Annotated in this window: 39 protein-coding genes, 1 tRNA gene and 1 riboswitch; of the genes, 25 read left to right on the forward strand and 15 right to left on the reverse strand. The window is 59.4% G+C overall.

Annotation, left to right across the window (positions count from 1 at the left end; all coding sequences use genetic code 11):
* Positions 1 to 129: 129 nt before the first annotated feature.
* From NOM06_RS17620 to hemB, 12 genes are all read left to right on the forward strand, one after another.
* A tRNA-Thr gene (locus NOM06_RS17620) sits at positions 130 to 205 on the forward strand.
* Positions 206 to 453: 248 nt separating this feature from the next.
* Entirely contained in the window at positions 454 to 1,698 is a 1,245-nt protein-coding gene (gene codB / locus NOM06_RS17625) for a cytosine permease (RefSeq protein ID WP_255912577.1), read from the forward strand.
* A complete protein-coding gene (locus tag NOM06_RS17630) occupies positions 1,692 to 2,957 on the forward strand; it encodes a cytosine deaminase (RefSeq protein WP_255912578.1) in 1,266 nt (421 codons plus the stop codon). Before codB ends, NOM06_RS17630 begins: the two co-directional genes overlap by 7 nt.
* A 95-nt stretch (positions 2,958 to 3,052) precedes the next feature.
* Positions 3,053 to 3,430, forward strand: a complete 378-nt coding sequence (gene crcB, locus NOM06_RS17635) for a fluoride efflux transporter CrcB (protein ID WP_005339378.1) — start codon at positions 3,053 to 3,055, stop codon at positions 3,428 to 3,430.
* 65 nt (positions 3,431 to 3,495) lie between these two features.
* Positions 3,496 to 4,248, forward strand: a complete 753-nt coding sequence (gene ubiE, locus NOM06_RS17640; RefSeq protein ID WP_255912579.1) for a bifunctional demethylmenaquinone methyltransferase/2-methoxy-6-polyprenyl-1,4-benzoquinol methylase UbiE — start codon at positions 3,496 to 3,498, stop codon at positions 4,246 to 4,248.
* Between the two features lie 8 nt (positions 4,249 to 4,256).
* Complete coding sequence (locus NOM06_RS17645) at positions 4,257 to 4,865, forward strand: SCP2 domain-containing protein (RefSeq protein WP_005339380.1); 609 nt, start codon at positions 4,257 to 4,259, stop codon at positions 4,863 to 4,865.
* Positions 4,865 to 6,505, forward strand: a complete 1,641-nt coding sequence (ubiB, locus tag NOM06_RS17650) for a ubiquinone biosynthesis regulatory protein kinase UbiB (protein WP_255912580.1) — start codon at positions 4,865 to 4,867, stop codon at positions 6,503 to 6,505. Before NOM06_RS17645 ends, ubiB begins: the two co-directional genes overlap by 1 nt.
* A gap of 42 nt (positions 6,506 to 6,547) precedes the next feature.
* Positions 6,548 to 6,799 carry a Sec-independent protein translocase subunit TatA gene (gene tatA, locus NOM06_RS17655; RefSeq protein ID WP_005339385.1) on the forward strand — a complete coding sequence of 84 codons (252 nt, stop codon included), beginning with the start codon at positions 6,548 to 6,550 and terminating at the stop codon, positions 6,797 to 6,799.
* Between the two features lie 3 nt (positions 6,800 to 6,802).
* Positions 6,803 to 7,267, forward strand: a complete 465-nt coding sequence (gene tatB / locus NOM06_RS17660; RefSeq protein ID WP_255912581.1) for a Sec-independent protein translocase protein TatB — start codon at positions 6,803 to 6,805, stop codon at positions 7,265 to 7,267.
* A complete protein-coding gene (tatC, locus tag NOM06_RS17665; RefSeq protein WP_005342401.1) occupies positions 7,264 to 8,019 on the forward strand; it encodes a twin-arginine translocase subunit TatC in 756 nt (251 codons plus the stop codon). Before tatB ends, tatC begins: the two co-directional genes overlap by 4 nt.
* Before the next feature lie 188 nt (positions 8,020 to 8,207).
* Positions 8,208 to 8,993, forward strand: a complete 786-nt coding sequence (locus tag NOM06_RS17670; protein ID WP_255912582.1) for a TatD family hydrolase — start codon at positions 8,208 to 8,210, stop codon at positions 8,991 to 8,993.
* 3 nt (positions 8,994 to 8,996) lie between these two features.
* Positions 8,997 to 10,013 carry a porphobilinogen synthase gene (gene hemB, locus NOM06_RS17675; RefSeq protein WP_005357271.1) on the forward strand — a complete coding sequence of 339 codons (1,017 nt, stop codon included), beginning with the start codon at positions 8,997 to 8,999 and terminating at the stop codon, positions 10,011 to 10,013.
* A gap of 83 nt (positions 10,014 to 10,096) precedes the next feature.
* On the opposite strand, the gene NOM06_RS17680 is transcribed toward hemB, so the two are convergent.
* On the reverse strand, positions 10,097 to 13,603 hold the full coding sequence (locus tag NOM06_RS17680) for a hypothetical protein (RefSeq protein WP_255912602.1): 3,507 nt from the start codon (positions 13,601 to 13,603) through the stop codon (positions 10,097 to 10,099).
* A gap of 168 nt (positions 13,604 to 13,771) precedes the next feature.
* Positions 13,772 to 15,961, reverse strand: a complete 2,190-nt coding sequence (locus NOM06_RS20900) for an immunoglobulin-like domain-containing protein (RefSeq protein WP_305120814.1) — start codon at positions 15,959 to 15,961, stop codon at positions 13,772 to 13,774.
* A gap of 54 nt (positions 15,962 to 16,015) precedes the next feature.
* Positions 16,016 to 16,101, reverse strand: a riboswitch (cyclic di-GMP riboswitch).
* 424 nt (positions 16,102 to 16,525) lie between these two features.
* On the opposite strand from NOM06_RS20900, the gene prlC reads away from it, so the two are divergent.
* From prlC to NOM06_RS17705, 3 genes are all read left to right on the forward strand, one after another.
* Positions 16,526 to 18,568 carry an oligopeptidase A gene (gene prlC / locus NOM06_RS17695; protein WP_042054692.1) on the forward strand — a complete coding sequence of 681 codons (2,043 nt, stop codon included), beginning with the start codon at positions 16,526 to 16,528 and terminating at the stop codon, positions 18,566 to 18,568.
* Positions 18,569 to 18,775: 207 nt separating this feature from the next.
* A complete protein-coding gene (locus tag NOM06_RS17700) occupies positions 18,776 to 21,325 on the forward strand; it encodes a bifunctional diguanylate cyclase/phosphodiesterase (RefSeq protein ID WP_042054691.1) in 2,550 nt (849 codons plus the stop codon).
* A gap of 54 nt (positions 21,326 to 21,379) precedes the next feature.
* On the forward strand, positions 21,380 to 22,141 hold the full coding sequence (locus NOM06_RS17705; protein WP_305120816.1) for a class I SAM-dependent methyltransferase: 762 nt from the start codon (positions 21,380 to 21,382) through the stop codon (positions 22,139 to 22,141).
* 70 nt (positions 22,142 to 22,211) lie between these two features.
* On the opposite strand, the gene NOM06_RS17710 is transcribed toward NOM06_RS17705, so the two are convergent.
* Genes NOM06_RS17710 through rhlB form a run of 3 tightly spaced genes read right to left on the reverse strand, consistent with a single transcriptional unit; the run spans position 22,212 to position 25,288 of the window.
* On the reverse strand, positions 22,212 to 22,466 hold the full coding sequence (locus tag NOM06_RS17710; RefSeq protein ID WP_108613501.1) for a Rho-binding antiterminator: 255 nt from the start codon (positions 22,464 to 22,466) through the stop codon (positions 22,212 to 22,214).
* Positions 22,467 to 22,496: 30 nt separating this feature from the next.
* Positions 22,497 to 23,987, reverse strand: coding sequence for a guanosine-5'-triphosphate,3'-diphosphate diphosphatase (gene gppA / locus NOM06_RS17715; protein WP_005342413.1), 1,491 nt, complete (start codon positions 23,985 to 23,987; stop codon positions 22,497 to 22,499).
* Positions 23,988 to 23,998: 11 nt separating this feature from the next.
* On the reverse strand, positions 23,999 to 25,288 hold the full coding sequence (rhlB, locus tag NOM06_RS17720; RefSeq protein ID WP_005339414.1) for an ATP-dependent RNA helicase RhlB: 1,290 nt from the start codon (positions 25,286 to 25,288) through the stop codon (positions 23,999 to 24,001).
* 113 nt (positions 25,289 to 25,401) lie between these two features.
* Between rhlB and trxA the strand changes: the two genes are divergently transcribed.
* From trxA to NOM06_RS17750, 6 genes are all read left to right on the forward strand, one after another.
* Positions 25,402 to 25,728 (forward strand): thioredoxin TrxA, encoded by a 327-nt coding sequence (trxA, locus tag NOM06_RS17725; protein ID WP_005339416.1) that lies wholly within the window; start codon positions 25,402 to 25,404, stop codon positions 25,726 to 25,728.
* A gap of 204 nt (positions 25,729 to 25,932) precedes the next feature.
* Positions 25,933 to 27,198 carry a transcription termination factor Rho gene (gene rho / locus NOM06_RS17730; RefSeq protein WP_005339417.1) on the forward strand — a complete coding sequence of 422 codons (1,266 nt, stop codon included), beginning with the start codon at positions 25,933 to 25,935 and terminating at the stop codon, positions 27,196 to 27,198.
* Positions 27,199 to 27,306: 108 nt separating this feature from the next.
* A complete protein-coding gene (locus NOM06_RS17735; RefSeq protein WP_255912583.1) occupies positions 27,307 to 28,299 on the forward strand; it encodes a hypothetical protein in 993 nt (330 codons plus the stop codon).
* A 33-nt stretch (positions 28,300 to 28,332) separates the two neighbouring features.
* On the forward strand, positions 28,333 to 29,802 hold the full coding sequence (ubiD, locus tag NOM06_RS17740; protein WP_255912585.1) for a 4-hydroxy-3-polyprenylbenzoate decarboxylase: 1,470 nt from the start codon (positions 28,333 to 28,335) through the stop codon (positions 29,800 to 29,802).
* A 146-nt stretch (positions 29,803 to 29,948) separates the two neighbouring features.
* Positions 29,949 to 30,647, forward strand: a complete 699-nt coding sequence (gene fre / locus NOM06_RS17745; protein ID WP_255912587.1) for an NAD(P)H-flavin reductase — start codon at positions 29,949 to 29,951, stop codon at positions 30,645 to 30,647.
* Between the two features lie 219 nt (positions 30,648 to 30,866).
* A complete protein-coding gene (locus tag NOM06_RS17750) occupies positions 30,867 to 31,880 on the forward strand; it encodes a sensor domain-containing diguanylate cyclase (RefSeq protein WP_255912589.1) in 1,014 nt (337 codons plus the stop codon).
* 54 nt (positions 31,881 to 31,934) lie between these two features.
* On the opposite strand, the gene NOM06_RS17755 is transcribed toward NOM06_RS17750, so the two are convergent.
* Positions 31,935 to 32,192: an accessory factor UbiK family protein gene (locus NOM06_RS17755; protein WP_005339429.1), complete on the reverse strand. Its 258-nt coding sequence runs from the start codon at positions 32,190 to 32,192 to the stop codon at positions 31,935 to 31,937.
* A 300-nt stretch (positions 32,193 to 32,492) separates the two neighbouring features.
* Here NOM06_RS17755 and NOM06_RS17760 point away from each other — a divergent pair, with 300 nt between their 5' ends.
* The gene (locus NOM06_RS17760; RefSeq protein WP_255912591.1) at positions 32,493 to 34,937 is read left to right on the forward strand and encodes a VolA/Pla-1 family phospholipase; all 2,445 of its coding nucleotides are present in this window, start codon (positions 32,493 to 32,495) and stop codon (positions 34,935 to 34,937) included.
* 66 nt (positions 34,938 to 35,003) lie between these two features.
* On the opposite strand, the gene glpG is transcribed toward NOM06_RS17760, so the two are convergent.
* The 7 genes from glpG to NOM06_RS17795 form a co-directional block, all read right to left on the reverse strand.
* A complete protein-coding gene (gene glpG, locus NOM06_RS17765) occupies positions 35,004 to 35,837 on the reverse strand; it encodes a rhomboid family intramembrane serine protease GlpG (RefSeq protein WP_255912593.1) in 834 nt (277 codons plus the stop codon).
* The gene (gene glpE, locus NOM06_RS17770) at positions 35,834 to 36,157 is read right to left on the reverse strand and encodes a thiosulfate sulfurtransferase GlpE (protein WP_005355913.1); all 324 of its coding nucleotides are present in this window, start codon (positions 36,155 to 36,157) and stop codon (positions 35,834 to 35,836) included. The genes glpG and glpE overlap by 4 nt, the downstream gene beginning before the upstream one ends.
* A 122-nt stretch (positions 36,158 to 36,279) precedes the next feature.
* Positions 36,280 to 36,981 carry an ABC transporter ATP-binding protein gene (locus NOM06_RS17775; protein WP_005339433.1) on the reverse strand — a complete coding sequence of 234 codons (702 nt, stop codon included), beginning with the start codon at positions 36,979 to 36,981 and terminating at the stop codon, positions 36,280 to 36,282.
* 10 nt (positions 36,982 to 36,991) lie between these two features.
* A complete protein-coding gene (gene livG / locus NOM06_RS17780; RefSeq protein ID WP_005339435.1) occupies positions 36,992 to 37,765 on the reverse strand; it encodes a high-affinity branched-chain amino acid ABC transporter ATP-binding protein LivG in 774 nt (257 codons plus the stop codon).
* Positions 37,762 to 39,030 carry a high-affinity branched-chain amino acid ABC transporter permease LivM gene (locus NOM06_RS17785; RefSeq protein ID WP_005355922.1) on the reverse strand — a complete coding sequence of 423 codons (1,269 nt, stop codon included), beginning with the start codon at positions 39,028 to 39,030 and terminating at the stop codon, positions 37,762 to 37,764. The genes livG and NOM06_RS17785 overlap by 4 nt, the downstream gene beginning before the upstream one ends.
* Positions 39,030 to 39,956, reverse strand: coding sequence for a high-affinity branched-chain amino acid ABC transporter permease LivH (gene livH / locus NOM06_RS17790; RefSeq protein ID WP_005339439.1), 927 nt, complete (start codon positions 39,954 to 39,956; stop codon positions 39,030 to 39,032). Before livH ends, NOM06_RS17785 begins: the two co-directional genes overlap by 1 nt.
* 66 nt (positions 39,957 to 40,022) lie before the next feature.
* Positions 40,023 to 41,144, reverse strand: a complete 1,122-nt coding sequence (locus NOM06_RS17795; RefSeq protein WP_043825924.1) for a branched-chain amino acid ABC transporter substrate-binding protein — start codon at positions 41,142 to 41,144, stop codon at positions 40,023 to 40,025.
* A 434-nt stretch (positions 41,145 to 41,578) separates the two neighbouring features.
* On the opposite strand from NOM06_RS17795, the gene NOM06_RS17800 reads away from it, so the two are divergent.
* Positions 41,579 to 42,583, forward strand: coding sequence for a substrate-binding domain-containing protein (locus NOM06_RS17800; RefSeq protein ID WP_255912595.1), 1,005 nt, complete (start codon positions 41,579 to 41,581; stop codon positions 42,581 to 42,583).
* A gap of 251 nt (positions 42,584 to 42,834) precedes the next feature.
* On the forward strand, positions 42,835 to 45,099 hold the full coding sequence (locus NOM06_RS17805) for a methyl-accepting chemotaxis protein (RefSeq protein WP_255912597.1): 2,265 nt from the start codon (positions 42,835 to 42,837) through the stop codon (positions 45,097 to 45,099).
* Positions 45,100 to 45,172: 73 nt separating this feature from the next.
* Here NOM06_RS17805 and NOM06_RS17810 read toward each other — a convergent pair whose 3' ends face one another.
* Positions 45,173 to 45,667: a DM13 domain-containing protein gene (locus NOM06_RS17810; protein WP_255912598.1), complete on the reverse strand. Its 495-nt coding sequence runs from the start codon at positions 45,665 to 45,667 to the stop codon at positions 45,173 to 45,175.
* Between the two features lie 113 nt (positions 45,668 to 45,780).
* Complete coding sequence (locus NOM06_RS17815) at positions 45,781 to 46,545, reverse strand: EAL domain-containing protein (RefSeq protein ID WP_255912599.1); 765 nt, start codon at positions 46,543 to 46,545, stop codon at positions 45,781 to 45,783.
* 809 nt (positions 46,546 to 47,354) lie between these two features.
* On the opposite strand from NOM06_RS17815, the gene NOM06_RS17820 reads away from it, so the two are divergent.
* Positions 47,355 to 48,041: a hypothetical protein gene (locus NOM06_RS17820; protein ID WP_042882744.1), complete on the forward strand. Its 687-nt coding sequence runs from the start codon at positions 47,355 to 47,357 to the stop codon at positions 48,039 to 48,041.
* The last annotated feature ends 188 nt before the right edge of the window (positions 48,042 to 48,229 follow it).

Genomic DNA, 48,229 nt, shown 5'->3' on the forward strand with positions numbered 1-48,229 from the left:
TCCCATGCCGAACTCAGAAGTGAAACGCGGTAGCGCCGATGGTAGTGTGGCATTCGCCATGCGAGAGTAGGACACTGCCAGGCACCCAATTTCAAGATTACGCCCAGCGTGGTCTTTACCGGTTAGTGTGCTGATATGGCTCAGTCGGTAGAGCGCATCCTTGGTAAGGATGAGGTCCCCAGTTCGATTCTGGGTATCAGCACCATTAAATAGAAAGCCTCCCTGAAAAGGGAGGCTTTTTTGCATCTGTCAGATTTCTTATATCCCCTTACATTCCCTATTCCCGCCCCCCTGCTTGCAGCTGACACTGTTTATCTGCTGATTCGAGTCCCAATGTGTTACTCATTCGACTGTTATTGATGGTTTTATCCAGATATTTAACCATGATTGATTGACGCGAAACGTTTTACATGTAAAATCCGGCGCGTTTTGCCTATTACGTGGAGAGAGAGCATGGCGCAGGATAACGAATACTGTTTGGGGGCGGTACCCGCCAAAGGGCGCAAAGGTGTGCTGTCGTTGATGCTGGTGATGCTCGGCCTGACCTTCTTCTCAGCCAGCATGTGGACCGGGGGTGCGCTAGGTACCGGTCTGGTGTTTGACGACTTCATCAAGGCGGTACTGATTGGCAACCTGTTGCTGGGGATCTATACCGCCTGTCTCGGTTATATCGGTGCTTCAACCGGTCTCTCTACCCATCTGCTTGCGCGATACTCCTTCGGCGTCAAAGGTTCCTGGCTGCCATCCCTGCTGCTGGGCGGTACTCAGGTCGGCTGGTTTGGCGTGGGCGTGGCGATGTTTGCCCTGCCGGTGCAGAAGGCGACCGGCATAGATGTGAACTGGCTGATCGCCATTTCGGGCATTTTGATGACGGTGACCGTCTACTTCGGGATCTCTGCTCTGATGGTGCTGAGCTTTGTGGCCGTACCGGCCATTGCACTGCTTGGTGGCTACTCGGTCTGGCTGGCGGTGACCTCGACCGGTGGCATGGCTGCACTGCAGCAGGTACAACCAAGCAATCCCATCGAGTTCACCACGGCGTTGACCATGGTGGTCGGTTCCTTTATCAGTGCAGGAACCCTGACCGCTGACTTTGTTCGGTTTGGTCGCAAACCCTGGGGCGCCGTCATGATTACCATGGTGGCGTTTTTTTTGGGCAACACGCTAATGTTCGTCTTCGGTGCAGCTGGTGCGGCGGTAACGGGGCAGGCCGATATCTCGGAAGTGATGCTGATGCAGGGGCTGTTGATCCCCGCCATTCTGGTGCTGGGCCTCAATATCTGGACCACCAACGACAACGCTCTCTACGCCTCCGGCCTCGGTTTTGCCAATATTACCGGTCTCAAGAGCAAGCCGCTCAGCGTGATCAACGGCCTAGTCGGTACCGCCTGTGCCCTCTGGCTCTACAACAACTTTGTCGGCTGGCTGGCCTTTTTGAGTACGGCAATTCCGCCGATCGGTGGCATTATCATCATGGATTTCCTGCTCAATCGTGAGCGTTACCGTCAGTTTGCCGATCAGCAGTTCGAGACGGTGCGCTGGCAGGCGCTGGTTGCCACGGCAGTCGGGGTGGCTGTCGGCAAGTGGCTGCCGGGCATAGTGCCACTCAACGCGGTATTGGGCGCCGCCTTCACCTATTTCATTCTGGTTCGCCTCACCCAGCGGCCGGTTCTGGTACAGGAAGCTAGCAAATGCTGATTCAACATATTCGTTTGGCCGATCGGGAAGGGTTTTGGCAGATCCGTTGTCAGGATGGGGTCATCACCGCCATCGAACCCCATGACGAGCATGCCGTCGCCGGTCGGGTGCTGGACGGGGAGGGCGGTCTGGCGATTTCCCCCTTTATCGAACCCCACATTCACCTCGATACCACCCAGACGGCCGGTGAGCCGAGCTGGAACCTCTCCGGCACCCTGTTCGAGGGGATCGAGCGCTGGGCCGAGCGCAAGGCGCTGTTGACCCATGAGGATGTGAAGCTGCGCGCCATCCAGACACTGAAGTGGCAGATCGCCAACGGCATCCAGTTTGTCCGTACTCACGTCGATGTCTCCGATCCCAATCTGGTCGCGCTCAAGGCGATGCTGGAGGTGCGGGAGGAGATGAAGGAGTGGGTGGAGCTGCAAATTGTTGCCTTCCCGCAGGAGGGGATCCTCTCCTACCCGAATGGCAAGGCACTGCTGGAGGAGGCGCTCAAGCTGGGGGCCGATGTGATCGGTGCTATTCCCCATTTCGAGTTCACCCGGGAATATGGGGTCGAAAGTCTGCACTACATCTTCGATCTTGCCGAGAAGTATCAGGTTCTGGTCGATGTGCACTGCGACGAGATCGATGACGAGCAGTCCCGTTTCATCGAGACGCTGGCGACCCTGGCCTACGAGCGGGGTATCGGTCATAGAGTCACCGCCAGCCACACCACCGCCATGCACTCCTACAACGGCGCTTATGCTTCCCGCCTGTTCCGGCTGCTGAAGATGGCGGACATCAACTTTGTGGCCAATCCGCTGGTGAACATTCACCTGCAGGGGCGGTTCGATACCTATCCCAAACGCCGCGGCATTACCCGGGTGAAGGAGATGCTGGAGGCGAACATCAACGTCTGCTTCGGTCACGACGACGTGTTCGATCCCTGGTACCCCATGGGCACCGCCAACATGTTGCAGGTGCTGCACATGGGGCTGCATGTCTGCCAGATCATGGGCTACGAGCAGATCAACGACGGTCTGAAGCTGATCAGCAGCCACAGCGCCCGCACCCTGAACGTGCAGGATCGTTATGGCATAGAGGTGGGCAAACCGGCCAACCTGTTGATCCTGCCTGCCGACAACGGCTTCGATGCGGTGCGCCGTCAGGTGCCGGTGCGTTACTCGATCCGCCACGGCAAGGTGATTGCCCAGACCCGCCCGGCCCAGACCGAAATCGTGCTGGGTCAGCCAGAGCCCATCGATTTTCGCCGCTGAGATTTCAATCAGGCTGGATGTCGATTAGTTCCGCCTCTGGGCACAAGGGCCGCCATTGCGACATAATGGCGGCCTGACCCTGAGGGAGTGACACCATGCAAACCTGGTTCTATGTTGCTGCAGGGGGCGCCATCGGCGCCTGCCTTCGTTTTGGGATTGCCGAACTGATGGCTTTGCTGCTTGGGCGCCACTTTCCTTACGGGACTCTGGTGGTCAACGTGGTGGGCTCTTTCATCATGGGGGTGGCATTCGCCCTCATCAGTCATGGTCATGTGGTAGAACACCCGATGAAGCCGCTGCTGATGGTGGGGATCCTCGGTGCCCTGACTACTTTCTCTTCCTTTGCCCTCGATACGGTGGTGCTGGCTCAACATGGGGCTTATCTGAAAGCGCTGCTCAATATCGGTCTCAATCTCTTCCTCTGTCTGGCCATGGTTGTGCTGGGCATGCAGTTGGTTGCGAGCCGGGTTTAAGGTGTCCGGACGCCAGTGGCTCTGGTAAACTGGCGGCCATTCTTTGCTCTATGGGTGTTTAAGGGATGTCAGAACAAGCAACGACAACGCATTTTGGCTTTAAAACCGTGGCCGCGACCGAGAAGGAAACTCTGGTAGCAGGTGTCTTCCATTCGGTGGCAGCCAAGTATGATCTGATGAACGATCTGATGTCGTTCGGCATCCACCGCCTGTGGAAGCGCTTCACCATCGACTGTTCCGGTGTGCGCAAGGGCCAGAAGGTGCTGGATCTGGCCGGTGGTACCGGTGACTTGACCGCCAAGTTTTCCCGCATCGTCGGCGAGACCGGTCAGGTGGTGCTGGCGGATATCAACGACTCCATGCTGAAAGTGGGCCGCGACAAGCTGCGCAATTTGGGGGTCGCCAACAACGTCTCCTACGTGCAGGCCAATGCCGAGGCGCTCCCCTTCCCGGATAACCACTTCGATGTCATTACCATCGGCTTCGGTCTGCGCAACGTCACCGACAAGGACAAGGCGCTCGCCTCCATGTTCCGGGTGCTCAAGCCGGGTGGCCGTCTGCTGGTGCTGGAGTTCTCCAAGCCGGTCAGCGAAGTGATCGCCAAGCTCTATGACCTCTACTCCTTCAAACTGCTGCCAAAAATGGGCGAAATCGTCGCGAACGACAGTGAAAGCTACAAATATCTGGCAGAGTCCATCCGCATGCACCCGGATCAGCAGACCTTGGCAGGCATGATGGAAAATGTCGGGTTCGAGCAGGTGGAGTTCTTCAATCTGACTCAGGGTGTGGTCGCCCTGCACCGCGGTTACAAGTTTTAAGGTTGCCTATGCCGATGGATGCCATGGTCACCGCGGTGATCGAAACCAGCCTCAACCAGTTGCTGGCGCTGGACAAACAGAGCCCGGAGCGGCTGCGCAAACTGGTGGGCAAGGTGCTCAAGCTGGAGCTGCGTGAACTCAAGCCCCTCTGGTTCGTCTTCTCCGAGCGTCGGCTGGATGTGCTGGCCCAGCATGAAGGGGAGGCCGATGCGGTGCTCAGCCTCTCCCTGACCGCCCTCGGTCTGCTGAAAGACCCGTCCGCCCTGACCCGCTATATCCGCGAGGAGAAGCTGGATCTGAGCGGTGATCCCCAGCTGGTACAGGCATTCAGCGTGCTGCTGGGTGAGCTGGATATCGACTGGGAAGAGGAGCTGTCGCGCTATACCGGCGATGTGCTGGCTCACACCCTGTTCAGTGGTGCCCGTCAGGCGCGTCGTCTGGTCGGCCGCGAGCTGTGCCGCACCCGCAGCCAGCTGGCGGAATATCTGACCGAAGAGGCCCGCCTCGCCCCCGGCCCGCTGGAAGTGGCGAGTTTCAACGATGACGTCGAGGTGCTGGCCCAGCAGCTCAAGGCCGTCGAACTGCGGCTGGCCCGCTTCGAACAGCAGGTGACCTGATGACCCCGAAGGAGTTCAAACGCCTCTATCGCATCATCACCATCCTGCTGGAGCAGGGCATCGACGAACTGGTGCCCGCCCGCTATCAACCCTGGCCGGGTCGTCTGGCCCGTCGCTCCCTGTTCTGGCTCAAGAACAAACAACCGGATCTCAGCCGCGGTGCCCGCATCCGCCTCGCCTTCGAGGCTCTTGGCCCCATCTTCATCAAGTTTGGCCAGATGCTCTCGACCCGCCGCGACCTGCTGCCGCCGGATATCGCCGAAGAGCTGGCCCTGCTGCAGGACAGAGTGCCCCCCTTCTGTGGTCAGGCGGCGCGCCAGCAGATCGAGCTGAGCCTGGGTTGTCCCATCGAAACCCTGTTTGACGACTTCGACGAGACGCCGCTGGCGTCGGCCTCCATCGCGCAGGTGCATACCGCCCGCCTGAAGGAGAGTGGCCGCGAGATCGTCATCAAGGTGATCCGTCCCGACATCGAACCTGTCATCGAGGCCGACCTGCGGTTGATGCAGGCGCTGGCACGTCTGGTGGCCCGCTTCGTGCCCCAGAGCGCGCGACTACGTCCCATTGAGGTGGTGGAGGAGTATCGCAAGACCATCCTCGACGAGCTCAATCTGATGCGCGAAGCGGCCAACGCCATCCAGCTACGCCGCAATTTCACCGGCTCCGAAGCGCTCTATGTGCCTGAAATCATAACCGACCTCTGCCGCGAGCAGGTGCTGGTGATGGAGCGGATCTACGGTATTCCTGTCTCCGATATACCGGCGCTGGAAGCCAACGGCACCAACATGAAGCTGCTGGCCGAGCGCGGGGTAGAGGTCTTCTTCACCCAGGTGTTCCGCGACAGCTTCTTCCACGCCGATATGCACCCGGGCAACATCTTCGTCTCTTACGAACATCCGGAAAACCCGCTCTGGATCGGCATCGACTGCGGCATCGTCGGTACCCTCAATCGGGAAGACAAACGCTATCTGGCGGAGAACTTCCTCGCCTTCTTCAACCGAGACTATCGTCGGGTGGCGGAGCTGCATGTGGAGTCGGGCTGGGTACCGGCAGACACCAAGGTGGACGAGTTCGAGTTCGCCATTCGCACCGTGCTGGAGCCCATCTTCGAGAAGCCGCTCTCCGAAATTTCGTTCGGTCACGTGCTGCTCAACCTGTTCAACACCGCGCGTCGCTTCCATATGACGGTGCAGCCGCAGCTGGTGCTGCTGCAAAAGACCCTGCTCTATGTGGAAGGGTTGGGGCGTCAGCTCTACCCGCAGCTCGATTTGTGGCAGACCGCCAAGCCGTTCCTCGAGAACTGGATGCACGAACAGGTGGGGCCCAAGTCGGTATTGAACGCCATCAAGGAGAAGGCGCCATTCTGGGCGGAGAAGCTGCCGGAGCTGCCGGAGCTGGTCTATGAGACCCTGCGTCAGACCCGTCATCAGCAGCGTCATTTCGACCAGATGTTTGCCGAGTTCCGCCGTCACAGCCGTCGGCAGGGGCAGGCCCGCTACCTCTTAGGGGTTGGAGCCAGCCTGCTATTGTCGGGTGTATTCTTGCTGACCCAAAAACAACACATTGAGTGGGGACAAGCCAGTCTCGCCGGTGCAGCCCTCTGCTGGCTGGTCGGCTGGTTGCGAATCCGTTCCCATTAATCAACAACCGCGCCGTCAGGCGCCTGTTCTGGAGAGAAAATCATGGGTGGTATCAGTATTTGGCAATTGTTGATCATCGCAGTCATCGTCGTGCTGCTGTTCGGTACCAAGAAACTGCGCGGCATTGGCGGTGATCTGGGCGCGGCGGTCAAAGGGTTCAAGAAAGCCCTCTCCGACGAGCCGGCTGATGCCAAGGCCGAGCAGAAAGATGCCGAGTTTCCCCCGAAACAGCTGAACGAAGCGGCCACTCAGAGCAGTGAGACCGCCAAACAGAAAGACAAAGACCAGGCCTAAGCCATGTTCGATATCGGTTTTTGGGAGCTGGTCGTTATCGGTGTGGTAGCACTGGTGGTACTGGGGCCCGAGCGGCTGCCGGTTGCCATCCGCACGGCTACCCACTGGATCCGCCTCATTCGTTCGACCGCGAACTCGGTCAAGTCCGAGCTGGAGCAGGAGCTCAAGTTGCAAGAGCTGCATAACGACCTCAAGAAGGCCGAACAGTTGCAGATGAGCAACCTGAGCCCCGAGCTGCAGGAGTCCATCGAACAGCTCAAAGCGGCGGCCCAGTCGGTCAATCGCCCTTATCAGGTGGAGAACGAGATCCGTCCGCCGCGCCCCGAGCTGGTCGCCCAGGCTGAGCCTGCCACGCCGGTGGAGCCTGCGGTGCAACTGAGCCACGACGTGCCGCCGGTTAACAGCCTGCGGGAGAGCGAGCCGGTGCCGGTCAGCGACTCCGCAGTAAAAGGGGAGGTGAAGCCATGAGTCAGGCCGAACAACCCCTGATCAGCCATCTGGTTGAGCTGAGAACCCGCTTGCTGCGCTCCATTACCGCCATCCTCGTGGTGTTTCTGGCGCTGATCTACTTCTCCAACAACATCTACGACTTCGTGGCCCAGCCGCTGCTCAGCCAGCTGCCGGAAGGGACCAGCATGATCGCGACGGATGTGGCGACCCCCTTCCTGACGCCGATCAAGCTGACCCTGGTGGTCTCCTTCTTCGTGGCGATCCCCTATCTGCTCTATCAGGCCTGGGCCTTTATCGCCCCCGGTCTGTACCAGCATGAGCGGCGCCTGATCATGCCGTTGGTGGTCTCCAGTGCCCTGCTGTTCTATGCAGGGATGGCGTTTGCCTACTACGTGGTGTTCCCGCTGGTGTTCGGTTTCTTCACCAGCACCGCACCCGCAGGGGTGACGGTGGCGACCGACATCGCCAGCTATCTGGACTTCGTACTGACCCTGTTCTTCGCGTTCGGGGTGGCGTTCGAAATTCCGGTGGCCACCATACTGCTCTGCTGGACCGGCGTGACCACACCGCAAAATCTGAAGGAGAAACGTCCCTACGTTGTTGTCGGGGTGTTTGTGGTCGGCATGCTGCTGACGCCGCCTGATGTCTTCTCCCAGACCCTGCTCGCCATCCCGATGTGGGCGCTGTGGGAGATAGGTCTGTTCTTCGCCCGCTTCTACGTGAAGAAAGAGGATGAAGAGCAACAGGAACAACCGGATGTGGAGAGCTGAGGCTCTGTTCGTCACCTGTTTGCCGGACGGCGAGAGGATGACGAAGTCCGTAGGAATGGCAGAACGAGGGGAGCTGAGGCTCCCTTCCTCTTTTCATGCTCCCGTTCGAGGCGTATGGTAAGACCCCATTCGGTAGATGGTTTTCAAATACCTGATATGTATTCCTTTTGTTCGGAACGTCTCATCCCATGATCGATATCGGTTTAAACCTGACCAGCAGCCAGTTCGTCGGTGAACAGCCTGAGCTGGTGGCCCGTGCCCGCGCCGCCGGAGTGGAAGCGCTGATCCTCACCGGTACCGATCTGGCTGGCAGCCGCGAGAGCGCCGGGTTGGCCGCCCGCTGGCCGGGCTACTGCTTCTCCACCGCCGGGGTACACCCTCACGATGCCAAGAGTGTCGATGAGGCGACCCTGCCCGCCTTGCGCGAGCTGGCAGCCTTGCCGCAGGTGGTAGCTATCGGCGAGTGCGGCCTCGACTACAATCGCGACTTCTCACCTCGTCCGGTGCAGGACACTGTGTTCGACGCCCAGCTGGCACTGGCCGCCGAGCTTGGGATGCCGGTGTTTCTCCACTGCCGCGATGCCCACGCCCGTTTTATCGAGATCCTCCGTCCCTGGTTGCCGAAGCTGCCGGGAGCCGTGCTGCACTGCTTCACCGGTTCCGACGAGGAGCTGGACGAGTGTCTGGCGCTGGGTCTGCATATCGGGGTGACCGGCTGGCTCTGTGACGAGCGCCGCGGTCAGCTGCTGCGCGAACAGGTGGCCCGCATTCCGGCCGGTCGGCTGATGATCGAGACCGACGCCCCTTATCTGGTGCCGCGAGATCTGAAACCGCGCCCGAAACGCAACGAACCTGCTTTTTTGCCGCACATCGCCCAGGTGGTGGCGGCCTGTCGTGGTGAAGCGCCCGAGGCCTTGCTGGCCCATACCCGGGCCACCTCCGCCGCGTTCTTCCAACTTCCTCTCCAGGAGTGATTCATGGCTACAACTCTTCCGGGCGCCTTTCCGGGCCGCCGCCTGCGCCGTCTGCGCAAACATGATTTCAGCCGTCGTCTGGTGCGCGAGAACGTACTGACCGTCAACGATCTCATCTATCCGGTGTTCGTGCTGGAGGGGGAGAACCGTCGGGAAGCCGTTCCCTCCATGCCGGGGGTAGAGCGTCTCTCCATCGATTTGCTGCTGGAGGAAGCCGCCGAGCTGGTGGAGCTGGGCGTGCCCGCTATCGCCCTGTTCCCGGTCACTCCGCTGGAGAGCAAGAGCCTGATGGCGGAGGAGGCCTACAACCCGAACGGACTGGCCCAGCGCACCGTGCGTGCCCTCAAGGCCCGCTTCCCGGAGCTCGGGGTGATCACCGACGTGGCGCTCGATCCGTTCACCACCCACGGGCAGGACGGCATTATCGATGACGAAGGCTATGTGCTGAACGACATCACCACCGAGATCCTGATCAAGCAGGCGCTCTCCCACGCCGAGGCCGGAGTCGATATAGTCGCGCCGTCCGACATGATGGATGGCCGCATCGGCGCCATCCGCGCCGCGCTGGAAGAGAACGGCTTCATCAACACCCAGATCATGGCCTACTCCGCCAAGTACGCCTCCTGCTACTACGGCCCGTTCCGCGATGCGGTTGGCTCTGCCGGCAACCTCGGCAAGAGCAACAAGGCAACCTATCAGATGGACCCGGCCAACAGCAACGAAGCGTTGCATGAAGTGGCGCTGGATATTCAGGAAGGGGCCGACAGTGTGATGGTCAAGCCGGGCATGCCCTATCTGGACGTGGTTCGTCAGGTGAAGGATCAGTTCGGCGTGCCGACTTTCGCCTATCAGGTCAGCGGCGAGTACGCCATGCACATGGCGGCGATCCAGAACGGCTGGCTGAAAGAGAAGGAGACCATCATGGAGTCCCTGCTCTGCTTCAAGCGGGCCGGGGCCGATGGCATCCTCACCTACTTCGCCAAGCGCGTGGCGCAGTGGTTGAAGGAAGATGCCCGTTAAGCCGGGTTGAAGAGATAAACGAGAGGGGGAGCCGATGGCTCCCCCTCTGTCGTTATGGCTCTCTTTTGGTCACGAGCGGCTGATTACAGCTTGGTCCAGGCATCGCTCCAGTGGCTGCCGGTACCCGGTGCATAGTGGCTGGCCACACCACCGCACCAGCCGCTGTAGGGCCAGGGTTTGCACTCGTAGTCGCCACCGGCATTGCTGACCCGTTCGCCACTCTGATAAGCGGTGCCCGCAACATAGACCGGGTAGCTGCCGTTACCACCGTCACTGCCGCCACCCGGTGCCTGTTCCACCAACGCCAGGGGGAAGCGGCGCTCGAAGCCCTGCTTGCTCCCCTCTGCCATGCCCGCCAGCAACAGCTCGTAACTACCTGCCGCAAGGCCTGACTGTGCCAGCTGCAGGGCCCCCTGACCATCGATCAGAGCGCTGCCGGTGGCGACCGGATTGCCATCCTGCAGCAGGGTAGCGGTGACGGTCACCGGGTTGGCGGTGGTCAGCGTCAGGTTGAGGTCGAGCGCGCCGTTGACGACGAGATATTCGGACGCCAGATCGGTAACGGTGAAGTCGCTGCTGCTACCAGCAGTGGGCAGGATAAAATCACCACTGAGGTAGTTGACTTGAGTCCAGTTACCACTGAACGTCCAGTGGCGGCCATTGGTGTGATAGACGTTGACGAGCTGGGTACACTGGTTAGCCTCATTGACATAGCCAATCCCATACGCCGCAGTCTGATTGACATAACACAAGGGCCGCCCGTTTTGATGCAAAACCGGCTGATTCAAGCGTCCAGGCTGATGCAGTGACAGCCAGTCAAACCGATCTACCGCCGAGTTAAGCGGGGTAAAGCTGCCATCCGGCTGACGGTATTGCACAAACTCACCGGCCTCGCAGCGATAGCCTGCCCCAGCCGGTTCGACATAGCCATAATAGAACTCACCATCTGGTTGGGTGAAGCGACACACACTACGCTTTTCTTGTAGCTTTGGCTGTTGCTTCATTAACAACCGCTCTTGATTACTAAGACCGCTCAGTTGCTGCGCCGTGAATTCAGTGCCATTTGCCACCCAACCCTGCGGCATGGTGGAGAACTGCATGAAGTAGTGGTCGGTGTAGTACATGTGGCTGTCAGCACGGTGCTTGCGAGCCCCCTGGTTGACCGAGTTGTAGCGATAGATGTCGTTTTCCAGCTTGTGGAAGCCGTTGAGATCATCGTCCAGATAGGGCAGGTCGCCCTTGCGGATATGGTAGTTGGCCATGCCTGTCATCAGAGGATGCCAGCCGTGGCTGCCACGGGCAAACGCACTCTCATGGCTGTAGGACTTTCCATCGAAGCCGTGGCCAAATTCATGGGCAATGACGCCCCAACTGCCGTAGTAGTGGCTGACAAAGTTAAAGGTATCGACCCCGGTGATGCTACCGCTCCCCAGTCCGCCGCCCATGGCGGTGATCCCCAGGTTGAGGTAGGGGCGTTTCAGCAGGCTGTGGTAGTAGTAGTCATAATCGGCCGCCGTAAAGATCCCGTTCGGCACATAGCTGTTACCTCCATTGCCGAACATCTCATAGCCGTTCACCGCCTTGAAGTTGTACCAGACGTGTTTGAACTCCTCGGTCGAGACCATGTAGGCCAGGTTGGTGGCGATGATCAGCCACTCGCGGGCGTAGAGGGCATTGATGGGGCGCCAGGAGCCGCTGGTATTGGTGGCGAAGCGCACGTTCCAGCTTGGCTTGAGGCGTGCCAGCTTCTGGGCGAACGGATCCGAGTTGGAGCTGAACCTGTGCTCGAACTGGGCAGGCAGATTGATGCTGTTGTCGAGCAGGTTGTTGAGATCAAACACGCCATCGCGGCTGGCGCTGTTGAAGCGTCCCTGCTCGCCAAAGGCGCTCAGTGGCAGGGTGATTTGGGCATAAGCGGGCAGGCGATCGAGCTGGCCCAGGATCAGCCACTTGTTGATACCGTTCAGGCGTGACTCGATATTGATGTCATGCAGCTCTCTGGCGGCATAGTTGGTGATGCGCACCGTGTCGTTATCAAGCAGCTCGGTCTTGACCAGCGAATTGATGTTGACCGAACGCTGGGCGCGATCGATCAACACCTCGTAGGGTTCATCATTGCGCAGTATGTAGCTGACTGCGGCCGGCATCAGCTGATCGAAGAGCAGCGGGCGAGCCGGCAACTGCTCGTCGGCCGTGAAGCTGATCTCCTTGCTCAGCAGCTGGTTGAAACCCAGGCCGCGCTCGTTGGCGGTGACAAGCGCCGAGCCCGCCAGCTGGAGATCTTTCAGCGCCGCCACGGGCTGCTGGTTGATCTCCCGGACAGTAAAAGTCGGGTTCTTGAACTGAAAGTCGTTGGCGATCAGGGTATCGGCATCATGCCACTCGATGCGGTCCTTGAAGTTCACCACCAGCCGATCGCTATCCATGTCGATTTTTTGCAGATTGCTGTCTGCGATTACCTGCTCAGGCGCCAGCGGGGTGTTGCTGGCGATGGCATCAGCCAGTTTGCGCAGGTCATAGATGTAGTAGTTTTTGCCGGCGGTGTGGGCCAGGAGATAGTCACCCACCTGATGGAGTTGCACCAGACGGTGGCTGTATTTTCCTTCAAAGGCGAGCCGACCGGCGATGGGGGTCTTGAAGCTGTTCTCCGGCGTCACATCCTGCTGGCGGTAGACCTTGATCTCGCTCAGCGCATCGGCCACCAGCACGTAATCCTGATTGGCAAAGACGGCCTGGGCGCGGTGCAGGCTGTTGCTGCCGGAATCCCGACCGGTTCCCAGGGTGGTGACATGGCGATGTTCATCGGCCAGATCGAAGATATCGACCCGGTGCGAGTAGCGCGAGACCACGTAGAGCAGGTTGTTGCGGACAAACAGTTCGCTGACCTGATTGTAGGCCGTGGCACTGCCGGTTTCGGTACCGCGGATCTCGCCAATCTGCTGGCGGCTCGGGATATCGATAATGGCCACATGGCCCGGATTGCCGTTCTGGCTGACATAGAGCCGATCCTGATAGCGCTCGACCGCCGTAATCAGGCTGGCGTCCAGCCCCAGCTGGTCGGCCGTCAGCTCCTCGCCTTTGTCCAGATATTGCAGCGAGGTGGCAAACGAGTTGACGCTGCAGGAGCTGGTCTCCATCACCACCCGGGTGCGTTCGCCATTCTGGATCTGGCCGTGGGGGAAGTACTCCAGCAGACAGCCGTTGCCGTAGTCATAGTTGCCAAAGCGTTTGTTGACCGCTACGACCCCACCGTCGTACCAGGTCAGCTCCCACTCCTCATCGAAGAAATCAAAGACGTTACGAATGGCTGTTTCGTCGAAAAAGTGGGGTTTGGGCAGATCGAACAGGATGTGGTTATCCGCCGTCAGCGGGTAGAGCAGGCCGTTGATGGCAAGGTGGCGCTTGCCATCCTTGATGATCACGTTCTGCTCGTCAGCCGCACTCTGATGCAGCGCGGCGAGGCGTGCCGTCATCTGCTCGTAGTGCTCCTGATAGGTTTGTTTGAAATAGGCTTGTTCGCGCTCATCGGCCACGACATGGGCCGACAGCAGCAGACCGAGCAGGGTGGCAAGCTTGGTGGTTCTTGGCATGGTGATTTCCTTATCTTGGTTGTTGTTGGACGTTTTTTGGTGGTTGGCAAGCATGTAAAAGAGAGGGGCTAACCCGTCCGGGTCAGAGCATCCTGCCCATCGGCGGTGTGGCCGACGGGCAGGATATGGGCGGGGGCCTGTCGGCCCCCGTTAGTGGTTGGGGCAAGGTCAGAGCTTGATCCAGGCATCGCTCCAGGCAGAGCCGGTACCCGGCGCATAGTGGCTGGTCGAGCCTCCACACCAGCCGCTGTATGGCCAGGGTTTGCACTCGTAGTTGCCACCGGCATTGCTGACCCGATCACCGGACTGATAGCCGGTGTTGGGGGCGTAGGCCGGGTAGTCACCTTCGCCACCCCCGCTGTTCTCTTCGGTCAGCGCAACCGGGAAGCGCTGTACCACCGGCTGCTGGCCGTCAGCCAGACCTGTGATCACCACTTCGTAGCTGCCATCGGTGACGTTGCTGCCCTGCAGTACCAGGGTGCTGGTGCCGTTCACCTGGCTGCTGGTGGTACCGTGGCTGTGGCCGCTCTGCTCCAGAGTCGCGGTGATCTGTACCGGGTTGGCGGTGGTCAGGTTGAAGCGGATGCTGACCTGACCGTTGACGATGGTGTACTCGCTCGCCATGGCGCTGACGGTGAAGTCGCTGCTGCCTTCGGCGGGTGGCGTTGTGCCGCCGCAGTCGCTGTCGCCCTGTACGCGCCAGACGCCCCAGTCACCCGTGGTGCCCGGCTCTTCGTTCTGGGTCCACCAGCCTGCCAGCCAGTTCTTGCCGTTGTGGCTGACGATGTCGCCGCCCACGTAGACCTTCTTGGCATCCCAGCTGTTTTCACAGACGGCGCCTTGCTCCCTGACGGTCACGTTGCGCTGCTGGGTTACCTGCTGACCGGCGCTGTCGCTCACCTGATAGGTGAGGGTGTAGCGGCCGACCTTGCTGCTGTCGACGTTGCCGCTGACCTTGATTTGGGTGGTCAGGTCGCCATCTTCTTCATCATGGGCGCTGACGCCGGTCATCGGATCGAAAGCGGTACCCAGTTCCAGCGTGGTGTCGGTGACCCCACTGAATACCGGCTTCATGCTGTAGACCTCGATGGTGCGTACCTGCTCGGTGACGTTGTTGTCGCGATCGCTCACCTTGTAGGTGAGGGGGTATAGGCCGATGCGCTGGCTGTCTACCGAGCCTTCTACCTGGATCTGGCCAGTCAGGTCGCCATCTTCCTTGTCGTTGGCGCTGACACCGGCCAGCGGATCAAAGGCGGTGCCCTGCTTGATGCGGGCATCGCTCAGGCCACTGAACACCGGCTTGCCGTTGTCGTCCGGGGGAGTGATCTCCTGATCGTGGATGAAGGGGCCGTAGCTCTTGATGAAGGATTCGTTGTAGGACTGACCGGCGGCGTTGCGGCCCATGTCCCAGTTGATGGACCAGGTCATCACGCCGCGCAGTGGTTGCCCCTCGCTCTTCAGGCGGTTGAAGGCGTTGTAGAGCTTCTGCGGATCCTGCACATAGCCGGTGGCGGCGGCGTCAATGTTGGTCGGAATGCCGAACACCAGCTTGTCATGGGGGATCTTGTAGAAGCCGCGGGTACCGTTGCTCAGCGAATCCGCCATGTAGTAGATGAACTCTTCTTTCAGGGCATCGTTGTTCTGGGCAATCCAGCCGATGCCATCGATGTAGATACCGTCGCCACCCTGGTTGTAGAACTGGGGGTTGATCCAGTCGTAGTAGCCTTCCAGATTGCGGATATAGGGGATGTAGGCGCCAGTCTGGGTCAGATAGGGGAACTCCGGCGCCATGGTGATGAGGAAGTTTTTCCCCTGGACGCGGTAGTGATCCTTGACCAGACGCAGGGCTGCCGGGATCACGGTCTGGTTGTCGGCGGCAGTGATGGCGGCCTGTTCCAGATCGATATCCAGCCCGTCGAAGCCATAGGTCTCCACCAGACGGATGATCTCGTCGGCAAAGGCCTGCTCCTGACCCTTGCGCAGCTCGATGTGTGCATCGGCACCGCCCAGCGCCAGCAGCACGGCACGGCCCTGACGGTTCAGCTCGGCGATCTGCTCGATAAACTGGCTTTCGCTCATGCCGATAGCCGGGTCGAGTTTGAAGGTGGGGATGGGATCGCTGCCATAGACCTTCATGAAGGAGACATCGACCACGTTGTATTGCGGGTTGACCTGATCGAGCTTGACGCAGGGGGCGATACCGCCCTTGTAGCCCGAGCCGTCACACCAGTTGTGCCAATAGCCGACCACCACGCCGGACTGGGGGTTGACCATCGCCTGACCGGCACTGGCGGCATATGCAATGGGGGTGCCCATGCCGAGCAGACAGCCCAGCAGGGATAACTTCAATTTGTTCATCTTGATATCTCCATACAGTACAAACGGAGCGTACAGCTATGGCCGAACGCTCCCGGGGGCAGCCCCGCTGTCATAGGTGTTTTCCCTTAGACCGGTGGCTTTGCGTCGCGCCCTTTCGGGTCGCTTTGCCTTTTTCACCCGATTTCTGTGCAGCACAGAGAATCAAGTGACCTGAGTAACAGGCAGCTTATGATATGCACTTAAAAACAAATTAATCAACGTATGTGCATGATTTGTTTTGGTTATTAATTTGTTGATTAGTTATTTTCCCAGCATGGAAAGGGCCAGAGATACACTGCTGTGACCTACTCCTGTGTTGAGCGGATTTGGTCTGCAGCCTGGTGATTCGAGAGTTGAAAAAGCTGCAAAAAGAGCAAAAAAGTACCCATTATTCATGCTGTTGCCGTCCAGTATCTGGCAGAGAGGTGTTTGAGTTCACAAAGAGGGGAAAACAGTGCCGATAGGTGGATTCCCGCTTGATTATTGCGTGGCTTGGCCACATGTTAGAAAGCCATACAGAGCTGCTAAAGCGGTCTGTTCAAGACCAAACAAGAGGTAACCGGGATGAATAACCCTTTGCTGACAATGGATTCGCTGCCCCCTTTCAGCCAGATCAAGCCGGAGCAGGTTCAGCCTGCCGTGATTCAGGCGATTGCTGACTGCAAGCAGAAGATCAGCGATGTGCTGGCCCAGCGTGACCCCCATACCTGGGATAGCCTGATTGCCCCGCTGGAAGAGGTAAATGACCGCCTGTCACGGATCTGGTCACCGGTCAGCCACCTCAACTCCGTACTCAACAGCGAAGCGCTGCGCGAGGCCCATGACGCCTGCCTGCCGCTGCTCTCCGAATTCCAGACCTATGTCGGTCAGCATGAAGGGCTCTATCAGGCCTATCTGGCCCTCTCCCAGAGCGATGATTTCCCGCTGCTGAGCGGCGCCCAGCGCAAGGAGATCCAGAATACCCTGCGTGACTTCCGCCTCTCCGGTATCGGTCTGCCTGCCGAGGCGCAGCAGCGTTACGGCGAAATTCAGGCCCGCCTCTCCGAGCTGGCCTCCCGTTTCAGCAACAACGTGCTGGATGCGACCCAGGGCTGGCACAAGCTGGTGGCCGATGAAGCCGAACTGGCCGGTTTGCCCGACAGCGTGCGTGCCGCTGCCCGTCAGATGGCCGAGCTAAAGGGCAAAGAGGGGTGGCTGTTCACCCTGGATATCCCCTCTTATCTGCCGGTGATGATGTATGCCGACAACCGCGAATTGCGGGCCGAGATGTACGAAGCCTTCACCACCCGCGCCTCCGATCAGGGCCCCAATGCGGGCAAGTGGGACAACTCCGCTATCATGAGCGAGCTGCTCACCCTGCGCCGCGAACTGGCCCAGCTGCTGGGCTTTGCCAACTATGCCGAGCTCTCCCTGGCCACCAAGATGGCGGACAAGACCGAACAGGTGGTGAGCTTCCTCACCGATCTGGCGGCCAAATCCCTGCCGCAAGGCAAGGCCGAGCTGGAGGAGATCCGCGCCTTCGCCGCCGAGCAGCATGGTCAGAGCGAGCTGGCCGCCTGGGATCTCGCCTACTACGCCGAGAAGCTCAAGCAGCACAAATTCTCCATCTCCGATGAGCAGCTGCGCCCCTACTTCCCCGCCAGCAAGGTGGTGAAGGGGTTGTTCGAGGTGGTCAAGCGGGTGTTCGGCATGAAGGTGCGCGAGCGCCTCGGCATCGACACCTGGCACCCGGACGTGCGCTTCTACGACATCTTCGATGCCGACGACGAGCTGCGCGGCAGCTTCTACCTAGACCTCTACGCCCGTGAGCACAAGCAGGGTGGGGCCTGGATGGATGTCTGTCTGGGTCGTCGCTACCGTCAGGATGGCTCGCTGCAAAAACCGGTGGCCTACCTGACCTGCAACTTCAACGGCCCGGTGGATGGCAAACCGGCGCTGTTCACCCACAACGAAGTGGTCACCCTGTTCCATGAGTTTGGTCACGGCATCCACCACATGCTGACCCGCATCGATGTGGCCGGTGTCGCCGGTATCAACGGCGTGGCCTGGGATGCGGTAGAGCTGCCGAGCCAGTTCCTCGAGAACTGGTGCTGGGAGTCCGAGGCGCTGGCCTTTATCTCCGGCCACTACGAGACCGGCGAGCCGTTGCCTGCCGATCTGCTGGAGAAGATGCTGACCGCCCGCAACTTCCAGGCGGCGATGCAGATGCTGCGCCAGCTGGAGTTCGCCCTGTTCGACTTCCGCCTGCATCAGGAGTTTGATCCGGCCAATCCGGCGCAGCTTCCGGCGCTGCTGGATGAGGTGCGCAGTCAGGTAGCTGTGATGACGCCACCGGCGTTCAACCGCTTCCAGCACAGCTTCTCCCACATCTTCGCGGGCGGCTATGCGGCGGGCTACTACAGCTACAAGTGGGCCGAAGTGCTCTCTGCCGATGCCTTCTCCCGCTTCGAGGAGGAGGGGATCTTCAACCCGGCGACCGGCCAATCCTTCCTGAAGAATATTCTGGAGAAGGGGGGCTCGAAGGAGCCGATGGAGCTGTTCCGAGCCTTCCGCGGTCGTGAGCCCAAGGTGGATGCGCTGTTGCGACATAGCGGGATCGCTGCCTGAGATTCCTGACCCGCCGCCTGTGTGAGCTTCAAGCAGGTACACTGTTTTGCGGCATAGTGGGATCGAGTCGTGATTTCTGCGACAAAAAGGGACCTTTTGGTCCCTTTTTTCAAGGCTTTTTAATATCTTGCTGATTGCATATTTGCACTGCTCACAGCTCTTCAGTAGAGTCGTGTTCTAACCTTCAAGGAGAGAAAGCCACTTGCCATGAGGCGAGCACTCGATTCCGTCTATCAAATCATCTCAAGTCTGGCTCATTCGAGCGGCCAGGGATATTTCGATACCTTTGTGAGTGAAATCGCCGCTGCTGTGATGGCTGATGTCGTCCTGATCGCCAGTAGGGAATCAAATGCTACCCACCTGACGGTTCAGGCTGCCCATCCCTCCTCTCTTGACCCCGATACCCTGACACTGCCAATCACTGACTCTCCCGATGCCGTTACCTGGCAGGAGGGGGAAGCCTGGTTCAGCGATCGTCTGTTGCAGCTGTTCCCCGCGATGCCGCTTGCCGATGCGTGGCAAGCCCAGGCCTACGCCGGGATCGCCCTCAAGGATGCGGATGGCGAGACCATAGGTATCTGCTGCCTGCTCTATCGTCAGCCGCAGGCCAATATGACCAAGGTGATGGGGCTGCTCCGGTTGCTGGGGCCGCTGGCCGGTCGCGAACTGGCGCTGATGCTGCAACGCCAGCTGCCGCAACTCTTGCCTGATACCCCCCATGTGCTGCAGAGCATGCTGTTTCAGGCCCCGGTGGGGATCGGCAAGCTCGATCTCACCGGCAGAATTCTCTGGGCCAACCCGGCCATCGAGAAGATGCTGGGCTATCCCCTCGACGAGCTGCTTCATCGCTCCATCTCCGACATCAATCACCCGGAGGATTGGCAGCGCAGCCTTGAGTGCTACGAAGAGATCCGGCGCGGCGAGCGCAGCAGTTTCACCCAGGAGAAGCGCTACTTCTGCAAGGGGGGCGAGATCCTGTGGGGGCGGGTGACTGTCACCCTGATCCGCGACGAGCAGCAGCAGCCGGACTACCTGATGGTGCTGCTGGAGAATATCGATCCCCTCAAGCGTCATGCGGAGCAGCTCAAGCTCTCCCACCGGGTCTACGACAACCTCTCCGAAGCGATTCTGGTGTGCGATGCCGACAGCCGCATCATCTCGGTCAACCCGGCCTTCGAGCAGATCACCGGCTACAGCAGCGACGAGGTGCGGGGCCAGCGTCCCAGCATGCTCAAGTCCGGGCTGCACGATCAGACCTTCTATGCCGACATGTACCATGCGCTGGAGCGGGTGGGGGTGTGGCGTGGCGAAGTGTGGAACAAGCGCAAGAACGGCAAGCTCTATCCGCAGCAGCTGATGATCAGCACCCTGCGCGAAGCTGGCAAAATTCAGCAATATATCGCCATTTTCAGCGATCTTTCTCAGACAAAAGTGGCTGAGCAGAAGATTGCGACCCAGGCCAACTACGACAACCTCACCAGCCTGCCCAACCGCTGGTTGTTTGGCCGCTGCCTCACCCGCTTCTGCGAGCGGGGCGAGCGCTTCGCGCTCATGGTGCTCGACCTCAACAACTTCAAGGCGGTCAACAACAGCATGGATCACCATGCTGGCGATGCCCTGCTGCGGGAGGTGTCGGATCGGCTGGTGAGCCGGGTGCGCACCGAAGATCTGGTGGCCCGCATCGGTGGCGATGAGTTCGCGTTTCTGGTGCCCGGCATCGTCACCCGCCGTCAGGCCGAGGTGTTTGCCAAGCAGGTGATCGGCAGTTTCGCCCGCCCCTTTATGCTGGCCAACCAGCATCTCTATGTGACCGCGACCATCGGCATGACTCTCTGTCCGGTCGATGGCAGCGAGAGCGACGAGCTGCTGCGCAATGCCGAACAGGCGCTGTTTGCGGCCAAGCGACAGGGACGGTTGCTCGGTGCCTACTGCTCATCCATGCGGGAAGAGGTGCGCCAGCGCCACCAGATGCAGCAGGATTTGGCCGAAGCGATCAAGCTGGAGCAGCTGACCATGGCCTATCAGCCCATCTGGGACAATCGCAGCGGACGGGTCGCCAAGCTGGAGGCGCTGGTGCGCTGGTATCACCCCCACTGGGGGCAGGTCTCCCCTGCCGAGTTCATTCCGCTGGCGGAAGAGGCAGGTCTGATTCAGGGGTTGGGTGCGCTGGTATTGTGGCAGTCGTGCCGGGATCTGGCGCGGTTGCAGCAGTCCGGTTTCCCGGATCTGCAGATGTCGATCAACCGCTCCACCATGGAGTTCCAGACCATTGACCCCGAGGCGAGCGAGTGGCTCAAGGTGATCCAGCACTTCGGGCTCGATCCTGCCGACATCGTCATCGAAATCACCGAATCTCTGCTGATGGAGAGCAGCGATCAGCACAGGGTGCGGATCGATGCCCTGCGCGAGGCAGGTTGCAAGCTGGCCATCGACGATTTCGGTACCGGCTACTCGGCCCTCAACTATCTGCGCACTTTCCCGGTCGATCTGGTCAAGATCGACCGCTCCTTCGTGCGCCATATCCCCTTCAACGAGCAGGATAGGATGCTGCTCGACGGCATCATCAACATAGTGCACAACCTCGGCATGCAGGTGGTGATCGAGGGGGTTGAGACCCGCGAGCAGCTCAACTTCCTCTGCCAGAAAGGGTGCGCCTTCACCCAGGGTTATCTGCTTAGCCGCCCGCTGGCCTATGACGATCTCATTGATTACCTCGCTCTCAACCGTCAGGGGATGAACCTCACTGTCGTGAGCTGATCCACCGCTTCTGTTATCATGGCCGCTTCTGTACGTGCCATGAGTCTGTCTCCTATGCCCCATATTCAGGTTTTCAGTGAAGTCCCCGCCCGTGATGGCGAGCTCGACGCCCTGCGTTTACGCCTTGCCGACGTGGAGTTTCCGGCTCCGTTTGCGCTGGTACTGACTGAAGAGAGACTGGAACTGCGCAAGCTGGACGAGCCCAAGCTGGGTGCCGTCTATGTGGACTTCGTGGAAGGGGCGGTGGCACATCGCCGCAAGTTTGGCGGCGGTCGCGGCCAGTCCATCGCCAAGGCGGTGGGGCTCAAGGCCGGTGCCACACCGACCGTGGTGGATGCCACAGCCGGGCTGGGGCGCGATGCCTTCGTACTCGCCTCTCTCGGTTGCAAGGTGACCCTGATCGAACGCAGCCCTGTGGTGGCCGCCCTGTTGCAGGACGGGCTGGCGCGGGCGGCACAGAATCCCGAGATTGGCCCCTGGGTCAGCGAGCGAATGCACCTGCTGCAAGGCCCGGCGGTGGACAACCTGCTGGCGCTGCCGGAGCGGCCCGAGGTGATCTACCTCGACCCCATGTTCCCCCACAAGCAGAAGTCGGCGCTGGTAAAAAAAGAGATGCGGGTGTTCCAGTCGCTGGTAGGGCCGGATCTCGATGCGGATGCCTTGTTGCCTGCCGCGCTCAAGATGGCTGATAAGCGGGTGGTGGTGAAGCGGCCGGATTACGCCGGCTGGCTCAACGAGCATAAACCCAGCATGGCCATCGAGACCAAGAGCAACCGCTTCGATGTTTATGTGATGGCGGCGCTGGCAGCGGGTTAACAGCCGGTGTGAGCCGCAGATGCAAAAAGGAGGGCCAACGTCATGTTGGCCCTCCTTTTTCGTATTGGATTCAGTTGGTTGGCGCGAAGCGGATCAGCTTCTCTTCCCCTTGCCAGTTCAGGCGCAGGGTCGCCAGTTCTGCCAGGCTGAGCCGCTCGCCACTGTGCAGCAGCAGATACTCGACCCCTTCGCTGGCTTCGATGGTGCGGATCTTGTCATCCCGCTGGCGACCATCGCGGCTGGTGAGGGTCACCGGCAGTTGCCAGCTGGCAGCAATTTCGAGCCAGTCGTAGAGATCGCAGCTGATGGGTTGATAATCCGGCATGATTGGCTCCAAAACAGGCAGGTTGCTGAGTCAGGCTTCCTGTACGCGGGTCGGCCAGCCCATCTTCTGCTGGCGTTCCACTTCAAAGCGCAGCTCGCTGGCGCGCAGGTAGTGTTCATCCATCCAGCCCTTGGGCAGGGTCAGGGTCAGTGACTCCTCTTCTGCCTGCAGGGTGAAGCTGGGCACAGTTCCCTGGGTGCGGCGCATGCAGAGGATCAGCGCGATGCGCAGGATACGGGCCAGCCGGATCGCCTGACGACCGGTGACGGCACCCTGTTTCTCCAGTGGTTCCAGCTTGAATTCGTCCCGCTGGTTGAACAGCAGGGCCGACAACAGCTTCTTTTGCGCAGGGGTAAAGCCCGGCATATCGATGTTGTCGATGATGTAGGCGGCGTGTTGCGGCGCCTTCTTGTACTCGATACAGAGGCCGATCTCGTGCAGCAGGGCGGCATAACGCAAGATCGGGCGACCGTAGCGTTTGGAGAGTCGCCAAGCCGGTTGCAGCTGGTTGAACGCCTCGACGGCGGTATCGCGCACCCGTTCGGCGTGCTCTTTATCCAGCTGATAGCGGCTGATCAGGCTGTCGGCGGTACGATCCCGGGCATCACAGTCGTGATTGTTGCCCAGCAGACCGTAGATCAGTCCTTCACGCAGGGCGCCACCCGCGAGGGTCATGCTCTCTATATCGAGGGTTTCGAAGATGGCGATCAGGATGGCGAGGCCGGAGGGGAACACGGTCAGCCGCTCGGCCGCCAGCCCTTCCAGTTGCAGCCGGTCGAGCTTGCCGCAGGCGATGGCCTGACCCATCAGCTCCTGCAGTTTCGGCAGGGTGACCCGTTCGCTCTTCCCTTGCGCCAGCATGATCTCTTGCAGCGCCTGCACCGTGCCGGAGGCGCCTACACAGGTACGCCAGCCAAGGGCACGGTAATCATCCGCCACCTTCTCCAGCACCGCCTTGGCGGCAGCAATCGCCTGTTCGAAACGGGCTTCGGAGAGCTCGCCATCACCGAAGTGATTGTTGAGCCAGGTGACGCAGCCCATGTGCAGGCTGTTGAGCAGTTTTGCTTCGCTATGTTCGCCGATCACCAGTTCGGTGCTGGCACCGCCGATGTCGATCACCAGTCGATTGCCTTCCCCGGCAGAGGTCCAGGAGACCCCTTCATAGATGGTCTTGGCCTCTTCCTCGCCCGAGATGATCTCGATGCTGTGGTTAAGTACCCGTTCCGCTTCGCTGAGGAACTCATCGACGTTGGTAGCAAGGCGCAAGGTGGCGGTGCCCACCACCCGGATATTGTCGGCCGGGATGTCCTGCAACTGTTCGGAAAAGAGACGTAGACAGTCCCAGCCCCGCTCCATGGCGGCACGGCTGAGACGAAACTCCGGATCGAGCCCGGCTGCGAGGCGCACCTTGCGCTTGACCTTGGCGACGGTGCGCAGGGCACCGGCGACCTCGCGCACCACCAGCATATGAAAGCTGTTGGAGCCGAGGTCGATAGCGGCATAGAGAGGCGAGTTGTGCAACGGGCCTGTCCTTAGCTCTTGCGCGGCGGACGACGACGGTTGTTGCTGTTGCCACCGCCCTGACGATCCCGCATGTTGCGGTTCACCGGCTGACGGTTGCGGAACACCCGTTTCGGCGGGGTCACGTCATCCAGCAGTGCTTCGCGATCATATTTGCTGACCGGAATGGCGTGGTGGATGTACTCCTCGATGGCCGGCAGGTTGAAGGCATAGTCTTCACAGGCCAGGCTGATGGAGTGACCGCTCTTGCCGGCACGACCGGTACGACCGATCCGGTGTACATAGTCTTCGGCGTCGTCGGGCAGGTCATAGTTGAAGACGTGGGTCACGTCAGGGATGTGCAGACCACGGGCAGCCACGTCGGTGGCGACCAGAATATCGAGCGCACCCTTGGTGAAATCCTCGAGGATCTTCATCCGCTTCTTCTGCGGCACATCACCGGTCAGCAGACCGACGCGGTGGCCGTCGTTTTCCAGCCAGGCATGAACGTCTTCACAGACATGCTTGGTGTTGGCGAAGACGATCGCTTTCTCCGGCCACTCCTCTTCCATCAGGGAGAGCAGCAGCAACATCTTGTCTTCATTGGAGGGGTAGAACAGCTCCTCCTTGATCCGCACCCCGGTCATCTGCTCCGGCTCTACCTGCACATGTTCCGGGTGGTTCATGTGTTCGTAAGCCAGCTCCTGCACGCGCAGGGAGAGGGTGGCGGAGAACAGCATGCTCAGACGCTCGGTCGCGGGCGGCATGCGGCGGAACAGGAAGCGGATGTCCTTGATGAAGCCCAGATCGAACATGCGATCCGCTTCGTCCAGTACCACGACCTGAATGTTGCTCAGATCGATCACCTTGGACTTGAAGTAGTCGATGATGCGGCCGGTGGTGCCGATCAGGATGTCGACGCCCTGCTCCAGCACGGCCAGCTGCTTGTCGTAACCTTCGCCACCGTAGGCGAGGCCGAGTTTCAGGCCGGTAGAAGCGGCGATGCTGTCGGCATCGTTATAGATCTGTACTGCCAGTTCCCGGGTGGGTGCCATGATGATGGCTCTGGGTTGGTTAACCAGACGGGGCTTGGTCAGCGGGTGAGTCAGCAAATAGTTGAATGTCGCGGCCAAGAAGGCAATGGTCTTGCCGGTTCCTGTCTGGGCCTGACCGGCGAGGTCATGACCTTCTACCAGCAGTGGCAGAGACAGTGCCTGGATGGGCGTGCAATAGTGAAATCCCTTTGATTCCAGACCAGCCAGAACTTCGGGTTCGAGGCCCATTTGGGCGAATTTGTCGGTCGTTAAGTGTGTTTTGCTCATGGCGGTAGGTTATCAGGTTAGGCTTGCAATAATAAACAGGATCATTTCAAATAGGGCAACTATTGCCTTTGTTGATATGTCAATAAAGCCTTAATTACTGACTGGAGTTGGAGATGAGTGACAAGATTGTTCAGCTGAGCGATGCCAGCTTCGAGGCAGATGTAATCAAAGCCGATGGCGCCGTTCTGGTCGACTTCTGGGCCGAGTGGTGTGGTCCGTGCAAGATGATTGCCCCGATCCTGGAAGAAGTTGCCCAAGAGTACGAAGGTCGCGTGACCGTAGCCAAACTGAACATCGACCATAACTCTGATACTCCGCCCAAGTACGGCATTCGTGGTATCCCGACCCTCTTGCTGTTCAAGAATGGCGAAGTGGCAGCGACCAAGGTCGGTGCACTGTCCAAGACTCAGCTGAAAGAGTTTCTGGACGGCAACCTGTAATAATTAAAGAGGAGCGCATTGCAATAATGCGCTCCTTGTGTTTTATCACCTAGACGCTCATCCCGATTGGTGCTAGTTTATCGCTCGTTTGCTAACCTTTTTGCCTGACTCTTTGCTAACCACAGCCTGGCAATCAAATCCGATCAGCATCAATCCAGCAGACTGTCTCCTCATTTCAATCCTTGCTTACAGACTTTCACCACTATGAATCTGACTGAATTAAAGAACACTCCTGTGTCCGAGCTGGTCAAGCTTGGCGAATCCATGGGGTTGGAAAATCTGGCTCGGGCGCACAAGAAAGATATTATTTTTGCAATCCTCAAGGCGCACGCCAAGGGTGGTGAAGATATCTTTGGCGACGGTGTGCTGGAAATCCTGACCGATGGTTTCGGCTTCCTGCGCAGTGCAGACGGCTCCTATCTGGCAGGCCCTGACGATATCTACGTCTCCCCGAGCCAGATCCGCCGCTTCAACCTGCGTACCGGCGATACCATCTCCGGCAAGATCCGGCCGCCGAAAGAGGGCGAACGCTACTTCGCACTGCTCAAGGTCAATGAGGTCAACTACGACCGTCCGGAAAACTCCCGCAACAAGATCCTGTTTGAAAACCTTACCCCCCTGCATGCCAACGAACGTCTGCGTATGGAACGGGGTAATGGTTCTACCGAAGATATCACTGCCCGTGTACTGGACCTGGCATCCCCCATCGGTAAGGGCCAGCGTGGCCTGATCGTGGCGCCACCCAAGGCCGGTAAGACCATGCTGCTGCAGAACATCGCCCAGAGCATCGCCTACAACCACCCGGACTGTGAACTGATCGTTCTGCTGATCGACGAGCGTCCGGAAGAAGTGACCGAGATGCAGCGTATGGTGAAAGGTGAAGTGATCGCTTCCACCTTTGACGAGCCTGCTTCCCGTCACGTTCAGGTTGCCGAGATGGTGATCGAGAAGGCCAAGCGTCTGGTCGAGCACAAGAAAGATGTGGTGATCCTGCTGGACTCCATCACCCGTCTTGCTCGCGCCTACAACACCGTTATCCCGTCATCCGGCAAGGTACTGACCGGTGGTGTGGACGCCAACGCCCTGCACCGTCCCAAGCGCTTCTTCGGCGCCGCGCGTAATGTTGAGGAGGGCGGCAGCCTGACCATCATCGCTACCGCGCTGATCGATACCGGTTCCAAAATGGACGAGGTTATCTACGAAGAGTTCAAGGGTACCGGCAACATGGAACTGCACCTCTCGCGCAAGATTGCCGAGAAGCGCGTCTACCCGGCCATCGACATCACCCGCTCAGGTACTCGTAAAGAAGAGCTGCTCACCTCAGGTGACGAGCTGCAGAAGATGTGGATCCTGCGCAAGATTGTCCACCCGATGGGCGAGATCGACGGTATCGAATTCCTCATCGACAAGCTGGCGATGACCAAGACCAACGACGAGTTCTTCGACGCCATGCGGCGCCAGCAGAAGTAAGTCAGGTCAGAAAATGACGAAACCGCGGCCCTGGTCGCGGTTTTTGTTTATCTGTTTTCCGGTCGCCCTAGTAGTATGAGATTCCGATGTCACATGGATGGAGACGTCATGAAGCCTGTTTTCTGGTTATTGCTGGGGTTGCTGAGTGCAATGCCAGTCTGTGCGCAGAGTGCTCCGGTCGCGGTGACAGCCGAGACGTTGCAGACGCACCAGCGCTATCTGGCGGGCCGTCTGCAGGAGGGGCAATTTGCTGCCATCGACTCTCTGCTGGCGACCCTGAGCCGTGAGCGGCGGGAGTTCCTGTTGTTGCAGCTGCTGCGGGATATTCCCGCGACCACTCCTGCATCCCCTGCGTTGCAACAGTGGGTCGAGGCTCAGGCCGACAAGGCCCCCGAGTGGCTCATGGAGCAGCAGGTCGACGGTTTTCTGGTGCAGCAACCGGTTTATGATTTTGCCGCGCGGGCCCGTCAGTTGCTGGGGGAGTGGCAACTGCAATCACTGGTGCAGCGCTATCGGCTGCAGCTTGCTCAGGGCAGCTTCCAGCTAAAGTCCATCTACTACAGCAGTAACCCCGATCTCGCCATGCAGCAGCAAGCCCTGTTGCTGGCTCTTGACACCTTGCCGCAGCCGGTCTGGCTGCGGGAGGCGCAAGCGCTGGCCAGCCAGAATATCTATCTGCCCGACAATCATCTGTTGTTTCATCTGTTGCAGCGCACCGGGGAGCCGGCGCTCTATGGCATGTTGTGGCGGCGGCCGGCAGATCAGGATGCGCTGCGTGCACTCTCTACCATCAGCCGCTTTCATCACGGCAGTGCTGCCAGCGATCTGCTGATTGCCGCCAGTGGCAACGAGGGGTTGAAGGGGGCCGCCCTGCGTCAGCTGAGCGCGCTCTCGCCCTTGCCGCCGCAAGCCCAGAAATACCTGCTGGCGGAACTCTCCAACCGCCAATATGGGGCGCTGGTGGCCGGTCTGTTGATGGAGGTGGACGAGCCCCAGCTGCTCTCTGCACTGGCCAGACGCCTCGGCCAGCGTGACATGCCACCCATTGCACCGAGTCTGCTGCCCGATTCGGGTACACCCGATGGGCAGCCAGGGTTATAATGCGTGACCTCCTGAACCCGGTTGGGAACTTGCATGAAATACAAGGATTTGCGTGATTTCATCGCGCAGCTGGAACAAAACGGACAACTCAAGCGTATCACCCGCGAGATAGATCCCTATCTGGAGATGACCGAGATCAGCGACCGCACCCTGCGTGCGGGTGGCCCGGCTCTGCTGTTCGAAAATCCCAAAGGCTACACCATGCCGGTGCTGACCAACCTGTTCGGCACCCCGGATCGGGTTGCCATGGGCATGGGCCAGCCCGATGTGGGTGCTCTGCGTCAGGTCGGGGTCTGGCTCTCCTATCTCAAGGAGCCCGAGCCGCCCAAGGGATTCAAGGAGCTGATGGAGAAGCTGCCGATCTTCAAGCAGGTGCTCAACATGCCGACCAAGCGCCTCTCTTCCGCCCCCTGCCAGCAGGTGGTACAGGAGGGCGATGCGGTCGATCTCGACCAGCTCCCGATCCAGCACTGCTGGCCTGGCGATGTGGCGCCGCTGGTCACCTGGGGCCTCACCATCACCCGCGGCCCCTACAAGAAGCGCCAGAACCTCGGCATCTATCGCCAGCAGAAGATCGCCAAAAACAAGCTGATCATGCGCTGGCTCGATCATCGTGGCGGTGCCATCGATTTTCGCGAGTGGCAGGAGGCCCATCCCGGTGAGCGATTCCCGGTGGTGGTGGCGCTCGGTGCCGATCCGGCGACTATTCTCGGCGCGGTGACGCCGGTGCCGGATACTCTCTCCGAATATGCCTTTGCCGGTCTGCTGCGCGGCAGCCGTACCGAGGTGATCAAGGCCATCAGCTGCGATTTGGAGGTGCCCGCCAGCGCCGAGATTGTGCTGGAAGGCTATCTTGAGCCGGGTGAGATGGCGCCGGAAGGCCCTTATGGCGACCACACCGGTTACTACAACGAGGTGGACGAGTTTCCGGTCTTCACCATCACCCACATCACCAAGCGGCGCGATGCCATCTATCACAGCACCTACACCGGCCGTCCGCCCGATGAACCGGCGGTGCTGGGTCTGGCGCTGAACGAGGTGTTTGTGCCGCTGCTGCAGAAGCAGTTCCCCGAGATTGTGGACTTCTATCTGCCGCCGGAGGGGTGCTCCTACCGGATGGCGGTGGTGACCATCAAGAAGCGTTACCCAGGCCATGCCAAGCGGGTGATGCTGGGGGTCTGGTCCTTCCTGCGCCAGTTCATGTACACCAAGTTCGTGGTGGTGTGTGACGATGACGTCAACGCTCGCGACTGGAAGGATGTGATCTGGGCCATCACCACCCGGATGGACCCGGCACGGGACACCACTTTGATCGAGCACACCCCGATCGACTATCTGGACTTCGCCTCGCCGGTCTCCGGCCTCGGCTCCAAAATGGGGCTGGATGCCACCAACAAGTGGCCGGGCGAGACCAATCGGGAGTGGGGTCAGCCCATAGTTCAGGATGAGGCGGTGAAGCAGAAGGTCGATGCCATCTGGGATGAGCTCAATATCCTCGGATGAGGCAAACATGACAGTTTTGCTGCAAAAAGTGATGCGATCCGCACCGATTTGAGTATTCTCGACTGACGGGGCCAGGGCTGCTGGTCGTCACTCCATAGTGAAACAATGAGCGAAGCGGGCCGAGCGAGCCCGCCACAAGGACAAGAATGCAACGTATCAAATGCCGCGTAGAGGAACTGCGCGAATATGTCGACACCATCTGGCATGTGGCCCTGACGCCGCAGCAAGCGATCAGCTTCAAGCCGGGCCAGTATCTGCTGGTGGTGATGAGCGATTCGGACAAGCGCCCCTTCTCCATCGCCAACTCGCCGACCCGCCCGGGCGTGCTGGAGCTGCAAATCGGTGCCACTCCCGAGAACGCCTATGCCGGTCAGGTGCTGGCCCGCATGCGCGAGCAGGGGGAGATCGAGGTCGAATTGCCGGCTGGCAAGGCGTTCCTGCGCGATGAATCCCCCCGTCCGCTGATCCTGATGGCGGGCGGCACCGGCTTCTCTTACGCCCGCTCCATTCTGGAGTACCTGGTTGACACGGGCAGCAAGCGTCCGGTGTTCTTCTACTGGGGTGTGCGTCAGGCTCACTGGCTCTATGAGCTGGAGCAGATGCAGCAGTGGGAGCGTGACTATGCGCCGCTCACCTTTATCCCGGTGGTGCAGGAGCCTGATGCTGACTGGACCGGCAAGAGCGGCCTGGTGCACAAGGCGATCATGGATGATTTCGTCAGTCTCCACGACTACGACATCTATGTCGCCGGCCGTTTCGAGATGGCGGGTGCCGCGCGAGAGGAGTTCAAGATCCTCGGCGCCGAGCCGGAGCGCATCTTTGGTGATGCCTACGAATTTATCTGACGGGATCCCCGTCTGGATGACGCAGCCCCCGGTTTTGCCGGGGGCTTTTGTTTTTGTGGCTGCCGCAGTACCTGATCATATCGAATGGTTGGATTATCGCGGCGTTATCCCATTATTTTTCAATATTTTGGCTATGAGTGGCTACTAATCGAGCCTAGCTGATGGCATCTTTGTGGGGGATTGACAAGAGCATCCATAGAGCAAGCACAAGGAGGCGCAGTGTTGAGTGAAGAGGGCAGGGCATCTGCGGAGGATGACAGGGGTGAGACCGGCTCTGTCGAGCGGGTCGCAACGCTGATCCCGTCCCCTCATGGCGTTGAAATGGCCCGTTTGCAGGCAGAAATCGCCGCTTTGCAGCATGAAAATGGCCTGTTGCAGGAGAAGCTCAATGCTGCCCTCGATGGCACCGGCATCTGTCTCTGGCAGGGCACCATTCCCACTGGCGAGCTGCGGGTCTTCAATCTGCAGAACTTTCAGGCCGGTGACATGGCCCCTCATTTCGATCAGTGGAGCGCCAAGCTCCATCCCGACGATCGCGCCCATGCCATGGGCAGCTACTTTGCCCACCTTGAGGGCAAAATCCCCTTCTATGAAGCCGAATACCGCACCATCAGCCCGGCCGGAGAGATCACCTGGCTGTGGGATCGGGGCCGGGTCGTCGATCGGGATGGCGATGGCAAGCCGCTGCGGATCATGGGCTCCCATATCGATATCACCCAGCGCAAGGCTTATGAGCAGCGACTGGCGGAGCGTGCCAACAGCGACGCGCTGACCGGCTTGCTCAACCGGCAGGGGTTTGGCAAGGCGTTTGCCCAGCTGCAGCCGCAAGGGGCGGGGGCGCTGCTCTTTATCGATCTGGATGATTTCAAAGGGATCAACGACCAGCTGGGCCATGCCTGCGGCGATCTGGTGTTGCAGCAGATGGCGGACTGGCTGCGCCTCATTATGCCGGGCTCGGCGCTATGTGGCCGTTACGGCGGCGACGAGTTTGTGGTGCATCTGCACCGGGATGTGTCGAGCCATGGCCTGGCGCAACTGGCTGACGCCCTGATCAGCCGGATGCACGGCTATGTGCCCAAACCCGGTTGCCCGCAACGGGTGGGGCTGAGTATCGGCATCGCCCTGTGGGAGGAGGAGCCATTGAGCTTCCGGCAGGCATTGGAGGTTGCCGACCGTGCCATGTATGAGGCCAAGGCACGCGGCAAGCGAGCCTGGTATCTGCTTCAGGTGTGATGCTTTTTACAGGTTCAATTCAAAGCAAAAACCCCAGCCGAGCTGGGGTTTTTGTTATTCGCCTTTGGCGCCGAGCTGCTGCTCGAGCTGAGCTAGCTTGCTTTCGAGGGCGGCCAGTTTTTCACGGGTACGCAGCAGCACCTTGGTCTGCACGTCGAACTCTTCGCGGCTGACCAGATCCAGCTTGCCCAGCTGGGCTTGCAGTACCTGACGCATCTTCTTCTCGGCCTCTTCACCCATGCTGCGAATGCCGGGCGGCAGGGAGTTGTGCACCTGCTTGGCGATCTCTTCCAGTTTCTTCGGGTCGATCATGATGTCCTCCTTAAGCGTTGGCGGACATTCTACCGACAATTCCCTCACTTTGCCGAGATCGCGGCGGCTTTTTAGTCGTGATGGTGCCCGCTGGCTGGTCGGGTCTGGTGATGGGGCTACAACTGCTACCCTTGCGCCCCTTTGTTAACCTGAAACCATGACATGCACCACAAAGCTGAGCCAGAACTGTCCGGCATGAGTCTTATTTGGTGTTGGTTTTATGTTAACATTTTGCAGTCGAGGTCGTGATGACCCCGTTGGCTTGTGATGGATAACAACCTTATAAAAAGAGAATAAAAAATGAAGAAGAAGCTAATTTATGCAGCTGTTGTCAGCGCCCTGCTGGCCGGATGTGGTGGAGATGACAACAAGGGAGACACCACCAGCTCCCTCGATTATGCCCTGAGTGGTGCAAGTGGTCTTCGCCCGAGTGTACTGGCTCCCCGTGCTAGCGACGGTACTCTGAAGTTTTCAACCGAGACTCAGGTTCTGTCGAACCCGGTATCTGCTCTCTCTACCCTGGATGGCTGGTCAACCACCCAACCCGTCCAGCTGGTAACGGCGACCGTGACCGGTGTCTCTGTGCCGGCACCGGGGGTCAGCGAGTATGCCTCTGCCGTTGCGCCCCTCTACCTGCTCGAGCTCACGCTGGATCCGGTCACTCTGCAACCCAACGGAGTCAAGGGCGGCAAGCCACTGGTTTATGGGACCGACTTTGTGGTCACTGGCGGGGACGGCAAGCTCAATCTGGTTCCGCTCAAGCCGCTCAATCCCTCTTCTTACTACATGATCGTGGCGACCGATGCCCTCAAGGACAGTCGTGGCACACCGCTCAAGGCGGGCGGCGATTACAGCAGCTTCAAATCGACAGCTGGCGCAACCACTCAGGAGCAGACCATTAACGGCCTGATCTCGCTGCAGGAAGGTCTGTTCAAGGCGGCCACCGGGATCACCAGCGATCGGGTGATCTTCTCCGACTGGTTTGCCACCCAATCTGGTGCCGATGTGCTGCTGGCGGTGAAGAGTGCCGCCGCTTCCGTGCTGAAGAGCCCGAGTCTGGACGCCGCGGCGCTGTGGAAACAGGATGCCAAGGGCAACACCAGTCTGCCGGCAACCTATACCATCAGCGGTCTTAATAGCGGGGTGGATTTTCTGACCCAGCTGGCGAATGAGCCATTCTTGCCGCAGAAAGATCGTGATGCGATTGCTGCCGCTGTGGCGGCTAATGGCACCCTAAACGGAGTTGCAGCGGTGACCAAGGTGTATACCGGTACCGTCAAGCTCCCTTACTTCCTCTCTACTCCAGCGATAGCAGGCTCCTGGGACAAGGCCAAGACCCAATCCTGGCACGGCGCCATTCCCAGCCTCTATGCCATCGCCAACGCGCTGAAAGCGGGCGATACCGAGGTGATCGGTGGACTGGTCGGGGCGGGCGTGGACCCGGCATTGCTGGGTGAGCTGATCACCGACCCGAGCCGTCAGAGTGAACTGCTGACCGAGGCGAGCAAGCTGATCGGGGTGACCCTCACCTCCGGTGGCAAGCCGCTGGATGCCGAGCGCAATATCGGCCGTTTCAACCCGTTGCCGACCCTGAGCGAAGTACAATCGGTACCGCTGCGGATCTTCGCCGCTGCACCGCTCAATACCATCACCGATGTGATCATCTATCAGCACGGGGTTACCTCCATCAAGGAGAACGCCTATGCGCTGGCGCTGAGCCAGATTGGTGCTGGTCTGCAAGTCACACCAACAGCCAAAAATGTCGCTGTGGTGGTGATCGATCATCCGCTGCACGGCGAGCGTGGTTATGCCCTGAGCAACAGCATGGCGACGGTGACCACATCGGAGAACCCGCTCCCCTATCTGAACCTCAACTATCTGACGGTGGCGCGGGACAACCTGAAACAGAGCGTGGCGGATCTGCTGGGCCTTCGCCTGGCTGTCGGTCTGGCCAATGCCAAGGGGCTGGGTGGCCAATTGGGTGGTGGCGGTCTGAAAGTTCACTTCCTCGGTCACTCACTCGGAGCCATTACCGGGGCCAATCTGCTGGCTGTCGCCAACCAGACCACCGGCAGTGCTCAGGCTGATGCCTTGTTCAAGTTCGATACCGGTGGTCTGGCGATGCCGGGTGGCGGCATCGCGCCGTTGTTGCTCAACTCGCCGAGCTTCGGGCCGACCATCAAGATGAGCGTGCTAACCTCGGGCAGTCCGGCGCTGAAAGCGGGCTTTACCGCCTATGCACCGAATTGCAAAACGGCTGCCGCCACTTGCTTCGTCAACGAGTTCCTGCCCAGTCTGGATGCGGCCACGCAGGCGGGTGCGGCGAGCACCTTGCAGAGCTATACCTTTGCTGCCCAGTCAGTGCTGGACTCTGCAGACCCGATCAATCTGGGCAGTAGCGTCGCCAAGAGCCTCCCGCTGTTCGCCACCGAAATTGTGGGCGATGGTGCCCTCAACCTGCCGGATCAGGTGATCCCCAACAGCATCGCCTCTGCGCCGCTGGGTGGCACCGAGCCGCTGTTCCGGGGGCTGGGTTTGCAAGAGCTGAAGGGTTCCGGCGTGCTCCCGGCGGGTCACCATGCTGTGCGCTTCCTGAAAGGTGGCCATAGCTCGCTGCTGGCTCCTGACGAGAACTTCGATCAGGCTGGCGCGGTTACCACCGAGATCCAGACCCAGTTCGCCAGCTTCTTTATGAGTGGCGGTGCGGCGGTCAAGGTAACCGATGACACCCTGATCAAGCAGTAACTGCCTAGCGCGTAAAAAAACGCCGCCCTTCGGGGCGGCGTTCTCGTTTCTGCGGCTGCTGAAAAATCAGGTCGGCTGGTGGTTGCGATCCAGCCAGCCTTGCAGCAGGCCGACCAGCAGGCCGGTCAGGTGGGCGATGTTGGCGGTGCTGGTGCCGAGCATGTCGAAGAAGCCGAGCACCATCCAGAACAGCATAAAACCCATCAATGCCGGTGGCAGAATGAGGCCACAGGCCGGTTGCAGCTTGCTGCGCAGCCAGCAGTAGCCGAGCAGGGCATAGACCACGCCGGAGAGGCCGCCAAACAGCGGGCCGCTGGCAAAGAACTCGGCGATATTGGGCAGGGCGGCGCCCACCAGCAGCAGGATCAGCAGCTTGCCGCTGCCGAGGCGCTGCTCGATCTGGCCGCCGAGATACCACCACCAGAGCAAGTTGAACACCAGATGGAGCACCGAGAAGTGGATCAGGGCGGGGGTGAAATAACGCCACGCCTGCCAGTCGGTGAACTGGGCCAGGGTCGGGTGGAACGCCAGTTCGTCGTAGATGGGCAGGCCGATGGCCTCGATCCCGTAGATGGCGAGACAGGCGATGATCACCATCAGCGTTAGTGGCCCCGCCTGATGGAGGAAGTCGGTGATGGGATCCGTCATCCCCTTGCTGTAGTCGATGCGGGCATCTGCGCTACCTGATTGCCAGGAGGCCTCCATGTAGCGCGGGTGGCTAGGCTCGGCCAGAAAACGCTTCACCTCCAGCTGGGCCTGAGCGAGGCGTTGCTCGTCCGCCAGCCAGATGGTGACCCCCAGTTCGGACTGGGTCAGCTCGCAGGAGATGCCCAGGGTCGCCAGATAGTCCACCAGCGCCTGCGCCATGCGGGCGTTGTCGAGCACCAGCAGCTGGATCATGCCTCGCCTGCCTCGATGGGAAACTCCCGGCGCCACGCTTCGAAGCCGCCATCCAGACTGTAGACCTCGTCATAACCCTGTTGCAGCAGGTATTGGGCCGCCCCTTGACTGCTGTTGCCGTGATAGCACATCACGATGACCGGGGTATCGAAATCCACTTCGTTCATAAAGCGCACCAGGGTGCCGTTGGTGAGGTGGAAGGCGCCGACCGCGTGGGCCGCTTCAAAGGATTGCGGGTCGCGAATATCCACCAGACGGGCTTCACCCGCGCTCAGTTTCTGGTGGGCATCATGGGCATTGATATGGGCAAACTGGTCCATCGGGATGTCCTGCGAATAGGTTGATTACGGGCCAGTGTACCGCAAGCTTGGGCGCAAACTAACCCCACAAAAGATAAGGGAGCCGGTGGCTCCCTTGTTGATATGGCATGCGGGTCAGTGGGTTAACCGCCCAGATAGGCCTGCCGCACCGCTGGGTTGGCCAGCAGGGCGGCGCCCGTGTCTTGCAGCACCACGTGGCCGTTCTCCAGCACATAGCCGCGGTCGGCCAGCTTGAGCGCCTGGTTGGCGTTCTGCTCCACCAGAAAGATGGTCATCCCCTTCTGCCGCAACTGCTCAATGGTGTCGAAGATCTGCTGGATGACGATGGGGGCAAGCCCCAGCGAGGGTTCATCCAGCAGCAGCAGGCGCGGTTTGCTCATCAGGGCGCGGCCGATGGCCAGCATCTGCTGCTCGCCGCCGGACATGGTGCCTGCGCGCTGCTCCAGTCGCTCATGCAGGCGCGGGAACAGGGTGAACACCTGGTCCAGCAACCCGTGCTGTTCGGCCTTGTCGACGAAGAAGGCGCCCATCAGCAGGTTCTCCTCCACCGTCAGGCGGGCGAAGATACGGCGCCCCTCCGGCACCACGGCGATATCCTTGCGCATGATGCGGGCGGTGGTGAGGGAGCTGATCTGTTCCCCCTCAAACCAGATGGAGCCGCTGCTGGGCTTGGGCTCGCCGCAGAGGGTCATCAGCAGGGTAGTCTTGCCCGCGCCGTTGGCGCCGATCAGGGTGACGATTTCCCCCTCTTTCACCTCGACGCTGACATCGTGCAATGCCTGAATTTTGCCGTAGTGGGTCGATACGTTGCGAAGTTCTAACATCTTGTTTTCCTTACGACTCGCCCAGATAGGCCTTGATCACTGCCGGGTTGTTACGGATCTCATCCGGCTTGCCATGGGCCAGCGGGGTGCCCTGGCTGACCACGAAGATGCGGTTGGAGATGCCCATCACCAGCTTCATATCGTGCTCGATCAGCAGCACCGAGACCCCGAACTCGTCCCGCAGGCTCATGATGAGCTCGTCCAGCTCGTCGGTCTCCTTCGGGTTGAGACCGGCGGCCGGTTCGTCCAGCATCAGCAGCTCGGGACGGGTCGCCATGCAGCGGGCGATCTCGAGGCGGCGCTGCTGACCGTAGGCCAGGTTGCCGGCGGCGCGATTAGCGAGATCCTTGAGCCCCACTTTATCCAGCCAGAAGGCGGCCCGCTCCAGCCCCTCCTGCTCCGCCCGGCGGAAGGCCGGGGTCTTGAACAGACCGGCGATAAAGCTGGTGTTGAGGTGCTGGTGCTGGGCAACCAGCAGGTTCTCCACCGCTGTCATCTCCTTGAACAGCCGCACGTGCTGGAAGGTACGCACAATCCCCTTGCGGGCGATGAGGTGGCCGGGCAGCCCCTGGATCTCCTCACCCTTGTAGCGGATGGTGCCGCCGCTTGGGCAGTAGAAGCCGGTCAGGCAGTTGAAGATGGTGGTCTTGCCCGCACCGTTGGGGCCGATGATGGAGATCACCTCGCCCTTGTCGATATCCAGTTTTACCCCGTTGACGGCCAGCAGGCCGCCAAAGCGCATCGACAAATCAGAGACTTCCATTAACTTCTGATGTGTACTCATTTCTTCAACTCCAGATGCGGACGGGTCATCGGCAGCAGTCCTTGTGGCCGCCAGATCATCATGAACACCATCAAGAGGCCGAACATCAGCATGCGATACTCGTTGAATTCGCGGGCCAGCTCCGGCAGCACCGTCATCACGATGGCAGCCAGCACCACCCCGATCTGGGAGCCCATGCCACCCAGCACCACAATCGCCAGCACTATGGCCGACTCGATAAAGACGAAGGATTCCGGACTGATAAAGCCCTGCCGCGAGGCAAAGAAGCTGCCTGCGAAACCGGCAAAGGTGGCGCCTATGGTGAAGGCGGTCAGCTTGATGATGGTGGGGTTGAGCCCCAGCGATTTGCAGGCGATCTCGTCTTCCCGCAGCGCTTCCCAGGCGCGGCCAAGGGGCATGCGCAGCAGGCGGTTGATGACGAACAGGGTCACCACCACCAGCACCAGCGCCATCAGGTAGAGGAAGATCACCTTGTGGTTGGCGTTGTAGGTAATGCCGAAGAAGTTGTGGAAGGTATCAAAGCCCCCATCCTTGACGGTGCGGTTGAACTCCAGCCCCCCCAGCGTCGGCTTGGGGATGCCGGAGATCCCGTTCGGGCCGCCGGTCAGGGTGGTCATGTTGTTGAGCAGGATGCGGATGATCTCGCCAAAACCCAGGGTGACGATGGCCAGATAGTCCCCCCGCAGCCGCAGCACCGGGAAACCGAGCAGGAAGCCGAAGGTGGCGGCCATCAGCCCGGCGATGGGCAGGCACTCCCAGAAGCTCAGCCCGAAGTAGGTGTTGAGCAGGGCATAGCTGTAGGCACCGACCGCGTAGAAGCCGACATAGCCGAGATCGAGCAGACCGGCGAGGCCGACCACCACGTTCAGCCCCAGCCCCAGCATGATGTAAATCAGGGTGAGGGTGGCGAGATCGATGGCACCGCGAGAGGCCATAAAGGGCCAGCTCACCGCGAACAGCAGCACCAGCACGGCGGTGAGGTTATAGAGCTTGGGCGCCTCTTCCGGGCTCGGTAGCACCAGCTTGGTGAAGCCGACCGAGAAACCGCTGATGGAGGCCTGAAACAGCTTGGCGATCTGGCCGCGCAGCATCTGGAACCAGAAAACAAGGGTGGCTCCCCCCAGCAGCCAGGCCAGCGACACATCGAGGCGGCTCACTACCTGCAGGCTGGAGCCATCGGTCTCCAGCTTGAAGCCGAGCAGCCAGAAGGAGAGCACCAGCAACACCAGGCTGGCGATACAGGCGTGGATAAATTGATGTTTCATCACACTTTCTCCACTTCCGGACGACCCAGGATGCCAGTGGGCATAAAGAGCAGCACAAAAATGAGCAGGGCAAACGCCATCACATCCTTGTACTCGGTGCTGAGATAACCGGCGGTGAGCGCTTCAACCACGCCGAGCAGCAGGCCGCCCAGTACGGCGCCCGGAATGCTGCCGATACCGCCCAATACAGCGGCAGTGAAGGCCTTCAGACCGGCCATAAAGCCGAGGTAGGGATTGATGACGCCGTAATACATGCCGAGCAGCACCCCGGCGACGGCGGCCAGCGCGGCCCCCAGTACGAAGGTGATGGAGATGACCACGTGGGTGTCGATCCCCAGCAGGTTGGCCATCTTGATATCTTCCGAACAGGCGCGGCAGGCGCGGCCCATGCGGGAGCGGCCGATGAACTGGGTCAGCGCCAGCATGGTGATGAAAGTCACCACGAAGATGATCAGCTGCATATAGGAGAGGCTGGCCTGAAAACCATCCTCACCCCCCAGAGTCCAGCCACCGGAGATCAGGCTGGGCATGGCGATATCCCGCGAGCCCTGAGCCATGCGCATCATGTTCTGCAGGAAGATCGACATACCGATGGCGGAGATGAGGGGGATCAGCCGGTTGCCACCACGCAGTGGCCGGTAGGCGACCCGCTCGATGCTCCAGCCATAGGTGCCGGTGATGATGATACTGACCAGGAAGGCGCCTCCCAGCAGTAGAAAGGTGCTGTCGATGCCCATCATCATGAGCCCCGCCATCACCATAAAAGCGACATAGGAGCCAATCATATACACCTCGCCGTGGGCGAAGTTGATCATGCCGATGATGCCATAGACCATGGTGTAGCCAATGGCGATCAACGCATAGGTGCTGCCTATGGTTAATCCGTTCAGCAGTTGCTGAACCAGATAGAGGAGGTGTTCGGACATACTGCGTTCCCTGTACTTGCCCGCAAAGAGAGGAGGGGGTGAGCGTACTCACCCCCGATCGGCAGATTATTTGACTTGGCTGGAAGTACCGTCAGCGTGCCACTGGAACACACCGAATTCGAAGCCTTTCAGGTCACCGTTCGGTGCCCAGGTCAGGGGGCCCATCACGGTATCGATCGGTGCGGCCTTGATGGCGGCGGCAACGGCGGCCGGGTCATCTTCACCCGCCTTGGCGATACCGGCAGCCAGGCTCTGCACTGCGGCATAGGTGGTCCAGACGAATGGGCCGGAGGAGTCCTGACCCTTGGCCTTGAACGCAGCGACCAGCGGGGCGTTGGCAGGAACCAGATCGTATTTGTTCGGCAGGGTTACCAGCAGGCCTTCGGAAGCCGGGCCACCGATGGCGGAGATATCCTTGTTACCCACCCCTTCCGGGCCCATAAACTTGGCTTTCAGCCCCTTCTCGCCAGCCTGACGCAGGATCAGACCCAGCTCAGGGTGATAGCCGCCGTAGTAGACGAAATCGACGTTCTCTTTCTGCAGCTTGGCGATCAGGGCGGAGAAGTCCTTGTCACCGGCGGTGATCCCTTCAAAGGCCACCACTTTCACGCCAGCCTTGTCGAGCGCGGCTTTGACGCTGGAAGCGATCCCTTCACCGTACTGCTTCTTGTCGTGGATAACGGCCACGCGCTGGGGTTTGACTTGCTCGATGATGTATTTGGCGGCAGTCGGGCCCTGATCGCTATCCAGGCCGATGGTGCGCAGGGTCAGCTGGTAACCGCGCTCGGTGATCTTGGGGTTGGTGGAGGCGGGGGTGACCATCAGGATCCCCTCGTCTTCATAGATGTCGGAGGCGGGCAGGGTGTTGTCGGAGCAGAGGTGACCGACCACGAACTTGACGCCATCGTTCACCACCTTGTTCGCAACGGCCACCGCCTGCTTGGGATCGCAGGCATCGTCATAGACGACCGCTTCGATCTGCTTGCCATTGATGCCGCCAGCCTTGTTGATCTGCTCGACCGCCATCTTGCCGCCGGTGAACTGCATGTCCCCGTACTGGGCAACCGGGCCGGTAACCGGGCCTGCGATACCTATCTTGATGGTGTCTGCCGCGTGGGCGATGGAGATCGATCCAAACAGAGCCAAAGAAACCGCTGCGCCAACTGTGATTTTGCTCAACTTATGCATTGATTCGTCCCTTAATCAGTGGATTGTTTCATTTCCGTGTGCCATTCCGGATCTACATCCCGTGCATCCGGCTATAGGTATGGTTCTATCATTCCTCACGGGGCAATAACAAGCTGTTAAAGATACTAACCAGAGGGGGTTGGATGGGCGGATTTTGAAATAAATGACCTGTTATTTTCGGCTAATCAGAGCTTAATTTTGATTTGTTGACTTAACATCTTGGTAACGAGAGGCGATTCTGACAAACGCCAGAGGATTAATCTGGCGATATTTTACTCTGACAGCGCTCCCATTTTGACCACAATCCATTTGCGCAAACAGAAATGAGCGCCTAAATTAGCCGGCATTGACAATTCCGTGGCAGAGCTCGTTAAAACCAAGCCTTTATTCGGGAAATCTGCTAATGTTCCGCCTTTGACAGTCAGGAGACAGAGATGGCCACTATCAAGGATGTCGCCTCGCGCGCAGGCGTATCCATCTCCACCGTCTCACATGTGCTCAACCACACTCGGCGGGTCAGCGAAGACGCGACCCAGAAAGTGATTGAGGCGGTGGCAGAACTCAACTACGCGCCCAACTCGGTAGCGCGCAGTCTTAAAATAAATTCGACCAAGACCATTGGTATGCTGGTGACCACCAGCGTAAACCCCTTCTTCGCAGAAGTGGTGCAAGGGGTTGAAGCGTACTGCTTCGAACAGGGCTACAGCCTGATCCTCTGCAACACCGAAAACCAGCCGCCTCGCCAACAGCATTACCTGAGAATGCTGATGGAAAAACGGGTGGATGGCCTGCTGGTATTGGGTACCGATATCGACACCCCGTTGCGCGACATGCTGCGCATCCACAAGAACGTGCCGCAGGTGGTACTGGATTGGGGCACGGAGTGCGATTTCGCCAACGTTATCAACGACAACGCCCGCATCGGCGCCCGCATGGCCGTTCGCCATCTGCTGGAGCTGGGGCACCGCAACATCGTCTGCATCACTGGCCAGCTCTCCAAGCCGACCACCCAGCAGCGACTGGACGGGGTACGTGATGCGCTGGGCGAGCACGGTCTGACCCTTAAAGATGAACAGGTCTTTGAAGGGGACTACGAGAGCCAGAGCGGCTTCGATGCCATGCAGCGTATCCTGGCCCTGCAGCCTCGTCCGACCGCGGTCTTTGCCTTCGACGATCCCATGGCGATCGGCGCGATTTGCGCTGCCTGGGAAGCGGGAGTCAAGGTGCCGGACGATATCTCCATCATCGGCTACGACGATGTGGAGATGGCGCGCTTCTCCAGCCCGCCGCTGACCACCATCCGTCACCCTAAGGCCGAACTGGGCCAGTTGGCGGTGAAGCATCTGGTCAGCCGGATCCGCAACAAGGAGCTGGAAGTGGAATCGATGACGGTACAGCCCGAGCTGATCGTCCGTCGCTCGGTCAAACCGCTGCGTTAATCTGCACCCGTTGCCAAAACGAAAAACCCCCTCTGTCACGAGGGGGTTTTTGTTTATGGGCGGGTTACTTTCAACCTGTGGCTCGTAGTGCCGATCTCGGCCTTGTGAGTGAATATTCCCCCCGTTTGACCCACCTCGCATTTTGCCTGTTAATCGTTTGATCAATATCAACAAAGGGTTAAGTTCTGATGGACTCCCGACTTAACCGTTCCATCCTGTAGGTTGGGTATGACTGTCAAGGATGGTGTCTTATGTTCCCCCCTCGCAAGCTGGGTCACCAGATCACGCTGCTGGCAATCGGCGGCATCGTATTGCTCGCCGTGGTGCTGCTTACCTTTAATCTGTTTGAAAATCGCCAGCGGGCGCTCGCGGCCGAGCAGGCTGCACTGCGTAGCCAGCTCCAGAACGTGGAAGCGGTGATCAAAAACACCAGCCATGAAACCGTGCTGGCGGCGACCCTGATCGCCCAGCGGGCGGATGCAGCAAAGGCGGTGGCCGACAAGGATTGGCAGACCCTCGCCAATCTGTTTGATCCGCTCTGGCCAGCTATCAAGGCGCAGGGGATCGAGCAGTTCCAGTTCCACCTGCCGCCAGCCACTTCCCTCTATCGGGTACACAAGCCTGAAAAACACGGTGATGACCTCTCTGCCATTCGCCCCACTGTGGTTGAGGTGAATCGCGAGCATCATGCCGTTGGCGGGCTGGAGATTGGCGTGGCTGGTACCGGTTTGCGCGGGGTTGTGCCGGTCACCTTCAACGGGCAGCCGGTCGGTTCGGTGGAGTTCGGTCGTGCTCTGGATGAAAAGCTGTTTGGCCAACTGCTGGACAAGCAGGTGCAGCTCGCCATCTATCTGTTTGAGCAGGGCAAGCTGGTGACGCTGGTTGGCACATCCCGGCTTGGTGAGGCGATGGAGTGGTATCAGCCGGTACTGGCCGGTGAGGAACGTTTCGTCAATATGACGCAACAGGGGAGTGATTTGCTGGTGATGGCGGCCCCCCTGCGCGATTACTCCGGCAAGGCGGTCGGTATCATCGAGTTGACTCGGGATCACAGTCTGGTCGCGGCCGATCTGGCTCGTCAGGGCTGGCAGATGGCGATCATCTCTCTGATAGGGGCTCTGGTGATTGCCATGGTGATGGCGTTTGCACTCAATCGCATCAATCGACCGCTGCTCGACAGCGTCAAGGCGCTGGAGGCGCTGGCCAATGGTTCCGGCGATCTTGGCAGCAAGCTGCCGGTGGCGGGGCCGGAGGAGATCCGCCGCCTCGGGTCGGCGTTCAATGGCTTTGTTGCCAAGATCCGCGACACCATCAGCCAGCTCACCGCCACTCTGGGCGAACTGGCTGGCGAGAGCGAGCGGCTGTCGCGCAGTGCGGCGGGCAACCTTGGCAGCATGACGCGTCAGCAGGAGCAAACCACCCAGCTCGCCACCGCCATGACCGAGATGACCAGCACGGTACACGAGGTGGCCAACAACACGGCGCAGGCGGCCGAAGCGGCCAACGAAGCGGACAATCAGGCGGTCACTGGTGATGAGGTGGTGCAGCAGAGCGTCAACATGATCGAACAGCTGGCGGAGGAGATCGCCAGCGCGGGCAACACGGTGAAAGAGGTCGCCAAGGCCAGCGAGCAGATTGGCTCTGTGCTGGCGGTGATCCAGTCCATCGCCGAGCAGACCAACCTGCTGGCCCTCAACGCCGCTATCGAGGCGGCCCGGGCCGGTGAACAGGGGCGTGGTTTTGCGGTGGTGGCCGACGAGGTGCGCTCGCTGGCCGGGCGCACCCAGCACTCCACCGCCGAGATCCGCGGCACCATAGAGCAGTTGCAACGGGCGGTGGGCACCACGGTGACCATGATCGAACACAGCGTCTCGCGGGCGGGGGAGTCGGTAGAGCGGGCCAATCAGGCGGGAGAAGCCCTCGGCCGGATCAAGGGGGCGGTCAACAGCATTCGCGACATGAACACCCAGATCGCCGCCGCTTCGGAAGAGCAATCCTCGGTGAGCGACGAGATCACCCGCAATATCGTCAGTGTCCACGAGATCTCCCAGGCCACCACCCTGGTGGCGCGGGATACCGCCCATATCGCCAGCCATGTGGCGACCCTGGTGGACAAGCTGGGGGATCTGGCCGGGCAGTTCCAGGATGGTTCCAACGTGCGGATGGTGCTGAGTCGCGCCCGCGCCGCTCATATGGGCTGGAAGACTCGGGTGCGTGCCTATCTGGATGGGCAGGAGGGGCTGTCGCGCAGCGAGGCGGTCAGTGACAAGGAGTGCCGCCTTGGCCACTGGTACTTCAGCGAAGGGCAGGCATGCTGCGGCGATCAACCGGCCTTCAGGGCGATGGCCGCCCCCCACGCCAGACTGCATCAGGTGATCCAGCAGATTATCGAGCTGAAAAATCAGCACAAGCATGAAGAGGCGGAGGCGCTCTATCGCGAAATCGAGCAGAACTCAGAACAGGTAGTGGGCTGCATCGATCAGTTGCTGCGGGAGATGACCAAGCCGGAGCGTTAATGACGAAGGGGCGGATAGCCAAAGGGCTGACAGCGATGTCAGCCCTTTTTCATGGTGCGGGTCAGGGGCGAGGTTACTGCTCCGGACGCAGATCCTGATAACGGGCGGCGGTGATGAACTGGCCGAAGGTTTCACACCAGACGATCACGCTGCTGAAGCGGGCCGGATCGATCGTGGCGGGCAGCGGCACGATAAAGTTGTCGAAGGTCTTCACCGGCCCGACTCGCACCATCTGATCCTTGAGGCGGGCAAAATCGGCTTCGGTCTCGACAAACTCGGGGGAGAGGTAGAGCTGGTAGTCCGGCTCGGGGGCCAGCTTGCCCATCAGGCTGACGGCATCCGGCCCTATGCTCACCTTGCCTTCCCCCCAGTGCAGCCGATCGCTGTCTTTCAGATCCCGGCGAAAGGTGCCGTGGAAACTCGCTTGCTGCTGGCTGGCCGCGACCTGCTCGGTATCAGGTGCGGGGGGCGCGATCAGGATTGGCAGGGTGTAGACACCGGCGGCAAAGCCTGCCGCCGCGACCAGCAGATGGGTACCCAGCAGCAGGGCCATGGTTTTGCGTCTCATGATATCTCGGTCGTTGATGAACAGGTGCCAGCATCATAGCAGTGGTGCTGGCTAAAGCGCTTGTCGTCCAGCGCAATGGAGCCGGATGTTTGCGCAGCCGCGGTTGATATGGCTTACAGGCTGGCGAAATCTACTTCCGGCAGGTTTTCAAAGCCGGGGCGGGCGAACAGGTAGCCCTGCATCAGGTTGATGCCCATCTCCCGCAGACAGGCCATCTCTTCGCGGGTCTCGATCCCCTCCGCCAGCGGGGTGATCTGCAGCTCGGCAAACAGGGCCAGACAGTGGCGCACTATGGCTTGTCGGGTCGGGTCATGGTCGATGCCGCGCAGCAGGTGCATATCGAGCTTGACGATATTGGGGTGAAAATCGGCCAGCAGGTTGAGACCCGAGTAACCGGCGCCAAAGTCATCGATCGCTGTTTTGAAGCCGAGGGCCTGATAGTGATCGACGATACCGCGAAGATGCTGGCTATCCTGCACCTGCTCCACCTCGGTCAACTCGAACATGATCTGCTCGATAGGGAAGTGGTGCTCGCGGGCCGCCTGCAGGGTGGTGCGGATGCAGCGCTCCGGACGGTAGACCGCATTGGGTAGAAAATTGATGCTCAGCATGCCCCGCATATCGAGGCGGGCGGCCAGTGCGATGGCCTTGATGCGGCACAGCTGATCGAAGCGGTAGCGGTTGTCGTCGTTGACCCGGGCAATCACGCTCTGCGCGGGTTCGTTGTTGATCCCCCGCACCAGCGCCTCGTAGCCGAAGACGGTACGCTGGCTGCAATCGACGATGGGCTGAAAGGCCATGGTGAAGTCGAAGTCGAGTTCTGCTTTCTCCTGACACAGCTGGCAGATGGCGGGGGACGGGGCGGCAGGTATATCCATGACTTTCCTCTTGGGCGTGGCGGCGCTGGGCACTGTCTCAAATGATAACAGCTCATTACCCCCCTGTAGGTTCGATTAGCGCAGCGTAATCGGACGCTCGAGAGGCTTTGATTGCGGTTGTTGCCATGAAACAGGATCGGCCAGTTGGAGGGGAAATTCGGCTGGCTGTTATGGCAGGAGAATCCATTTATGCGAATGTCCGATTACGCCTGACGGCTAATCGAACCTACGAGTTGCTCCCTTCTCCCCTTGTGGGAGAAGGGTTGGGGATGAGGGGGCGTTATGCCAACCCAAGGTCAATGTTGGGCTTCTCGATGTTCGGCACCGACCGGTATCAACCATATCTCACCACCTTATGTAGGTTCGATTAGCGCAGCGTAATCGGACGATCGAGAGGCTTTGATTGCGGTTGTTGCCGTGGAACAGGGGCGGCCAGACGGAGGGGGAATGTGGCTGGCTTTTATGGCGGGAGAGTTGATTTACGCGAACGTCCGATTACGCCTGACGGCTAATCGAACCTACGAGCTGTCTCAAATGATAACAGCTCATTACCCCCCCTGTAGGTTCGATTAGCGCAGCGTAATTGGACGAACGAGAAGCTTTGATTGCGGTTGTTACCGTGCAACAGCGTCGGCCAGCCGGAGGGGGGAATTCGGCTGGCCGTTATGGCGGGAGAATCCATTTACGCGAATGTCCGATTACGCCTGACGTACGAGTTGCTCGGGTGAGGGAAAAATAGGTGGGTGTCACAGTTTTTAATTGTGTTAATGTGTTTTTATTAAATTTTTTCAGGTATATGGGGCGCAATTATGGATATTGTAGATTTTATAAGGCAATTCATTTTTGAGTTATCAGTGCAATTGAAAGCATCAAACTTATACCTCACGATCTTTGCTGCTTTATTAGGTGCAGTGGTCGGAGTACTACTTACAATCTTTGTGTCGCTTCTCTCAGGCTTTCTGAATAAATTAAGCTATAACAAGTCGGCAAGAATGCAAATTCATGATTTAACAGAATCTAATATCATGCGATGTCAAGTGAATATAGGTGTTCTAGATAATGAGATTGATGGATTATCTTCTCGGGGAAAATTCACATTGAATGGTCTTGCTTTGCTGCAAGACTACGAAAATACGTTGCTTTATACACCCGCAAAATTTAGACCTACAGAGTTTTTTTTAATCCGCATGCAAACCACAGCATTGAACTCACATCATGCGCAACTAGCGTCAATGCTAGAACAAAGAGCTAGGCTCGATATAGAGATTAGAAAAGCCTCCCAAGGTGAGCAGGAGTGGGAATTAACAGGGCTAAGGCTCGAATATGATAGGCACCTTAAAAATAAGTTTTCTGAGATACAAGAGTTTACAAAAGCCCTTAGAGATTATATTGACCTTGGATGCCTCAAACGATTTTTTATGAATTTCATTCCCCTGAGAGTGATTCAAAAAAAGTCTATGGAAGTTGTCATGGGGACTCCAACTCAGACCAACTAACTGGCAATCTACATCGCATGGGCGGACCTATTAGGTAGAGCCGCTGGTTGTTTATTGATCACCGCAATTCCTGCTTTATTAGTGAATGTTAAATATATTGGTAAGGACTTAATGTACAGATCTAGTTATCACCTGACACCGGCCTCAAACCGGTGTCTTGTTTACGCTACTTTAGTGCGCACTTCCTT

The organism is Aeromonas sp. JL9, assembly GCF_024436075.1.
In the GTDB taxonomy this organism is placed as follows: Bacteria; Pseudomonadota; Gammaproteobacteria; order Enterobacterales; family Aeromonadaceae; genus Aeromonas; species Aeromonas veronii.

Coding starts and splice junctions, on each gene's coding strand:
- codB (WP_255912577.1), top strand. CDS start 454: ATGGCGCAGGATAACGAATACTGTTTGGGGGCGGTACCCGCCAAAGGG.
- NOM06_RS17630 (WP_255912578.1), top strand. CDS start 1,692: ATGCTGATTCAACATATTCGTTTGGCCGATCGGGAAGGGTTTTGGCAG.
- crcB (WP_005339378.1), top strand. CDS start 3,053: ATGCAAACCTGGTTCTATGTTGCTGCAGGGGGCGCCATCGGCGCCTGC.
- ubiE (WP_255912579.1), top strand. CDS start 3,496: ATGTCAGAACAAGCAACGACAACGCATTTTGGCTTTAAAACCGTGGCC.
- NOM06_RS17645 (WP_005339380.1), top strand. CDS start 4,257: ATGCCGATGGATGCCATGGTCACCGCGGTGATCGAAACCAGCCTCAAC.
- ubiB (WP_255912580.1), top strand. CDS start 4,865: ATGACCCCGAAGGAGTTCAAACGCCTCTATCGCATCATCACCATCCTG.
- tatA (WP_005339385.1), top strand. CDS start 6,548: ATGGGTGGTATCAGTATTTGGCAATTGTTGATCATCGCAGTCATCGTC.
- tatB (WP_255912581.1), top strand. CDS start 6,803: ATGTTCGATATCGGTTTTTGGGAGCTGGTCGTTATCGGTGTGGTAGCA.
- tatC (WP_005342401.1), top strand. CDS start 7,264: ATGAGTCAGGCCGAACAACCCCTGATCAGCCATCTGGTTGAGCTGAGA.
- NOM06_RS17670 (WP_255912582.1), top strand. CDS start 8,208: ATGATCGATATCGGTTTAAACCTGACCAGCAGCCAGTTCGTCGGTGAA.
- hemB (WP_005357271.1), top strand. CDS start 8,997: ATGGCTACAACTCTTCCGGGCGCCTTTCCGGGCCGCCGCCTGCGCCGT.
- NOM06_RS17680 (WP_255912602.1), bottom strand. CDS start 13,603: ATGCCAAGAACCACCAAGCTTGCCACCCTGCTCGGTCTGCTGCTGTCG.
- NOM06_RS20900 (WP_305120814.1), bottom strand. CDS start 15,961: ATGAACAAATTGAAGTTATCCCTGCTGGGCTGTCTGCTCGGCATGGGC.
- prlC (WP_042054692.1), top strand. CDS start 16,526: ATGAATAACCCTTTGCTGACAATGGATTCGCTGCCCCCTTTCAGCCAG.
- NOM06_RS17700 (WP_042054691.1), top strand. CDS start 18,776: ATGAGGCGAGCACTCGATTCCGTCTATCAAATCATCTCAAGTCTGGCT.
- NOM06_RS17705 (WP_305120816.1), top strand. CDS start 21,380: ATGCCCCATATTCAGGTTTTCAGTGAAGTCCCCGCCCGTGATGGCGAG.
- NOM06_RS17710 (WP_108613501.1), bottom strand. CDS start 22,466: ATGCCGGATTATCAACCCATCAGCTGCGATCTCTACGACTGGCTCGAA.
- rhlB (WP_005339414.1), bottom strand. CDS start 25,288: ATGAGCAAAACACACTTAACGACCGACAAATTCGCCCAAATGGGCCTC.
- trxA (WP_005339416.1), top strand. CDS start 25,402: ATGAGTGACAAGATTGTTCAGCTGAGCGATGCCAGCTTCGAGGCAGAT.
- rho (WP_005339417.1), top strand. CDS start 25,933: ATGAATCTGACTGAATTAAAGAACACTCCTGTGTCCGAGCTGGTCAAG.
- NOM06_RS17735 (WP_255912583.1), top strand. CDS start 27,307: ATGAAGCCTGTTTTCTGGTTATTGCTGGGGTTGCTGAGTGCAATGCCA.
- ubiD (WP_255912585.1), top strand. CDS start 28,333: ATGAAATACAAGGATTTGCGTGATTTCATCGCGCAGCTGGAACAAAAC.
- fre (WP_255912587.1), top strand. CDS start 29,949: ATGCAACGTATCAAATGCCGCGTAGAGGAACTGCGCGAATATGTCGAC.
- NOM06_RS17755 (WP_005339429.1), bottom strand. CDS start 32,192: ATGATCGACCCGAAGAAACTGGAAGAGATCGCCAAGCAGGTGCACAAC.
- NOM06_RS17760 (WP_255912591.1), top strand. CDS start 32,493: ATGAAGAAGAAGCTAATTTATGCAGCTGTTGTCAGCGCCCTGCTGGCC.
- glpG (WP_255912593.1), bottom strand. CDS start 35,837: ATGATCCAGCTGCTGGTGCTCGACAACGCCCGCATGGCGCAGGCGCTG.
- glpE (WP_005355913.1), bottom strand. CDS start 36,157: ATGGACCAGTTTGCCCATATCAATGCCCATGATGCCCACCAGAAACTG.
- NOM06_RS17775 (WP_005339433.1), bottom strand. CDS start 36,981: ATGTTAGAACTTCGCAACGTATCGACCCACTACGGCAAAATTCAGGCA.
- livG (WP_005339435.1), bottom strand. CDS start 37,765: ATGAGTACACATCAGAAGTTAATGGAAGTCTCTGATTTGTCGATGCGC.
- NOM06_RS17785 (WP_005355922.1), bottom strand. CDS start 39,030: ATGAAACATCAATTTATCCACGCCTGTATCGCCAGCCTGGTGTTGCTG.
- livH (WP_005339439.1), bottom strand. CDS start 39,956: ATGTCCGAACACCTCCTCTATCTGGTTCAGCAACTGCTGAACGGATTA.
- NOM06_RS17795 (WP_043825924.1), bottom strand. CDS start 41,144: ATGCATAAGTTGAGCAAAATCACAGTTGGCGCAGCGGTTTCTTTGGCT.
- NOM06_RS17800 (WP_255912595.1), top strand. CDS start 41,579: ATGGCCACTATCAAGGATGTCGCCTCGCGCGCAGGCGTATCCATCTCC.
- NOM06_RS17805 (WP_255912597.1), top strand. CDS start 42,835: ATGTTCCCCCCTCGCAAGCTGGGTCACCAGATCACGCTGCTGGCAATC.
- NOM06_RS17810 (WP_255912598.1), bottom strand. CDS start 45,667: ATGAGACGCAAAACCATGGCCCTGCTGCTGGGTACCCATCTGCTGGTC.
- NOM06_RS17815 (WP_255912599.1), bottom strand. CDS start 46,545: ATGGATATACCTGCCGCCCCGTCCCCCGCCATCTGCCAGCTGTGTCAG.
- NOM06_RS17820 (WP_042882744.1), top strand. CDS start 47,355: ATGGATATTGTAGATTTTATAAGGCAATTCATTTTTGAGTTATCAGTG.